General features: G+C 41.8%; 51 protein-coding genes (2 of these 51 cut by a window edge). 19 read left to right on the forward strand and 32 right to left on the reverse strand.

Annotated features, from left to right (window positions below):
- A protein-coding gene (rpoN, locus tag Q0R88_RS19640) for an RNA polymerase factor sigma-54 (protein ID WP_295719434.1) crosses the window boundary here: on the forward strand, positions 1-1,144 show its 3' portion. Its footprint begins 332 nt before the window's first position; the window shows 1,144 of its 1,476 coding nt (coding positions 333-1,476); the start codon falls outside the window, past its left edge; the stop codon is at positions 1,142-1,144.
- Positions 1,145-1,373: 229 nt separating this feature from the next.
- Here rpoN and Q0R88_RS19645 read toward each other — a convergent pair whose 3' ends face one another.
- The 3 genes from Q0R88_RS19645 to Q0R88_RS19655 form a co-directional block, all read right to left on the reverse strand.
- Complete coding sequence (locus Q0R88_RS19645) at positions 1,374-2,390, reverse strand: type IX secretion system membrane protein PorP/SprF (RefSeq protein WP_295719435.1); 1,017 nt, start codon at positions 2,388-2,390, stop codon at positions 1,374-1,376.
- 291 nt (positions 2,391-2,681) lie between these two features.
- Positions 2,682-6,203: a PKD domain-containing protein gene (locus Q0R88_RS19650; protein ID WP_295719436.1), complete on the reverse strand. Its 3,522-nt coding sequence runs from the start codon at positions 6,201-6,203 to the stop codon at positions 2,682-2,684.
- 277 nt (positions 6,204-6,480) lie between these two features.
- Positions 6,481-6,936 carry a response regulator gene (locus tag Q0R88_RS19655; protein WP_295719438.1) on the reverse strand — a complete coding sequence of 152 codons (456 nt, stop codon included), beginning with the start codon at positions 6,934-6,936 and terminating at the stop codon, positions 6,481-6,483.
- A gap of 123 nt (positions 6,937-7,059) precedes the next feature.
- Here Q0R88_RS19655 and Q0R88_RS19660 point away from each other — a divergent pair, with 123 nt between their 5' ends.
- Positions 7,060-9,192 (forward strand): 7TM diverse intracellular signaling domain-containing protein, encoded by a 2,133-nt coding sequence (locus Q0R88_RS19660; protein WP_295719439.1) that lies wholly within the window; start codon positions 7,060-7,062, stop codon positions 9,190-9,192.
- A 14-nt stretch (positions 9,193-9,206) separates the two neighbouring features.
- On the opposite strand, the gene Q0R88_RS19665 is transcribed toward Q0R88_RS19660, so the two are convergent.
- The 3 genes from Q0R88_RS19665 to Q0R88_RS19675 form a co-directional block, all read right to left on the reverse strand.
- The gene (locus tag Q0R88_RS19665) at positions 9,207-9,911 is read right to left on the reverse strand and encodes an NUDIX domain-containing protein (protein WP_295719441.1); all 705 of its coding nucleotides are present in this window, start codon (positions 9,909-9,911) and stop codon (positions 9,207-9,209) included.
- A 115-nt stretch (positions 9,912-10,026) separates the two neighbouring features.
- Positions 10,027-11,787, reverse strand: coding sequence for an ABC transporter ATP-binding protein (locus Q0R88_RS19670; protein ID WP_295719444.1), 1,761 nt, complete (start codon positions 11,785-11,787; stop codon positions 10,027-10,029).
- Positions 11,788-11,821: 34 nt separating this feature from the next.
- Positions 11,822-13,576, reverse strand: coding sequence for an ABC transporter ATP-binding protein (locus Q0R88_RS19675; protein WP_295719446.1), 1,755 nt, complete (start codon positions 13,574-13,576; stop codon positions 11,822-11,824).
- A 238-nt stretch (positions 13,577-13,814) separates the two neighbouring features.
- Here Q0R88_RS19675 and Q0R88_RS19680 point away from each other — a divergent pair, with 238 nt between their 5' ends.
- The 4 genes from Q0R88_RS19680 (at position 13,815) to Q0R88_RS19695 (ending at position 18,825) form a co-directional block, all read left to right on the forward strand.
- Positions 13,815-14,414, forward strand: a complete 600-nt coding sequence (locus Q0R88_RS19680; RefSeq protein ID WP_295719447.1) for a GNAT family protein — start codon at positions 13,815-13,817, stop codon at positions 14,412-14,414.
- A 527-nt stretch (positions 14,415-14,941) separates the two neighbouring features.
- Positions 14,942-15,574 (forward strand): ABC transporter ATP-binding protein, encoded by a 633-nt coding sequence (locus Q0R88_RS19685; RefSeq protein ID WP_366087686.1) that lies wholly within the window; start codon positions 14,942-14,944, stop codon positions 15,572-15,574.
- Between the two features lie 3 nt (positions 15,575-15,577).
- On the forward strand, positions 15,578-18,136 hold the full coding sequence (locus Q0R88_RS19690) for an FtsX-like permease family protein (protein WP_295719451.1): 2,559 nt from the start codon (positions 15,578-15,580) through the stop codon (positions 18,134-18,136).
- Between the two features lie 5 nt (positions 18,137-18,141).
- Complete coding sequence (locus Q0R88_RS19695) at positions 18,142-18,825, forward strand: arylesterase (RefSeq protein ID WP_295719452.1); 684 nt, start codon at positions 18,142-18,144, stop codon at positions 18,823-18,825.
- Between the two features lie 326 nt (positions 18,826-19,151).
- Here Q0R88_RS19695 and Q0R88_RS19700 read toward each other — a convergent pair whose 3' ends face one another.
- Both Q0R88_RS19700 and Q0R88_RS19705 read right to left on the reverse strand, forming a co-directional pair.
- Complete coding sequence (locus tag Q0R88_RS19700; RefSeq protein ID WP_295719455.1) at positions 19,152-20,240, reverse strand: SIR2 family protein; 1,089 nt, start codon at positions 20,238-20,240, stop codon at positions 19,152-19,154.
- 318 nt (positions 20,241-20,558) lie between these two features.
- On the reverse strand, positions 20,559-21,242 hold the full coding sequence (locus Q0R88_RS19705; protein ID WP_295719457.1) for a heme exporter protein CcmB: 684 nt from the start codon (positions 21,240-21,242) through the stop codon (positions 20,559-20,561).
- 143 nt (positions 21,243-21,385) lie between these two features.
- Between Q0R88_RS19705 and Q0R88_RS19710 the strand changes: the two genes are divergently transcribed.
- Entirely contained in the window at positions 21,386-21,871 is a 486-nt protein-coding gene (locus tag Q0R88_RS19710; RefSeq protein WP_295719460.1) for a methylated-DNA--[protein]-cysteine S-methyltransferase, read from the forward strand.
- On the opposite strand, the gene Q0R88_RS19715 is transcribed toward Q0R88_RS19710, so the two are convergent.
- From Q0R88_RS19715 to Q0R88_RS19750, 8 genes are all read right to left on the reverse strand, one after another.
- Complete coding sequence (locus Q0R88_RS19715) at positions 21,860-23,803, reverse strand: response regulator (RefSeq protein ID WP_295719463.1); 1,944 nt, start codon at positions 23,801-23,803, stop codon at positions 21,860-21,862. The two genes, Q0R88_RS19710 and Q0R88_RS19715, sit on opposite strands and share 12 nt — an antisense overlap.
- A 29-nt stretch (positions 23,804-23,832) precedes the next feature.
- Positions 23,833-24,420, reverse strand: a complete 588-nt coding sequence (locus Q0R88_RS19720) for a chemotaxis protein CheB (RefSeq protein ID WP_295719465.1) — start codon at positions 24,418-24,420, stop codon at positions 23,833-23,835.
- Positions 24,410-25,240, reverse strand: a complete 831-nt coding sequence (locus Q0R88_RS19725; RefSeq protein ID WP_295719467.1) for a protein-glutamate O-methyltransferase CheR — start codon at positions 25,238-25,240, stop codon at positions 24,410-24,412. Before Q0R88_RS19725 ends, Q0R88_RS19720 begins: the two co-directional genes overlap by 11 nt.
- Before the next feature lie 2 nt (positions 25,241-25,242).
- A complete protein-coding gene (locus tag Q0R88_RS19730) occupies positions 25,243-28,683 on the reverse strand; it encodes a response regulator (RefSeq protein ID WP_295719470.1) in 3,441 nt (1,146 codons plus the stop codon).
- A 92-nt stretch (positions 28,684-28,775) separates the two neighbouring features.
- Positions 28,776-29,201 carry a hypothetical protein gene (locus Q0R88_RS19735; RefSeq protein WP_295719471.1) on the reverse strand — a complete coding sequence of 142 codons (426 nt, stop codon included), beginning with the start codon at positions 29,199-29,201 and terminating at the stop codon, positions 28,776-28,778.
- A gap of 192 nt (positions 29,202-29,393) precedes the next feature.
- On the reverse strand, positions 29,394-29,723 hold the full coding sequence (gene gldC / locus Q0R88_RS19740; RefSeq protein WP_295719474.1) for a gliding motility protein GldC: 330 nt from the start codon (positions 29,721-29,723) through the stop codon (positions 29,394-29,396).
- A gap of 171 nt (positions 29,724-29,894) precedes the next feature.
- Entirely contained in the window at positions 29,895-30,161 is a 267-nt protein-coding gene (locus Q0R88_RS19745; protein ID WP_295719477.1) for a hypothetical protein, read from the reverse strand.
- Positions 30,162-30,191: 30 nt separating this feature from the next.
- Entirely contained in the window at positions 30,192-31,547 is a 1,356-nt protein-coding gene (locus Q0R88_RS19750; RefSeq protein WP_295719480.1) for a DEAD/DEAH box helicase, read from the reverse strand.
- Positions 31,548-31,741: 194 nt separating this feature from the next.
- Here Q0R88_RS19750 and Q0R88_RS19755 point away from each other — a divergent pair, with 194 nt between their 5' ends.
- Positions 31,742-32,383 carry a hypothetical protein gene (locus Q0R88_RS19755; RefSeq protein ID WP_295719483.1) on the forward strand — a complete coding sequence of 214 codons (642 nt, stop codon included), beginning with the start codon at positions 31,742-31,744 and terminating at the stop codon, positions 32,381-32,383.
- 138 nt (positions 32,384-32,521) lie between these two features.
- Here Q0R88_RS19755 and Q0R88_RS19760 read toward each other — a convergent pair whose 3' ends face one another.
- Positions 32,522-33,406 (reverse strand): NAD(P)H-binding protein, encoded by an 885-nt coding sequence (locus tag Q0R88_RS19760; RefSeq protein WP_295719485.1) that lies wholly within the window; start codon positions 33,404-33,406, stop codon positions 32,522-32,524.
- An 83-nt stretch (positions 33,407-33,489) separates the two neighbouring features.
- Between Q0R88_RS19760 and Q0R88_RS19765 the strand changes: the two genes are divergently transcribed.
- Both Q0R88_RS19765 and Q0R88_RS19770 read left to right on the forward strand, forming a co-directional pair.
- Positions 33,490-33,906 (forward strand): helix-turn-helix domain-containing protein, encoded by a 417-nt coding sequence (locus Q0R88_RS19765; RefSeq protein WP_295719487.1) that lies wholly within the window; start codon positions 33,490-33,492, stop codon positions 33,904-33,906.
- 57 nt (positions 33,907-33,963) lie between these two features.
- Positions 33,964-35,298: a dihydroorotase gene (locus Q0R88_RS19770; protein WP_295719489.1), complete on the forward strand. Its 1,335-nt coding sequence runs from the start codon at positions 33,964-33,966 to the stop codon at positions 35,296-35,298.
- A 286-nt stretch (positions 35,299-35,584) separates the two neighbouring features.
- On the opposite strand, the gene Q0R88_RS19775 is transcribed toward Q0R88_RS19770, so the two are convergent.
- The 4 genes from Q0R88_RS19775 to Q0R88_RS19790 all read right to left on the reverse strand — a co-directional run bounded on the left by Q0R88_RS19775 (position 35,585) and on the right by Q0R88_RS19790 (position 38,084).
- The gene (locus Q0R88_RS19775) at positions 35,585-36,052 is read right to left on the reverse strand and encodes a GyrI-like domain-containing protein (RefSeq protein WP_295719491.1); all 468 of its coding nucleotides are present in this window, start codon (positions 36,050-36,052) and stop codon (positions 35,585-35,587) included.
- Positions 36,053-36,134: 82 nt separating this feature from the next.
- Positions 36,135-36,557, reverse strand: a complete 423-nt coding sequence (locus tag Q0R88_RS19780; protein WP_295719493.1) for an SRPBCC family protein — start codon at positions 36,555-36,557, stop codon at positions 36,135-36,137.
- Between the two features lie 20 nt (positions 36,558-36,577).
- On the reverse strand, positions 36,578-37,018 hold the full coding sequence (locus Q0R88_RS19785) for an EVE domain-containing protein (RefSeq protein ID WP_295719495.1): 441 nt from the start codon (positions 37,016-37,018) through the stop codon (positions 36,578-36,580).
- A 97-nt stretch (positions 37,019-37,115) separates the two neighbouring features.
- Positions 37,116-38,084: a YafY family protein gene (locus Q0R88_RS19790; protein WP_295719496.1), complete on the reverse strand. Its 969-nt coding sequence runs from the start codon at positions 38,082-38,084 to the stop codon at positions 37,116-37,118.
- 56 nt (positions 38,085-38,140) lie between these two features.
- Between Q0R88_RS19790 and Q0R88_RS19795 the strand changes: the two genes are divergently transcribed.
- The 3 genes from Q0R88_RS19795 (at position 38,141) to Q0R88_RS19805 (ending at position 40,594) form a co-directional block, all read left to right on the forward strand.
- The gene (locus Q0R88_RS19795) at positions 38,141-38,557 is read left to right on the forward strand and encodes a DUF2007 domain-containing protein (RefSeq protein ID WP_295719498.1); all 417 of its coding nucleotides are present in this window, start codon (positions 38,141-38,143) and stop codon (positions 38,555-38,557) included.
- A gap of 68 nt (positions 38,558-38,625) precedes the next feature.
- Positions 38,626-39,636: a N(4)-(beta-N-acetylglucosaminyl)-L-asparaginase gene (locus Q0R88_RS19800; RefSeq protein WP_295719500.1), complete on the forward strand. Its 1,011-nt coding sequence runs from the start codon at positions 38,626-38,628 to the stop codon at positions 39,634-39,636.
- Positions 39,637-39,802: 166 nt separating this feature from the next.
- Positions 39,803-40,594 carry a copper homeostasis protein CutC gene (locus tag Q0R88_RS19805; RefSeq protein ID WP_295719502.1) on the forward strand — a complete coding sequence of 264 codons (792 nt, stop codon included), beginning with the start codon at positions 39,803-39,805 and terminating at the stop codon, positions 40,592-40,594.
- Positions 40,595-40,877: 283 nt separating this feature from the next.
- On the opposite strand, the gene Q0R88_RS19810 is transcribed toward Q0R88_RS19805, so the two are convergent.
- The 3 genes from Q0R88_RS19810 to Q0R88_RS19820 all read right to left on the reverse strand — a co-directional run bounded on the left by Q0R88_RS19810 (position 40,878) and on the right by Q0R88_RS19820 (position 44,641).
- Complete coding sequence (locus Q0R88_RS19810) at positions 40,878-43,715, reverse strand: hypothetical protein (protein ID WP_295719504.1); 2,838 nt, start codon at positions 43,713-43,715, stop codon at positions 40,878-40,880.
- Between the two features lie 77 nt (positions 43,716-43,792).
- A complete protein-coding gene (locus Q0R88_RS19815; protein WP_295719506.1) occupies positions 43,793-44,314 on the reverse strand; it encodes an O-acetyl-ADP-ribose deacetylase in 522 nt (173 codons plus the stop codon).
- 12 nt (positions 44,315-44,326) lie between these two features.
- Entirely contained in the window at positions 44,327-44,641 is a 315-nt protein-coding gene (locus Q0R88_RS19820; protein WP_295719508.1) for a hypothetical protein, read from the reverse strand.
- Between the two features lie 462 nt (positions 44,642-45,103).
- Here Q0R88_RS19820 and Q0R88_RS19825 point away from each other — a divergent pair, with 462 nt between their 5' ends.
- The 3 genes from Q0R88_RS19825 (at position 45,104) to Q0R88_RS19835 (ending at position 48,187) form a co-directional block, all read left to right on the forward strand.
- The gene (locus tag Q0R88_RS19825; RefSeq protein ID WP_295719510.1) at positions 45,104-45,916 is read left to right on the forward strand and encodes a sterol desaturase family protein; all 813 of its coding nucleotides are present in this window, start codon (positions 45,104-45,106) and stop codon (positions 45,914-45,916) included.
- Between the two features lie 26 nt (positions 45,917-45,942).
- Complete coding sequence (locus Q0R88_RS19830; RefSeq protein ID WP_295719511.1) at positions 45,943-46,563, forward strand: outer membrane beta-barrel protein; 621 nt, start codon at positions 45,943-45,945, stop codon at positions 46,561-46,563.
- A gap of 382 nt (positions 46,564-46,945) precedes the next feature.
- Positions 46,946-48,187 (forward strand): arsenic transporter, encoded by a 1,242-nt coding sequence (locus Q0R88_RS19835; protein WP_295719513.1) that lies wholly within the window; start codon positions 46,946-46,948, stop codon positions 48,185-48,187.
- A 12-nt stretch (positions 48,188-48,199) separates the two neighbouring features.
- On the opposite strand, the gene Q0R88_RS19840 is transcribed toward Q0R88_RS19835, so the two are convergent.
- The 3 genes from Q0R88_RS19840 to fdhD are packed head-to-tail and all read right to left on the reverse strand — an operon-like array spanning position 48,200 to position 51,729.
- Positions 48,200-50,527: an FdhF/YdeP family oxidoreductase gene (locus tag Q0R88_RS19840; RefSeq protein ID WP_295719514.1), complete on the reverse strand. Its 2,328-nt coding sequence runs from the start codon at positions 50,525-50,527 to the stop codon at positions 48,200-48,202.
- Positions 50,466-50,879, reverse strand: a complete 414-nt coding sequence (locus Q0R88_RS19845) for a hypothetical protein (protein WP_295719516.1) — start codon at positions 50,877-50,879, stop codon at positions 50,466-50,468. The genes Q0R88_RS19840 and Q0R88_RS19845 overlap by 62 nt, the downstream gene beginning before the upstream one ends.
- A complete protein-coding gene (gene fdhD, locus Q0R88_RS19850) occupies positions 50,863-51,729 on the reverse strand; it encodes a formate dehydrogenase accessory sulfurtransferase FdhD (protein WP_295719518.1) in 867 nt (288 codons plus the stop codon). Before fdhD ends, Q0R88_RS19845 begins: the two co-directional genes overlap by 17 nt.
- Positions 51,730-51,851: 122 nt before the next feature.
- On the opposite strand from fdhD, the gene Q0R88_RS19855 reads away from it, so the two are divergent.
- From Q0R88_RS19855 to Q0R88_RS19865, 3 genes are all read left to right on the forward strand, one after another.
- Positions 51,852-52,094 carry a MoaD/ThiS family protein gene (locus tag Q0R88_RS19855; RefSeq protein ID WP_090649787.1) on the forward strand — a complete coding sequence of 81 codons (243 nt, stop codon included), beginning with the start codon at positions 51,852-51,854 and terminating at the stop codon, positions 52,092-52,094.
- A 144-nt stretch (positions 52,095-52,238) separates the two neighbouring features.
- Entirely contained in the window at positions 52,239-52,667 is a 429-nt protein-coding gene (locus Q0R88_RS19860; protein ID WP_295719523.1) for a GNAT family N-acetyltransferase, read from the forward strand.
- Positions 52,668-52,672: 5 nt separating this feature from the next.
- The gene (locus Q0R88_RS19865) at positions 52,673-53,095 is read left to right on the forward strand and encodes a molybdenum cofactor biosynthesis protein MoaE (RefSeq protein ID WP_295719526.1); all 423 of its coding nucleotides are present in this window, start codon (positions 52,673-52,675) and stop codon (positions 53,093-53,095) included.
- 125 nt (positions 53,096-53,220) lie between these two features.
- On the opposite strand, the gene Q0R88_RS19870 is transcribed toward Q0R88_RS19865, so the two are convergent.
- From Q0R88_RS19870 to moaA, 5 genes are all read right to left on the reverse strand, one after another.
- Entirely contained in the window at positions 53,221-54,285 is a 1,065-nt protein-coding gene (locus Q0R88_RS19870) for a HesA/MoeB/ThiF family protein (RefSeq protein ID WP_295719527.1), read from the reverse strand.
- Entirely contained in the window at positions 54,285-55,469 is a 1,185-nt protein-coding gene (locus tag Q0R88_RS19875; RefSeq protein WP_295719528.1) for an NTP transferase domain-containing protein, read from the reverse strand. The genes Q0R88_RS19870 and Q0R88_RS19875 overlap by 1 nt, the downstream gene beginning before the upstream one ends.
- Positions 55,450-55,920, reverse strand: a complete 471-nt coding sequence (moaC, locus tag Q0R88_RS19880) for a cyclic pyranopterin monophosphate synthase MoaC (RefSeq protein WP_366087642.1) — start codon at positions 55,918-55,920, stop codon at positions 55,450-55,452. The genes Q0R88_RS19875 and moaC overlap by 20 nt, the downstream gene beginning before the upstream one ends.
- 120 nt (positions 55,921-56,040) lie before the next feature.
- Positions 56,041-57,237: a molybdopterin molybdotransferase MoeA gene (locus tag Q0R88_RS19885; protein ID WP_295719532.1), complete on the reverse strand. Its 1,197-nt coding sequence runs from the start codon at positions 57,235-57,237 to the stop codon at positions 56,041-56,043.
- A gap of 99 nt (positions 57,238-57,336) precedes the next feature.
- Positions 57,337-57,671, reverse strand: the end of a protein-coding gene (gene moaA, locus Q0R88_RS19890; protein ID WP_295719534.1) for a GTP 3',8-cyclase MoaA. 655 nt of this gene lie beyond the right edge of the window; 335 of the gene's 990 nt are visible here — the last part of the coding sequence; its start codon lies beyond the right edge, outside the window — the gene reads right to left on this strand; its stop codon occupies positions 57,337-57,339.

A 57,671-nucleotide genomic window follows, 5' to 3' on the forward strand; every position in this document is an offset into this window, starting at 1 on the left:
TAAAGAGATCCCTATCGCGGTTCAAAGCTCTTTTTTTGAAAGCCTGCAGCTACAGCTGGATTTACTCCCTTTAAGTGATAAAGATTTCAGGATAGGTAAACAGATCATCGGCAGTTTAGATGATGATGGCTATCTGCGCAGACCCATTATGTCGCTTACTGATGACCTGGCCTTCTCACAAAATGTAATGGCCGAGGACGAAGAAGTTGAAGACATGCTGAGGGTGATACAGGGTTTTGACCCAGCCGGTGTAGGTGCACGCAGCCTGCAGGAGTGCCTGCTGATCCAACTCCGTAAAAAGGACCCCAATGACCCTATCATAAAAAAAGCGATTATTGTTGTTGAACAATACCTTGATGAATTTACCCGCAAACATTATGACAAGCTGGAGAAATCATTAAACATGGACTCTGACGAGTTACGCGGTGTTATCAATGAAATTTTAAAGCTGAATCCCAAACCAGGAGATTCGAATGAAGTTAACACCAAGCAAATGCAGGTTATACCTGATTTTCATATCATCAACAATGATAGTGTGTTAATTCTTACACTAAACTCCAAAAACGCTCCTGAATTACGCGTAAGCAGATCATACCAGGAGATGTTTCAGCATTATGATAAGGCTGCTCAAAAGGATAAAAAATTAAAAGAGGCAGTACAGTTTGTAAAGCAAAAACTCGATTCGGCAAAGTGGTTTATTGATGCCATTAAACAACGACAGCAAACGTTGCTTAAAACCATGAATGCCATTATGCAGTACCAGTACGAGTTTTTCCTTACCGGCGACGATAAAAATTTAAAACCCATGATCCTGAAGGATATTGCCGACAGGATAAATATGGATATATCTACCGTATCGCGGGTGGCCAACTCAAAATATGTGCAAACCGAATTTGGCACCTTCCTGCTAAAGTCCTTCTTTTCTGAAGCGATTCAAACAGAAAGCGGCGAAGAGGTTTCAAACAAAGAAGTTAAAAAGATACTGGAAGAACACATCGGTAATGAAGACAAACATCATCCGCTGGCCGATGAAAAACTTACCGACATACTCAAGGATGCCGGCTATAACATAGCCCGCCGTACCGTAGCCAAATACCGCGAACAAATGAACATCCCGGTTGCCCGATTAAGAAGAGAGCTGTAGGCAGTTTGCAGTTGCCGATGGGCAGTTAGCAGTGGGCAGATAGTAAAATACTTAAATAAAAATAGCGATGAGTTTGAGACTCGTCGCTATTTTTATTTAAGATATTTCCAGAATTATTTGCGAACTTGATTGTCCTTTTGAAAAACTGCAAACTGCAAACTGCAAACTGCAAACTGCAAACTGCAAACTGCAAACTGCAAACTGCAAACTGCAAACTGCGAACTGCAAACTAAAAGGTATGCTGCGGGCAGGTAACCTTGTAGCGGTTATTAAGCAGGATACCGATTACAATTTCGTGCGAGCCGTTGCTTACTGTATTTAGTGCCGAGGTAGTAAAATCATAAGAATATCCAACGTTTACAAATGAGCTAAGGTTAAAACCTACCAGGGCTGCAAATGAATCATTACGACGATAGGAACTTCCTATCCAGAATTTATCCTGGAATGACATCTTCAAATTCAAGTCAAACGTTGTAGGCACCGGCTGTATCACTTTTACCAGCACCGATGGCATAAGCGTTACATCATCTGATAAAAAGAGCTTGGTGCCCGCCGTAAAGAAGTAATGCGGTACGGTTTTATTTTGTGTTGCACTGGTTGAAGTAGATACATAAAGGTTTTGCGGTAATACCTGCTGTACCGATACGCCAAAAAAGTAATCAGATGCATAGGCCCATACCCCTATCCCCAAATCGGGTTTCCATTGATTATTATTGATATTGTTTAATATAGGATCCGTTGGATCGGCAAAATGAACCTGGGAAAGATTTAACACATTGTGACTCACCCCTGCAGATACACCAACCGCCAGGTTAAGCCTGTTGGTAATACCAAGATGATAAGCATAGGTAGCATCAATATTGGTTTGTGTAATAGGGCCGGTTTTATCAGATACCAAAGTTAGCCCGATACCATGGTGTGGTTCGGCAGCCTGGTATTGCTGGGTGTATGATCTGCTTGATGGATTAAGCCCCCCGCCTGCCGGGAAAGCTGTGGCATCTCCTTGCAAAAACTTATCTCCAATAGGTGCATTTATAGTTAAATAACCGGTTACGGGGGCACCTTCAAGCCCTGTCCACTGGCTGCGATACCCCGCTTTTACATCTGTATAATTTTCAATACCTGTTAAAGCAGGGTTTAAAAGGTAGTTGTTGAAAATATATTGGGTGTACTGCGGTTTTTGCTGCGCATATGATGACTGCGCAGCCGCTATAAAAAATACAATTGCGTATAAAATTCTCTTCATTAATTTATCTAATGATGGTGGCTACATATCCCGAAATAACCCTACGTTCGTTTTTAGGATTTATTACATAAAACAGGTTGCAAACAGAAGTTTATCTCCTTTATTCCCGCCACCTATGGAATATAATAACCAACTGACGAATATAACCTTTCTCCGTATCTGTTTTATGCCTCAACTGTATTATTTGTAAAATTTCGATTTACCTTACCTGATAATAGCTATATGAGCAGGTAAATTCTTTGCCGGTTTATAATATATAACGTCCGGTGAGGAATGATGACGCTAAAACAATTACCTGATTATAGTAATGCTCCCGGAAACAGCCTTACGCCCGTTTTTAGGATTTATGATATAATAATAGGTGCCCGAAGAAAGATAGGTGCCCTTATACCTCCCATCCCATGGGATGGTGTACCCCATGGAAAAAAATATCTTTTCGCCGTACCTGTTAAATATTTCAACCGTATTGCTGGGGTAACTATTTAAGTATTTAATATCCCATATATCATTTTTACCATCACCATTTGGCGTAAACGCGTTGGGTATCACCAGGTATTTCAATACCTTAACGGTAACATCGGCCGAGCTTGAGCACCCCTCAGCCGAAGTTACTGTAAGCCTGTATGATGTGGTTTCTGTAGGGCTTGCTACCGGGTTTAAAATATCGTCATGATCCAAACCGGTTGAAGGGTACCATTTATAGCTTAAAGCATGCCCGCTCGCCGATGCCTTTAATGTAAGCTGCCCACCTTCCAGTACCGTTTGGGCGGCATCCGTAGTTACAGTTGGTGAGGCGTAAACTGTAATTTGCTGTTTTACTGTATCCGGGCAACTGTTGGCTGTACTATAAATATAACTGATATTTGCTATGCCGGTACCCGCAACCGAAGGGCTGAACAATCCGCCGGAGCTTATACCATTACCAATATATACACCATTACCTGCAGGGCCGGCAATAGTTAAAGGTTTAAGTTGAAAAGGGTTATCCTCCGGGCAAAAAGATGGCGACTGAGCAAAGGTTATTAAGTGTGTGGCTTTTACAACAACAGAAAAATCCTGCGTATTTGCACATGTACCACCAGAGTATGCAGCTACATGTACATTAAAAGTATGGTTGCCGTCAGTAAATTGTGGGTAAGTGTACCGTAGATGTTGCCCAAAAGCCGGGTGTTCATATACCTTTAATGATGCGGCATTGGCCATATCAAAAGTAACTTCGAGCCGGGTGATACTGCCGAAATTAACCGTTGACCGATTTTCAAAAAACACTTCTTTGTTGCTGCACAAAGCGGCAGGATCAAGCACTACAACATTGGCTTTAAGCATATCGCCGTTAACAACCAAAGTTTGGGTTTTGGTGTACACACAGCCATATTTAGTTGTAACTTTTAAAGTAACCTGGTAGTCACTCCTCGCCTCGGTATAATGATGCCTTGGATTTTTTTCGGTAGATGAATTATTTGCGGCACTGGCATGCATATCACCAAAATTCCATTCATATGTAAAACCGGCTTCACTATGGTCTGTAATGGAGCTATTATCTTTAAACTGAACAATATCATCAACACAGGCATCAGGCAAAATAAAATCAACTACAGCCAAATCACTTATGGTTATTGTTTTGGTTTGAGGCAAACCTGCACAGCCATTTGCATTAACTACGGTTAATTTCACGGTATAAATACCTGGAGCCTCATAAAGATGTGTAAATTGATTATTATCAGACTTTTGAACAATGGCGGCACCATCGCCAAAATCCCAAAGCCATTTTGTAATGACACCATCAGCACTTGTAGAGTGATCTGTGAAGGTAATGTCCTGCCCTGCGCAGGAGGGGGCCAAAAAATCAAAATTAGCAACAGGTAAATTTGTGATGCTAACAACCACCGGATCTGACACATCATCACAACCGTTTTCGTTGGTAATAGTAAGCCTCACATTATAATTACCGGCGTGCTCATAAACGTGCGATGGATTTTGTACAACATCAGAATGCCCATCGCCAAAATCCCAAAGCCAGGTTTTGGTTTCCCGGCCAAAGGTTTCTGATACATCTTTAAAAACGGTAGCATCACCTAAACATGAGCCCACGAAATTGAATTTTGTGACCGGTAGCGATGAAATGTTAAAATCAAGTTCAACATCCTCATTTGAACCGCACTCATCGGCAACCGGGTTAAATACTGTTGCCACTACGCTGTAATTCCCGGTTGTGTATATTTTATCATTGCGATATTCATACAAATAAAGTGTTTGATCTCCTTTAACCGTTGTTGATTTAACAATTGGATTATTATCAAGAAAAGTGGTGCCATTTTTAAAATCCCATTTAATACTGGTTGTTTTAAATGGCAGGGTTAACTGTAATTTATAAGTTGCATCTGTACACCCATTTAGTTGCGTTGTGCTTTTTTGAGGATCTTTAAGAGCTATAAACTCGGTAAGGTTTTTCAGATTGGCCCCGGCGGCATAACCGTATGATTCGGCTGTGCCAAAACCATAGGCTATGGCATTAAAACCATCAGAAGCACTAATATGATGTACGCCCTTATTAACCTCAATTTGTGCATATGAATAAGCAGGATTACCCGCCACAGGCACAAACTTAGTATAGGGATTGCCATCGAGTGCAAAAGTGGGCACCGCGCTCGTTTTGATAATTACATTAATAAAGTTATAAATGATCCTGAAATTACCCGTTGAATTTAAGGTGACATGATCAAGCGTTTGTTCAAGTGGGTTAAGGTATATCATTTCCGGATCGCCCGTATCCAGGTTTGCGTCCACACAATTAATAGTTTTAAATTGTGTTACTGCATACTGAACAACCTGTACCTGTTTATTGGCACTAATAACGTTGGGGGTATTTGAATTAAATTCGTAATAAAGCCCTCCGGAAAATTCAGACGGCGAAATATCACGCCCGTTTAAATTTACAATGGTATTGGGATCGCTCAATACAATCCTGAAAACATCATAATTGCGGCTTTTTAATGGCGCTGTTATATAATTCTTCCCCCAGGAAGCCGTTGGGTATACCTGCTGAAAAAGATTATCAGAGGTGTTATTTACGGTGTTGCAACCTATAAGTATTTTTGAACTTCCGGAAAACACAGCTACCTTTTTACAAGAGCCGGCCTGCGTGCTTATTGTGCGGATGCGTGTACCAGTAAGATCATTAACGGCAAGCGCCTGGTATACCTGGCCTTTGTTTAAAATGATGGTAAAAGGTTTTCCCGGGGCCTCTCCGTCGAGTAAATATGTGGTGGGTGTTATTTCAACGGTAGTTTTATCCTCGGTGCCAACAACTGCAAATGTGGAATAGGACGGCTTTTTTTCTGTTAGGAGAGCATTGGATAACTGCGTGTAGTTAATAGATACATAATCCTTACCAAGCACATTTACCGGCAGCAAAAGCGTTGCGCCCGAAACACTCTGCGCAAAAATATGGGCATATACGGCTATAGGTTTTTGTGATGTGATATGGATTCCCTTAGTTGAAAAACCTTGCTGATCAATAAAGGCACTTGCCGGTATGGTAACTGTAAGTATCCCCCTGGCAGTTACATCATAGTTTTCAGAAAAAGAGCCATCGGCAATAGAAACGTTTACTGTGGTATTAACATCTGCAGTAATATAAAGGTTCATCTTGCTCACATTACCATTAGGATCTGTTGTAGTTGGGGGAGTAATGTGATCCATATAAACCGTCCAAAACTCGGTTCCCTGGTTTGAAAAGCCGCCCTGAGCACCGGCACCTAAACTACAGCACAGCAAAATAAAGACCGAAATTATCGCCCGTAAAAATTTCACCCTGATATATAAATGTTTATTTGGTCTTGTTTATGTACACGTTAAATATAAAACTACTTTTTTAAAAAACGTAATGTTATAAATAGGAGGCATGAAGCACATATCCACGCGTCATTGCGAGGTACGAAGATAACCGACCGTAGGGAGCTCATTAATACCTATAAAAATCAAATCAAAAACATTAATAATCCCCGCCTTTACAGAACGACCTGTTTTTATTTTTTAGACAGTCTCTTACAACGGCTATGAGTAAAAGCCGGCAATCTCCACCCCTATCTCAATACCTGTTGTTTTTTTTTGTGAGCGCTTCAAGTTCAAGGTTGGCTATTTGCAGTTTGTAGGTAAGCTCCTTATTATCTTTTCGTAATTGATATATTTCAATGGCATTTTGAATATAAATTTTAAGCTCGTCATTTTGCCATGGCTTTACAAGGTATTTATACACCTGCCCCCTGTTAATAGCGTCCATTACGGCGTTAACATCCGAAAAACCTGTTAAAAGTATCCTGATGGTATCGGGATATAAAGGTAAAATCGACTCTAAAAATTCAATGCCTGTGGTAACCGGCATACGCTGATCAGTAATGATCACACCAATTTCATGGGCCGCCAATACCTGGATCCCTTCCGCAGCCGACTGAGCAGTATAAATATTGAAATTCCTCCTGAAAGCCGCCTTAAAACTAATCAGATTATTTATTTCATCGTCAACATACAACACTCCTACGGGCATAGCAATAAACTTAGATTAAATCGGTTTTTAACAATTGGTTATAAAAGTAAATGTATTGAAAGTTTTAATTTTTGCGCATTTTTATTATAATTATGCCTGAGTATAAAATTCCAACATGTAAATATGAATAAAATATTGACAATCGCGTATTTACTATTCCTGAACACGATTGCTCATGCCTACAATACTGATACGTTGACTATTCATGAAAACAGATCGGAGCTGTTAAACAGCCGCTATTTTTATGAATTGGAAGATCCACGCGCCGATTTATCTATCAACCAGGTTTTAAAAAGTACCGGCTTTCACCCTGGCAGCACTTCCCTGCCCCTGTTAAAATATTCAAAATCGGCAACATGGGTAAGGTTCAATTTAAAAAACAACGATAACAAACCTTTTATCGTCATCAGTATAGACCCAAGTGTTATTGATGAGTTTGATCTTTATTATCTTGACAGCAAACCCATTCAAATACATCATTTTAAGGTAGCAGACCAGCAGAATGAACTTGAATCCCGAAATATTACCTATATAAGGTGCCCAATTGCACCGGGAACATCAAACACCATTTATCTGCGTATTAAAAGTAATACTCCAGCTGTGATACCAGTAATAGTGTATAGCGAGGTAGCCTTTATAAAAAGCAGAAATATTGAAAACGTTGTTTATGGTGCATTTATGGGCATATTGCTGATCAGCGCATTTTATAACTTACTGTTGCTTTTTATAGTTGGCGATATGAGTTACCTGTATTACGTATTTTATATTGTTTTTCTCGGAGCCTCGCAAACCCTGCTGCGTGGGTATGGAAATTACTTCACCGACAACAAAATTTTCATTAACAGCTATGTAATACCATTGGTAAGGATGTGTTTTGGCTTATCAGTACTACTTTTTACCGATGAATTTTTAAAGCTAAAACAAACCTTAAATAAGGAATACAAAATTTATTTACTACTGTACGCATTATTCGCTGTAGTTTTTGTAGCCATTTTAGGCAACTTTGTGGCCTTTGCTTACAATTTAATTAATTGGAGCATAGGTATTACTGCAATATACCTGCTCTATATTGGCGCACTACTTTACCTAAAGGGGTTTAAACCTGCCAAACTATTTATGCTGGCCTGGAGCTTATTCTTAATAGGTTTATTACTTTCCTTTGCACGTAGTAAAGATCTTATTCCCTATAATATTTTCACCGCCAATATTATACCTTTTGCTTTGGTAATTGAGCTCATATTATTTTCGGCTGCATTGGCCGATAAAATCAATTTTTACCGAAATGAAAAAATGGGCCTTCAAAATTTTGTTGTTGCGGTTGCAAGGGAGAATGAGCGCTTGATTAAAGAGCAGAACATCCTGTTAGAAAACAAGGTTAAAGAACGCACCAATGAACTCATCAATGCCAATAAATACCTTTCCACCACTATTGATGATCTTAAAAGCACACAGCATCGGTTAGTTGATACCGAAAAAATGGCCTCGTTGGGCAGGCTTACTGCAGGGGTTGCCCATGAAATTAATAACCCCATAAACTTTGTAAGTTCAAATGTTAACCCACTCAGGCTCAATTTTGATGAGTTATTTTTATTACTGAATAAATACGAAGAGGTACTAAATAACCCCGATCGTACGGAATTTATTCAAACGACCCATACTTACAGGCAAAGTATTGATCCAGATTTTATAAAAGAGGAAATTGCCATTTTACTCAATGGTATTGAAGAAGGTGCCCGGCGTACTACCGAAATAGTAAAAAGCCTGTTTACCTTTAGCAGTACAGATGGGCAGGAACTAAAAATGCTCGATATCAATAAAGCCATACTTGCCAACATACTTATTTTAAAAAGTACAACGCCCTATTTTATTGAAATTAAAACAGTTTTTGATAATATTGAACCCATAAAATGCTACCCGGGTAGTATTAACCAGGTATTGATTAACCTGATAGCCAACAGCATATACGCTATTAAGGCAAAGGAACAACCCAACGATGATACAATAACAATTATTACACGTGATGTTACCGGTCATGTTGCTATTGAAATTACAGATACGGGCGTGGGCATGACCAATGATACCAAACAACGCATATTTGAGCCATTTTTTACTACCAAAAACGTAGGCGAAGGCACTGGCTTAGGCTTATCAATTGTATTTGGAATTATTGAAAAACACCATGGCAGCATTGATGTTATATCATCACCCGGTAAAGGCACAACCTTTAAGATACAGCTACCCAAAAGTTTAACCTGATATATGCCTTGCCATTAAAAAAACTTCTCGGGGTTTGGCACCAGGTTCAGGAATGATTCAAAATTTTCGGCGTAGTTTGATTGATCAAGCTTATAATAAAATGCCCCTTTTTTTGACGATAACTTATCTTTTTCGGGTTGTTTTATCAGTAAACCTGTGGATAATAGTTTACGGCTAAAATTTCTGTCATCAAACTTTGTTTGATAAACGCCTTCATACAAAGCCTGTAATTGCGGAATAGTAAATTTCTCTGGCAGCAACTGGAACAATAAAGGGTGAAGCGCGGCTTTGTAACGCAGTTGCCTTAAGGCCAACCTTACCATTTCGGCATGGTCAAATATCAATTCAGGCATTTCATCCAGTAAAAACCATTCCGGGTGATACTCTTCACTTAGTTGTTTTTCGTATTGATGAATATCAATCAGCGCGAAGTAAGCAATAGATAAGGTACGTTCAACGGGGTCACGATCTGGGCGACCGAACACCTGAAACTGCTCCATATACACATTTTTAAGCCCGGTACGTAACTCCAACACCCGATTAGCGGCATCATCTGCCGATTCTGACGGCTGGATAAACCCGCCCATCAGGCTCCATTTATTTTTTTCGGGTTCAAGGCCGCGCTGTACAAGTAACAGCTTAATGTTCCAGCCATCAAACCCAAATATAATACAATCGGTTGCCACTAAAATGCGTTTCTGACCGCTATACTTCTGCATAATTTAGTTAAGAGTTTATTTACAAGTGTAAAAATAATTATGCAATTTTTTAGTGTTAAATGGACAACTATTTTTTTCTAAGAAAAACTCTTAACTCAATCCCGCATCAACATCCCTAACTCACCCTTCTCCCCTTCAACAACATATCCATAGCATCATCCAGTGATCCGGCGCGGATCACCTCGCCCGAGTTAACAAAAAAGATCTCGTCGGCATTTTCAATGGTGTTAAGGCGATGGGCAATTATTACCCGCGTTGTGGTTGCAGGCAGTTTATTAAGGATATCACTCAGCAACTTCTCTGTAATGGTGTCAATATTGGCTGTGGCCTCGTCTAATATCAATATTTGTGGGTTACGTAAAACGGCCCGCATAAAAGCTATCAATTGTTTTTGCCCAAGGCTGATGCTATCCCCGCTTGATAATACCGGTGTTTCCAGTCCGTTTTCAAAAATGGCCAGTAAGCTGCCCAGGTTGGCATCTTTTATAACCTGCTCCAGTTGTTCATTACTGTAATGCTCATATACATCATTACTGTATAAAATATTATCTTTCACAGTACCGCTAAACAGGAAAGGTTCCTGTAAAATAAACCCAATCCTCAGGCTGCGCTCTTCTGCGGTGTAGGTTCTGATGTCTTTGCCATCAAGCAGGATCAATCCTTTTGATGGATCATATAAACGGGCTATTAATGATGCTGTAGTGGTTTTACCGCCGCCCGTAGGCCCAACCAGCGCATATGTTTTGCCTTGCTCCAGTTTAAAGTTAATATGATGCAATATTTCTTTGCTTTCATCATAACTAAAATTCACATCCCTAAATTCAAGTAAAGCTGCTTTTGGGTCTGTTATACCGGCCTCAATCAGCGGCAGATCACTTTCAAGGGCCAAAATCTGCGATATCCTGTCCCAACCGGCCATAGCCAGCTGAAAGTTTGACCACAATGCAGCCAATTGCCGCAAGGGATTATAAAAAAGTGTGGTGTATGATAAATAACTTACCAGTAACCCTATAGAAAACTGCCCGTGGCCAATAAGGTAAATACCAAAAGCAAGTACTATCAATTGTGCAATACTGGCAAACAAACCGTAAACCGGCACAAAAATATTATTTGCCAAACCCGCGCCAATGGCCGTTTTATAATTTTGTCCATTTGCAATATCAAAGCGTTTTCTGAAATAATCGCGACGGTTAAAGGCGATGATCACTTTAAAATTACTCAGGCTTTCCTGGATTTCGCCACTTAACCCACCGGTACTTTTAAGGTTAGCTGCATTTTTGCTTTTGATCCACTGCGATAATATCAGCGTTAAAAACAGGATAAGCAGGGCCGGTGATAAAGCCGCGGCACCAAGCTCCAGGTGTATCAGCAATAAAAATATACCGGCACCAATCATGGTAGATATATTGCCTATAAACTGCATCAGCGATTGCGAAAAAAACTGGTTGAGCTTATCGGTATCATTGTTTACCCTTGATATCAGATCGCCGGCCTTGTTCTGGTTAAAAAAGCCAACCGGTAGTTGTTGCAGCTTGTTAAATATAGAGTTACGCAGCGTAAACAGCATGCGCTGCCCTACCCCACCCATCAGCGTGGTTTGCTTGTAACTGGTAAACAGGGCGGTAGTATACATACACAGCAATAAAATAGCGTTATGGATAACGCCATTAAAATTTTTATGCAGCACATAATTATCAATAGTATGCCCAATAATAAGCGGCCCCAACAGGTTTAATGTTGAATTGATGAGTATGGCAACAACCGCGATGATGAGCGTTCGCTTTTCGTGTGATATGAGTTGTATCAGCTTTTTTAGCCCCGCAAAGGTTGACGTTTTTTGCGCGGTTTTACTAAGCTGGTTAAGATCGTAGTTCATTTTATATAATATTTTTAGGCCTTAGCTTTTGTGGTTAGTGAGCAATGCCCGATTCGTAATTACTGGTGCTTTGCTGCGAATTGAAGATCTGCACATAATCCGGACTGGTTTTCATCAGATCGTCATGTACACCGCTGGCTACAATTTCGCTTTGCATCAGCAGGATTATCTGATCATAATGCTCAACCGAGGCTATTTTCTGTGTTACAGATATCAGCGTTAAACCCGGGTAATTTTTTTGAATATTGGTAAGTATCTTCTTTTCGGTGTTGCCATCAACCCTCGCCGTAAAATCATCCAGCAATAAAACTTTAGGATTTACAGCCAGGGCCCGTGCCAGCATAATACGCTGCTTTTGGCCGCCTGATAAACTCGATCCACGTTCAGATACGATGGTATTTAATTGTTCTGGTAAACTACCAATAAAATCGCCCAGCTCGGCAGTATCAATAGCTTTCTGTAATGATTCGTCCGTTACGGTATCGCTAAAGGCAATATTCTCGCGGATGCTCATGTTAAATATGATACTATCCTGGAAAACAAAACCAACCTGGCTATGGAACGATTCACTATCATAGGTGGCAATGCTTTTTCCATCAAACAATACCTCGCCCTCAGTAGTATTTATAAGCCCGGTGAGCAAATAAAGCAATTGCGATTTACCGGCCGATGTTGGCCCAATGATAGCTATTTTTGATCCTGCCGTTACTTTGAGGGATATATTTTTTAATGCAAACTTTTGCCCGTAAAGTACAGATACATTTTTGAGCTCAACATCCCCCCGAAGGTTTGCTTTCAAACTACCACCTTCGGCAACGTCCGCTGCGTCCAAAACAACGCTGATGCGCGTGAACGACGCACTGGCCTGCGCTATCAGGTTGCTCATAAAGCCTAAAATAAATATGGGGAATATAAGCAGCGATAAATAACTGTTAAAAGCAGCAAAACTACCCAAACTCATGCTGCCGGTTATTACAAAGTGCCCACCCATTACTAAAATGGTTAATGCAGCCATATTTGCGGTAAAAGTAACTATGGGTATTAAACCCGCAAAAAAGCCCAATATTTTTAAACCATAATCGCGGGCTTCGGTATTCGCGCTCAAAAATTTATTGTACTCCAGTTGCTGAGAGTTAATAACCCTGATGAGCGCCGCCCCCAGGATACTTTCGTTAATTACCTTGTTCAGTTGATCAATAACACCGCGACTTTTCATGAACAGGGCCCGCACATGCTTTAAAACATACGCAAACGTACCGCCAATAATGGGGATAATAACAATAACCGCCAATGCCAGTTTCCAGTTAATGGTAAGCAGCATAACGCTACAGCCTATAATAATAAACAGCGATGATACGATAGAAACCAGGGCCTGTGATACAAACAGCTTTATAGATTCAACATCGGCAGTAAGGTTGGTTAATAGTTTGGATGGATTGGCCTGCTCAATAAAGGCATAGCTTTGGCGGGAGATCTTATCCGATAACCTTTGGCGCAGATCCCTTGCCACACGCTCTGAAGCATAAGTTTGTATAATGGTTTGCAGATAACCAAAAACAAAGATGAGCAAAGTAGCTATAGTGAATTTTTTAACAATATCATTCAGCACAAATTGTTTATGGGTATAAGCATCAATTCCGTTTGCGATGATCTTGGGTAACCAAAGGTTGATACCGTTACCCAATAACGCGAATAATAACAGCAACGAAACCAAGCCTACATACGGCTTAAGCAGACTAAAAACACCCGGAGGTTTACTGGTTGACTGTGGTTTAGTTGAGGCTTGCATATTTTATTTGATAGTTGGCTGCTGTGCTATTTCAAAAGCAGGCCGCATTTATATTAGTTTAGTAAAAGTAAAAATTAAAGGAACTTCATCGTATTAAATTATTCCTTATTTATGATGACGATTAAAAGGGCAATACATTTTAACATGCCTGAAAGATTTTACGGCATTAACAGGGCTTAATCAGTTAGATGACAAATTGTTTATTTACTTTCATGTCCATTAATAAAAATCATTACCTATGATCTCCTATTTTGACCCTGGCACCAACTATGTTTTAGAGGATGAAAAAGTTTTACTGCGCCCCCTGCAGGCAGATGATCTGCAAAACCTGCTACCTTATGCTATTAATGAGCCCGATACATGGCGGTACTCCAACGTAAGCGCCCGGGGCGAAGATGGCATGGCACAATATGTAACGGCCGCTCTTAAAGCCCGTAACGAAGGCCGTGAATATGCTTTTGTAGTTATTGACAAACAAACAGGCGAGTATGCTGGCAGTACCCGTTATTACGACATCCAGCCAAAACTGAATAGCTTACAGCTGGGCTACACCTGGTATGCCGAAAAATTCAGGGGAACGGGCTTAAACAAACGCTGTAAATTTTTACTGCTGCAATTCGCTTTTGAGGAATTGAATATGGCCCGGGTTGAATTTAGGGCCGATGCACGTAACGAGCGCAGCATAGCTGCCATGAAAAGCATAGGCTGCCAGGTTGAAGGTATTTTGCGCAGTAATATGCCGCTGGAAGATGGCGGCCGGCGCGATTCTATTGTGTTGAGCATTTTAAAAGAAGAATGGGAAAATGGCGTTAAGGAGAATTTGAAAGCGAGATTATAGGGGGCTATTTAAATATTCAGCCGTCATTGCTGTAAGTGGTAAAATTCGGGTGACACTGAAGGAAAAATGATGTTAAAAGGTTTGTCATCCTGAGGAACGAAGGATCTATTTGCAGACTGTACAGGGCGAAGAAGTATAGCGGAGAGTAGATCCTTCACTATCGTTCAGGATGACAAAAGCTTTTTTTAGTAATACGTCATGGGAAGGAACGAAGCAATTGACGAGGGACTATGTGTTTCATTAGCTCTTCATCCCACCACTCTTCCCTCCCTCGTTCATTGAAATGATATTTTTTTAGCACATACACAAAGTAGCCCTTTCTCCGGTGATCTTAAAAAGCCACGGTTATGTCATTAAATCAAAAACTTATTATTCTATACCTATAAATAACCCAATTCCCTGATATTTATACAAACCCATACGGTAACAAATTGGTTTGTAAATCATCATAGCATAAAAAAAATTATCCCTTGGAAACTATCCTTAATATTTTAAATCTCAGTAAAACATACCAAAGTGCCGGCCGTATGCTCACGGTGCTTAATGATATCAACTTTAATATTACAGAGGGCTCAACCAACGCCATTGTAGGGCCATCGGGCAGTGGCAAAACTACCCTGCTGGGTTTATGCGCCGGCCTTGATCGCTCAAGCAGTGGCTCTGTAGAGCTTAATGGTATTAATCTTGGTAACTTAACCGAAGATCAGCGGGCACAGGTGCGCAACCAGTATGTGGGGTTTATATTCCAGAATTTTCAATTGCTGCCAACACTTACCGCGCTTGAAAATGTAATGGTGCCCTTAGAGCTCAGGAACGAAAAAAACATAAAAGCAAGGGCATTGGACCTGCTGGATAAAGTTGGCCTGGCCGACCGCGGTCATCACTACCCTTCTCAATTATCAGGTGGCGAGCAACAACGTGTTTCGCTGGCAAGGGCATTTTCCAATGCTCCTAAAATTCTTTTTGCCGATGAACCTACCGGCAACCTGGATGCAGAAACCAGTGAAAAGGTAGTAAAATTAATCTTCGACCTCAATAAAGAAGCTGGCACCACGCTGGTTTTGGTAACGCATGATCTTGACCTTGCAGCCAAAACACAACGCATCATCAGGATAAAAGGTGGCAAACTCATATCCAACGAAAAAACAATTAACGGGTAAGTTATGGGGATAGATCCGGTTAATTATAAACGAAAAATAAACATAAGCTGGCTGTTCAATATGGCCTGGCGCGATAGCAGGAAAAATCGGTCAAGATTATTCCTCTTCATCTCGGCCATTGTGTTTGGTATTGCCGCACTTGTAGCCATCTATTCTTTCAGGTACAATGTGCAGAATGATGTAAACGGGCAGGCAGCTACCCTTATTGGTGCCGACCTTTCTGTATCGGGCAATAAACCAGCCGAGCCAAAGCTTAAACACACACTCGATTCTTTGGGCGATCAGCGGTCAACAGAACGCAGTTTTGCCTCCATGGCCTATTTCCCAAAAACCAAGGGCACAAGGTTGGTACAAATACGGGCTTTACAAGGCGATTACCCCTACTATGGTACCATCGAAACCACACCAGAGTCGGCAGGAACAGCCTTTAAAAAAGGGCAGACAGCTCTTGTTGATAAAACCCTGATGCTGCAATTTGGTGTAAACGTTGGCGATTCGGTACGGGTTGGTAAAGAACTCTTCCTAATTGCAGGTACATTAAACAAAGCACCCGGACAAAGCGGGGCCATGGCAGGGATTGCCCCTGTGGTTTATATCCCCATGCAATACCTGGAGCAAACCGGCCTCATGAAAATTGGCAGCCGCGTTAACTATACTTTTTACTACAAGTACAACCACAAGGTTGATATGGATAAGCTGACCAAAAAGCTTGATCCCGTATTGGACAAGGCAGGTATGAACTACGAAACTATTGAAATGCGCAAAGAAAACACAGGCCGTGCTTTTGGCGATTTGGGTAGATTTTTGTCGTTGGTTGGTTTTATTGCCTTGCTGCTGGGTTGCGTTGGCGTTGCCAGTGCCATACATATTTATGTGCGCGAAAAAATTGCCTCCATCGCTATTATGCGTTGCCTGGGTGTTAAAGCATCCGAAGCGTTTTTGATTTACCTGATACAGATTGTAGGAATCGGGCTCATTGGCTCTGTAGTTGGCGCGGCATTGGGTACAGCCATTCAGCATTTACTGCCCATTGTGTTTAAAGACTTTTTGCCGTTCACTATTTCTGTAGAAATTTCATGGCTGGCCATTTGGCAAGGTATTTTATTAGGGGTGATCATCTCTATCCTGTTTGCCCTATTACCGCTGATATCCGTACGTAATATTTCGCCGTTAAACACCTTACGCATCTCGTTTGATGAGGCTGGCAGCAAGCGCGACCCAATGCGCTGGTTGGTTTATTTGTTGATCATTGGCTTTGTATTAGGATTCACATACCTTCAATTAGATAGTTGGCTGGGCAGTTTATTCTTTACCCTCGGCATCCTCATCGCCTTTATGATACTGGCGGCTGTTGCCTGGTTACTGATGCGGGTAATGAAACTGATTATCAACAATGGCTGGAGCTATTTATGGCGACAAGGCTTTGCCAACCTATACCGACCAAATAACCAAACACTTATCCTGATGGTTTCCATTGGGCTGAGCACCGCCTTTATTTGCACGTTATTTTTTATCCAGAGCATCCTCATTGCCCAGGTAAATTTATCAAACAGCGGCAATCAATCCAATATGATATTGTTTGATATTCAAAAAAGTCAAAAGGATGCCGTTGCCGATGTAACGCGTAAACAAGGCCTGCCTGTACTGCAACAAGTACCTATTGTTACTGTAAGATTAGAGCAGATCAACGGTAAAACCGCTGCCGACCTGGTAAAAGATACTACCATCAAAATACCACACGGCGTATTTGCATACGAGTACCGGGTAACCTTTCGCGATACGCTATCAGCATCTGAAAAACTTTTGGATGGCACCTGGATAGGTAAAGCCGAAGCGGGTAAAGATATACCGGTATCGGTAGAAGCAAATTTGCAAAAACGCGCACACCTCAAAGTTGGCGATAAACTGGTATTTAATGTACAAGGAGTACCTATGCCGGCCTATGTGGCCAGCATTCGTAAAGTAAACTGGGGTAAGGTACAAACCAATTTCCAGGTGGTTTTCCCTACCGGCGTGTTGGAGGATGCGCCACAGTTCCAGGTGTTGCTTACGCATGTGCCCTCGAATAAGGTATCGGCCAAATTTCAACAGGCGGTAGTAAAACAGTTCCCCAATATTTCTATTATCGATCTGGGCCTGGTATTAAGTATTTTGGATGAATTATTGAGTAAGATAAGTTACGTTATCCGTTTTATGAGCGCGTTCAGCATCATTACGGGTATTGTAGTGCTGATAGCTTCGGTACGGATCAGCAAATACCAGCGGATCCAGGAAAGCGTTTTACTGCGAACCTTGGGTGCCAGCCGAAAACAGATCTTTGCCATTACCGCTTTGGAATATTTGTTCTTAGGCAGTTTATCGGCCCTAACGGGAATCCTGATAGCTGTTGCAGGAACGTGGTTCCTGGCTAAATATAGTTTCGAGATCCCCTATGCGGTTAGCTTTATACCCGCTTTTGTATTATTTTTAATTATAACTATACTAACCGTCATTATCGGCTTGTTAAATAGTCGCGGGGTATTAAACAAACCGCCGTTAGAAATATTAAGGACCAACGCTTAATTATTATGCACAAATTTAAACTAACATACCTGCTGCTTTTTGTGGCTATCGCATTATCAGCCTGCGGCGAAAAAAACAAACCTGCAGCTGAAGCCGCAAGCAAAACCGCCCCCACTGCAAAAGCTGATGCATCGGCAGTAAAAACCATTTTATTTTTCGGCGATAGTCTTACCGCTGGGTACGGGCTGGACGATCCGTCGGAAGCTTTCCCCGGTAATATCGCAAAAAAGATCGATTCGTTGAAAATGGCTTATAAAGTGATCAACGCCGGAGTAAGTGGCGAAACATCTGCTGGCGGCAACAGCCGGATAGATTGGACATTAAAGCAAAAGGTAGATGTATTTATACTGGAATTGGGAGCCAATGATGGTTTACGCGGTATCCCACCCAACGAAACAGCAAAAAACCTGCAATCAATTATTGATAAGGTAAAGGCCAAATACCCTGATGCTAAACTGGTAATGCTGGGTATGCAGGTGCCGCCAAACATGGGGCCAGATTATGTAACTAAATTTAAAGCCGTATTTCCCACCATTGCCACAAAAAACAAAATGGCGTTGGTACCCTTCCTGTTGCAAGGCGTAGGTGGTCACCCGGATTTAAACCAACCCGATGGCATCCACCCTACAGAAAAAGGAGCAAAAATAGTTGCCGACAATGTATGGTCGGTTTTAAAGGGAAAGTTGTAGAATAGTATTAAAATAGATGTCTCTCTGCCAAATTTCGTGAAACACTGCAAGGAAATGTCATAAAAAAGGGCTGTCCTGCTGAGCCTATCGAAGCATGTAGGCAAAGGCCTCTGCGCGCGACCCATCGACAAGCTCAGGGTGACAGGCCTTTTAGAATGTACATAGGTTGATAACAAACACGTCATAGATAGTTGATAGGAACCACTACTCTGTAGATCGGGGATTGCTTCCTTCCTCAGCAATGACGAATCTTTATAGCTCATGGGTAGGCACGAAGCAACAAGGTCTGTTTATTTCCAAACCGCCATTCAGGTTAATTATATAAATCAAACCAGTGTTTTTAAAGATTTAGATAGGTAATGTTCCAATCCCGATGATGAATAATTTATAGTATTGCCAAACAAATTAATATAATTTGACTTTGGCTTATCATCTTTTAAAACTACATCAACTTCCAACTTATTTTTCTTTTGCCTGCCGTTAATGCCACGCATAATGATAGATTTAATGGCAAGATCTTCTGCGGGTAAAGAATAACCTATAAAAATGAGCTTATCCGCATTACGGATAGCTTCCATGGCCCCTTTCCATATCTGTAACAAGTTTGAATCCCTGATATCCCTTACAAAAGATGGGGTAACCATTACACTTTTTAAAGTAAGTGAGTTATTGCAAATGCATGTATTATCTGTCTTTTTTTGGGTTATATACGCCTGGTGCAAAATGCTTCCATAAGGATTTATATAGTATTGCCCGCAATAATCGCACCTTACCCAGTTAAGCGAACCATGAAGCTTAAAGTACTTAAAAAGTGGCCTGCTTTGTTGAAACTCTATTTCATCTGTAAGTACGCTTCTATAATTAATTCCATAATCTATCCTGTTTTCTTCGGCAGCATCAACAAATTGCTCGTCAATAATTAAATCGTAATTAGTGGTAATAATACTTACTGTACCATTTTTCTTTTCCTGCTTTATGGGGTCAAAGAATAATGGAATTAATTCTTCTTCTCGTTCAGAATATTCGGTTAAATGATATGCTATCAGTAATTCATCAACTGCCCTTTTTAACAATGCTTGAAAGTCCCTGAGATTTTTTTCATTAAGTTTTGGATGCGGCGGCGCGTTGTATAAACAGCAATGATCAATAAATGATAAAACCTCGGTTATATTAGGAATATCCTGACTTTGATTTAATTCATTTTTTTTTACGCTCTTCAACCCCGGATATATCAAATACAGATAGTGTAAAAGTTTTTCTTCCTGATCCCATTCTTCATCTGTTTTGGTTGCACCTAATTCAAACAAATCATGTTTTAAAAGCTTTGATAAAATCTCAGGCATAATTTCGCCGGTTAGTGGATATCCAAAACTTTTACTGAAACCGGCACCCAAAAAATAAACTATATCTTTCATTACACAACTTTTATATCCTTTTTTAATATTTCACGGGCTTTATCATCAGCAATTAGTAACTGCCATATTCCTAAACCTGGCTGATTGGCGGGAATTTTTGAATAAGGTTTAGGTTACAACTGTGGTTGTTGACTGATTTTTCAATTTGATTTTAACAATTAAACAGAAATGTCAAACCATCGATGACAAACTAAAAATCAGCTACTTATATTGATATAAATGTACCTCAAAGCACAGAAAGTACAATAGGTGTTTTCACCGTAATTTCTACCGTACTTTTACGTGGCAACAAAAAAGAAAGGTATTAATATGAAGAATTTAATCGCGCCACAAATACGGAAAAAGCAACAATGCCGTAGTTATAACAATGGCATTTATGGCAAACAAAACACCCATATTGCCATAGCTAAAGCTTCTGTCAACGCCATCCATAGCACTTTTGCTTAGGCGGATAAGGATAAGTATTACTGGTATAATAACCGGGAAACTTAGTATGGCCATCAGCGTACCATTATTACCCGCTTTTGAAGCAATGGCCGATATCATGGTGAACACGGTTGAAAAGCTTACACTGCCTATAAAAACGGCAATGAAGTAAAATAAAGGATCGCCAAGAGGCTTAACAAAAAATACTTTGTATACTATCAACGCCAGGAAACTGATCAATGACATCAGCAATATATTATAGATAGTTTTTGACAGGATAATAGCCTGCGGGCTGGCAATGGAGTAGTAATACAGCAGGCGGTTTTTGCTTTCCTGCATAAAGCTTTTGGCAATGGCGTTAACCGATGCAAATAACATAATGATCCAGAAAAGCACATTCCATACCAGGGGATAGCTGCTGCTGCCGCTAAAGCCGGGGGTTAGGTTAAAAGATATATAACAAACAAATACGGTTGATACAACATATAACAAAACCCCGTTAAAAGCATATTTTGACCGCCACTCCAGCAGAATTTCCTTTTTTAACAGATGGATGGTTTCGTTAACAAGCTTCATGCGGCAAAGGTAATAATTTGTAAGAACTATGGCGTTTTAAGCGGGAGGTTGAACACCGCCTCCGCCCGTATTAATATGAGAATTGCCCGGGCCCTGTTTTTTGCACTTATTTAATTTTAAATTCGCATATCAATTAACAAACCATGCCCATAGCTTATTGCCGTACACCGGTTGGAATAACCCGTATTACCCAGGATGATGATTGTATTTCGGGCATCTCTATTTTAGATGATGAACCCGAGGTAAGCCCTGCCCCAACCCAGTTATTACAAACGGTTATCGACCAGTTAGCGGAGTATTTTGCAGGTGAAAGAAAAACATTCGATTTTCCCATAAAGCAACCCGGCACCGCATTTCAACAACAGGTATGGGATAATCTGTTGCAAATTGGATATGGTGTTACCATGAGTTATGCACAGCTATCCAACCAAATGAATAATCCATTGGCTATAAGAGCTATTGCCGCGGCCAATGGTAAAAACAATTTATGGGTTGTTGTTCCATGCCACCGGGTAATAGGATCAGATGGCAGCCTAACCGGTTACGCGGGTGGCCTTTGGCGCAAACAATGGCTGTTGGAGCATGAGGCCCGCGTTATGGGTGTTGGACAAACAAGGTTAAATTTCTAACATATCCTTACGTTTTAACAGCAGCCTGCTCATTTTTTCATGCAACTGATATGGCTGGAAAGGTTTTGAAAGCACATCATTCATTCCCGCCGTTAAAGCCTCCTGCTGCTCGTGCCCAAATGATGCTGCCGAAAGTGATATAATAGGTATGCTTCTTTTAGGTTCCACAAAATCAACCCTGATATTCCTGGCTGCTTCGTAGCCATTCATTTCGGGCATGTGGGTATCCATCAAAATAATATCGTAATGTTTGGTAGCCAGCTTATCAAGTGCTTTGCGGCCATTGTCAACCATATCTACCTCTATCTGCCAATCTTTCAATATTTTCGACAGCATAAACTGGTTCACCATATTATCTTCGGCAACCAACACTTTTATGTTATGGAACGAGGGAAGCGCCTTACTTGATATTGGCCCAACTTCTTCAACCGGTTTATTAACAATAGTGTGCCAGTTTATAAAGCTAAAGGTACTGCCTTTGCCTACCTCGCTGCTCACACTTAGTTCGCCGCCCTTAAGTTCAACCAGTTTGGTTACAATGGCCAGGCCAAGGCCAGTACCACCATATTTACTTTCCGTATCTGCGTCGGCCTGCTCAAATGACTCAAATACGTTGGCCAACCTGTCTGCTGGGATGCCTATCCCTGTATCTTCAACACTATATTGTAATTTCACCTTATCATTATGCCTTTGCAATACGGATACTTTTAGCTTTACATAACCCCGCTCGGTAAATTTTATGGCATTGCTCAGGAGGTTCATCAGGATTTGATTAAGTCTTAATGCGTCAATCAACAAATGTTGCGGCACGTCATGATCTATCTCAAGCAAAAAATCAATATTACTTTCATCAGCTCTGAATTTTAACAGATCAAATACCGACTTAATGATATCATGTACATTATTTTCTGTACGTACAATATTAAACTTACCGGCCTCTATCTTTGAAATATCCAATACATCGTTTATAACACCTAAAAGCGATTTTGACGAAGTCTCCAACAGGTCAAGCATTCCCCTTTGCTGTTCATCCAAATTGGTTTTAAGCAACATACTGGTTATACCAATAATACCGTTAACAGGGGTACGCAATTCATGACTCATATTAGCAAAAAAGGTTTCTTTAACTTTTTTACTATATTCTGCCTCTTCTTTTGATTTTATCAGTTGCTCCTGGTAACTTTTCTGCGGTGATATATCGCTGATATTGATAAAAATTATTTTGTTATGGTAGGATGCACGGCACTCCACCCAGATCACCTTTTTATCAAACCTTTCAAACCTGAATTCAAAAACAGCAAAACTGAGGTTGTCATTAATAATCTCGCCAAGCTTTTTACGAAACGCCGGCTGATCTTCTGCAACGGCCAGGTTAACAACATTATTACCCAATAGTTCGGCAGGTTTAAACCTCATGATAGATTCAACCGCCGGGTTAATATTTTCTATCCGCAGGGTTTGGGCATCAACAGAACAAATAATATCGGCCGAGTTTTTTACAACGATGGAAAAGTTTTGTAATTCATCGTTCTTCTTTTTTATTTCGGCTTGTATACGGGCAAGTTGCACAAATGAATCAACCTTTGCCGAAGTAATATAAGGATCAAGTGGTTTATACAAATAATCAATAGCGCCCGTGCCCAGGCCTTTAACCGCGTATTTGGTTTCCTTTGATATCGCGGTAACAAAAATTACCATAATATCTTTGGTGCGCGGGTTTGATTTAAGCATTTCTACCAGCTCAAAACCATCCATTTCGGGCATCTGCACATCAACTAATGCTATGGCAATATGATTTTCCCAGGCTATCTTAAGGGCTTCATTTGGGGATGTTGTAGAAAAAATACGAATGTCATCGCGTTTTAATAATGCATCAAGTGCTATTATATTCTCTTCTCTATCATCAACAATAAGAATATTTACAGGGGGCATGTAATATTGATTATATGTATGGTGAATCTTTATGTATTCAATAAATTAAAAATCTCTTCTGTTCGCAATATATATTCGGCAGCTCCAATGTTGATAGCTGCCTGCGGCATTTCGTCCATTTCTGCATCTTCCGGGTGCTGTGCTATCGTTGTTGCACCGCTATTCCGCAGCTTTAATAAACCTTCGGCGCCATCCTGGTTTGCACCGGATAACAAAATAGCTATACAACGATCTTTGTAAACTTCGGCAAAGCTCTCAAAGGTAACATCAATTGATGGTTTAGAAAACCAAACAGCTTCAGAAACATCCAAACTGAATGTACCTTCTTTTTCGATAAGGGTATGGTAATTTGCCGGCGCTATGTAGATAGTATTCTTGTTAAGGATATCCTTATCTGCAATTTCACGCATCAAGATACGGCTATTTTCGGCAAACAGTCTTTCTATCTCACTTAAATAATTTTTTTTTCTGTGAATTACTATAATTACCGCCTTATTAAGTTCAGACGAAAGTAATTTAATTATTTGGAACACCAGTTTAAATGAGCCTGCCGATCCGCCTAACAATAATATTTCGGCAGATTTCCAGCGTTCAATTAATTTTTTATCAGGACCCAACTTTTTGATAGATGTTTTCTTTTTGATTAATTACCTTAAACTTCTTTTTGAAAGCATCAGAGCGTATGGTTTCTTTACTGCCCAGGCACAAATACCCCAGCGGGCATAAACTTTGGTAAAAAAGCTCCAGGATGCGCTCTTGTAGTTCAGTTTCAAAGTAGATGAATACGTTACGGCAGCTAATGAGCTGAAACTCGTTAAACACCCCGTCTGATACCAGGTTATGAACGGAAAAAAGTGTATTTTGTTTCAACTCGTTATGGATTGAAGCCGCGTCGTATAGAATAGTAAAATGATCTGATATTGATCCTCTTAACCCTGTAAGCTGGTAATTTTCGGCATAGCTTTTTATGTTGCGCAGGCTATAAATACCTTTACGGGCTTCCTTTAATACTTCGGTGTTAATATCCGTACCGTATATGAATGATTTTTGGCTTAAACCGGCCTCGCGCATCAATATAGCCAGCGAGTATACTTCCTCGCCTGTTGAGCAGCCGGCAACCCATATTTTTGAATGCTGATAGGTTGAAAGATAAGGCACAACCTGGCTATTTACAGCTTTGTAAAAAGTAGGATCCCTAAACATTTCGGTAACGTTAACCGTTATCTCCTCTAAAAAATCCTGGAAAAAGGACTGATCATTCACCAACATGTGTTTGAGGTCATAATAGCTTATTTTTTTAAGTTGCATGATTCTGGTGATCCTCCGTTTTAAAGAGGCCTTGGTATATCCCGAAAAATCAAAGCCATGAATCCTTTTTACCAGGTCAATCAGCTCGGATATTTGGGTGGATGATATAATAACAGAAGTATCAGTCATAATTAACTTTCCAGCCACAGTTGCATTAACGAAATTAACCTGTCCATATCAACCGGCTTTGTGATGTAGTCATTTGCCCCGGCGGCTATGCACTTTTCACGGTCATCTTTCATTGCTTTTGCAGTTAAAGCTATTACAGGCAATTTAGCCCATTTGTTTTGCTTGCGAATGTACCTTGTGGCCTCATATCCATCCATTTTGGGCATCATGATATCCATCAGTACAATATCAATATCGTGTACCTCTTCCAGCTTGGCAATGGCTTCTTCACCATCGTTGGCTATTTCCACAACCAGGTCATAGCTTTGCAGGGCGCTGCTTAAAGCAAAAATATTGCGCATATCGTCATCAACTATAAGCACCTTTTTACCTTTAATGGCATCCTTCCCCTTAGTTGGTAATTTGGGTTTTGATATAGGTGTTGATACCTGGCCCACAGATTCGCTTATTTTGTTCAGGAACAGATTAACCTCATCAATAAGCCTATCGGCAGATTTGTTGGTTTTAACTACCATGGCATTGGCATACTGCATCAGCCTGTTCACAGATGCCTTATCAAGCTCCATAGCTGTATTAACTATTACAGGCAATGGTGCAAAGCGGTCAACATTTTTTATCTTATCAAGCAGGTCCAGTCCGGAAATATCGGGCAGGTTAAGGTCAAGGATCACACATTGGTACTCATTTTCATGCAGCATCCTGAATGCCGATTCGCCGTCAAAAGCCTGATCAACCGTAATACCCTGGCTTATCATCATATCTTTAAGCGCCTGGCTCTGCACCTTATGATCTTCCACAAGTAATATCTGACTAAACTTAACACCGCTGTGCAACATGATGTCGGCAAACAGCTTATCCAGTGTTTCGGTATTGATAGGTTTCTTCAGGAAACTGATGGCCCCCTCCTTATGCACCCGGTTAGCGGCAGCCTCACCGGCCGACATCAGGTGAACAGGAATATGCATAGTTGCCTCATCAGCTTTTAATTCTTTCAATATCTGCCATCCATCTTTACCGGGCAGCATAATATCCAATATCACGGCATCAGGCTTAGCCTCTTTCACGGTTTCAAAGGCACGGGTACCTTCATATACCATAATTGATTTATAACCATGATCGCGAGCATAATCCTGCAAAATATTGGCAAAGTTTTTATCATCCTCTACAATTACAACCAGCGGATCGCGGTTATCCTCTCTTGCCACAGCTTTAGCCGGTTTCAAAAAGTTGTTTTCTGCTTTAAAAGTTTGCGCGGTTGGCAATATAATATCATCAACTATCGGCACCACTTTAGCTTCAAAAGGTATTGTGAGCACAAATTCGCTGCCCAGGCCAGGTTCGCTGCTCAGGCTAATGCTGCCACCAAGCAGTAAAGCCAGTTCTCTGCTGATAGAAAGGCCTAAACCTGTACCACCATATTTACGGCTTGTTGAACCATCGGCCTGTTGAAAGGCCTCAAATATGATCCGTTGTTTTTCGGCAGGAATACCGATACCAGAATCTTTTATGGCAAAACTGATGGTTTTATCTTTTGCCCCCGGTTTAGCGGTAATGGATATTGATCCATTTTCTGATGTAAATTTAAACGCGTTTGAGAGCAGGTTTTTAATAACCTGTTCAACCCTTACCTTATCAGTAAATACGGTTACAGGTACATCATGGGCAACACTGGTTTTAAAGTTGATCTTTTTGTGGCCGGCAATTTCTGAAAACAGCATTTCCATATCGCCCAAAATTTCAGATATTTTGATATCCTCATTTTGCATATCAAGCTTGCCAGATTCAATTTTCGACAGATCGAGGATGTCATTGATCAACGTAAGCAGATCGTTACCGGCGTTAAATATCACACTGGCGTATTTGATCTGGTCTTCTGATAGGTTGTGTGGTTTGTTATCCCTAAGGATACGCGCCAATACCAGGATACTATTTAGCGGGGTGCGCAGCTCATGGCTCATATTGGCCAAAAACTCAGATTTATATTTGCCTGTCGTTTCCAGTTCCTCCACTTTGAGGTTAATGGCGGCGCGGGCTTCTTCAATGGCCTGGTTTTTTTCTTCAAGCAGGCTGGCCTTTTCTTCCAATTCGGCGTTTATGGTACGCAGCTCTTCCTGTTGCACGCGTAACTCTTCTTCTGATGCCTGCAACATTTCTGTTTTGTTCATCAGCTCTTCGTTGGTAACGCGCATTTCTTCCTGTTGTGCTTCCAGCTCTTCTGCCTGTTGCTGGGTTTCCTCAAACAGATCATGCATAATGGTGCGTGCCTGTGCTGTATTAACCGCTATACCTATATCGTTGGCAACAGCAAGAATGTATCCCCGGTCGCTATCAGATAAACCGGCGCCAAAAGCAACCTCCATTACCCCCTTTAACTTTTTATCAAAAAAGAAAGGAACAATAAAAGTTTCTGTTAAAAGCTCTTTAACTACCGACGATGAAATTTCAAGCCTATCGTTCAGTTTCCCTTTTACAACAGCGGCTTTTTCATCCAGTGCAACCTGGCCAACCCATCCTTCTGATAATTTAATTGTTTTCTTTAACAGTTCGGGATTATGAAACGCGTATGATGCATACAACTCCAGGAGCTGTTCCCGTTCATCATATAAATAAAATGTACCTACAGCCGCTTTACTATGGCTACAAACTTCGGTAAGTATGTTTTTAGATAATTCTTTTTCGCTTTGCTGCCCCTGCATCTTTTCGTTAAGAATACCGGTACCCGTTAGCAGCCAATTTTTAGCTTCATTTTCGGCAAGCACTTTGGCCAGCTCAATATTCGCTACTTTAATTTCATCTTCTATTTTTTTCTGCTTATTAAAAGTTGCCTGTATATAGAAGAATAAAAGCAGGATAATGACCAGGAATATTAATGAACCGAAAACGATAATGATAATAGCCCTGTCAGAAGCAGATTCTGAATTTTTTTTGCGGACATTTAGCAATCTGCTTTCGTTATCAATAACACGACCAACAAGCCCCCGTATCATATCCATGTGTTGCTTGCCATTAAGAAACATGCTATTGGCAACCATGTATTCAAGCCCTTTACTTTCGCGGGTTTCAATATTTTCTTTTAAAATGGCGCGCTCGGCAGTTACCGAAGAAACTAATGAATCAATCCGTTTTTGTTGAGCATGATTATCTTTGGTAAGCGTTCTTAAATCCTGCAGATCTTGGTCAATGCGGGGCATTGCTTCATTGTAGGGTTCAAGAAATACCTTTTTTGCTGTTGCACCATAACCGCGCATACCAGTTTCGGCATCTATTAAATGTTGCAGCAAATTTGTTGATGATTTAATAACATTTTGGGTATGATTAACCCATACGTTATCTTCCTCTAACTGGCGGATGCTGGAATAGGAAAGTACGCCAACTACTAAAACCAATATTATGGATACGATAAAGCCAGCAAGTACCTGCTGGCGAAAAGAAAATCTCAACATCTAAAACTAATTAATGGTACAAATATGTTTAAAAAAAAATTATCCCTGTATAATGTTCAGCTAATAAACATTTTAGGAATAAATTGTTTTAATCAAATTACTTCTGGTGGCTTCACATAGCCTTTAGGTTTACTGCTTAATGCACCAGCCAATGCCAGTACAGGGCCGGCGAATAATACCCACCATCCCCATTTAAATTTAATTTGCTTAGTTAACAGCGTATCAAACTTGTGAAATGGTATAAAACTAAATGTGGTTTTTACTTTAAAAATTGCAGCTGCCAGCAATACCACCACCAAAACCAGCGACAACCATGCTGATGCACGCGTAATTTTATGCTGATTTAAAAATGATGAAATAATACCAATTATCGCTACTAATAAAAGTACTATGCCGAATGGCTGATTAAGCTGATAAACATTCCAGTTAAATAAATGGAACGGACGCAATAAAGGGCAATAGGTACCTGCAAAAAGCAGCAAAAAGCCCACAAATGATAAAATTGAGTTAAGGCGCATGGGTAAGAGTTTAGTATCAAGTAGTTAGTATCAAGTAGCAAGACTGCTGTAGTAGTAAACAAACTTAGTATTATCGTTAACGGACACTTTGCGACTTACAGGTCTATCAAGTATCAAAATTAAAAATCTTGATACTTGATACTTACGACTTGATACTATCTATCGATACTAACTACTTGATACTAAAAAAGGTTATTGTTTAATTTCCATTTTATCGGCAAAGTGTGCACAGTAATCGCGCAGATCCTCCACAATGTTTTTTTCGCCGGTAGCGCGTAAAAAGCTATCGCCCATGGTTTGCAGGGTTTCGTAAAAGAAACGTTTCATTTCATCAACCGGCATATCCTTAGTCCAAAGATCAATACGCAGTGTATTTTTATAGCTCTGATCCCATAGGGCCAGCATGAATGATTTTACAGGTAATGCTTCCTTTGACGCAGAATCTGTTGATTCCCACATGATATTTTCAGGTACGTTATTATCGTCAAGAGTAACGGTAAGCTTTATTTCGGCAGTTTTCATTTTAATGATTATTAAGGTCGCAAAAGTATGCTATTTTAATGCGACGGGATTATAATGAATTTGTAATTTTTATTTGAAAGCCTCTGCCCGGCGGGAGCAGAAGCCGTGTTGAAAAATATGAAATTTGATTTGGGAGTTCCGGAGGAGCTCAACTTATTGGATAAATGTTTTTTACTTAACCAACAGAAATACAATAACCACCAAAGCTATGAAGCATAGCTCAATGATCCATAATTTTTTAAGTTCGGCAAAAAAGTTACGAAAAATAAGATCGAGGAAAAACACTACCGCCGCAAACAATAAAAATATCCAGCCGATGGTGCCGCTCCAGGTTTCAAGCGGGTGGCCTGCAATGGCGGCGCCTTTGAGCCATATATAAACCGCTACCACTAAAAAAAATGTGGTGGCAAAATTTAACGGGGTAATACGCAATTTCATCTATGAATATATTTGTGGTTTTAAGGTTTATTAACGCTTTTTACGTGATGATGACGACCTGGTTTTGCCACCGGCAGCCTTATATGCTTTACCATATTTCACCTTGTTTTTAGCCTCATCAAATTTCTTATGCTGATTAAGTGTTTTCTTTTCGTGGAAGGCGCCTTTAAAATCAGGATCATCCTTACGCTTTTGCATATCTATCTCTTTAGCCTGGGCCTGTCGCTCATCGTAACCGGTTTCTTCAATAAACACATCATCGGGAATGGCCGATACCGGGATGGTTTGCTTAATCAGCTTTTCTATCTTATTAAGATAGTACTGCTCTGCAGGGGCACAAAAAGTAATGGCCTCGCCAGATTGCAGCGCCCGGCCTGTACGCCCTATCCGGTGCACATAATCTTCTATAACTACCGGCACATCAAAATTAATTACATGGCTCACATCACTTACATCAATCCCACGTGAAGCAACATCCGTAGCCACCAATATTTTTACCTCATCGTTCTTAAACGAATTGATAGAGTTTATTCGGGTATTTTGCCCTTTATTGGCATGTAACACCTTAACCCCGCCTTCGCCAAATTTGCGCAGCAAAAATTTATAAACATCATCTGCCACCACACGGGTTTTACAAAATATCATCAGCTTGGTAATATCACCTTCGGCCTCCAATAATTTTTTAAGCAGGTTTATTTTGGTTTTAACGTTTGGCACATGAAATATATGCTGATTAACCGTTTGAGCAGGTGTAGCCTGTGGCGTAACCTCAATAATGGTTGGATACTCCAGGAAGTTATTAGATAACTCATGGATCTTATCGCTCATGGTTGCTGAAAACAGCAGGTTCTGCCTTTTAACGGGCACCACCTCCAGTATGCGGTTTATCTGGGGCATAAAGCCCATATCCATCATTTTATCGGCCTCATCCAATACCAGCACCTGCAAGGTTTTGGTTACAATATGACCGGCCAGGTAAATATCCATAAACCGACCAGGAGTAGCCACAATAATATCAACGCCTTTATTAATCTGCTCTATCTGTGTTTTAGGACCAAGGCCGCCATAAAGCACCACAACCCGTAAATCAGTATTGGCAGCAAAAGTCTTTACATTCTCTTCAATCTGCATAGCCAGCTCGCGCGTTGGCGAAATAATAAGCGCACGGGCATGATCGCCCTGGGCATATTTAAGCTTCATGATAATAGGCAACACATAGGCAGCCGTTTTACCGGTACCGGTTTGCGCTATGCCCATTACATCCTGCCCATTCATTATAGGCGGAATAGCTTTTTGCTGAATAGGCGTAGCTTCGGTATAACCGGCGTCAGCTATCGCGGTCAAAATTTGCCGGTTAAAATTAAAATCTTCAAAAGTTACAGCCATGCTGCAAAGATAGGCTTTTTGTTTAAGTAGGCTATTTTAAGTTATCAGCCCTAACCTTAAGTATCACTTTTGCGTTTAAACCACGAATTGAAAAGAACCCGGGAAAAGGAAATTATAGCAAAAAAATATGCAAATATCTTTATTGCTGACCTTTATCGGCTAATTCTCCTCAATTGTAACTTATAAATTCATTGATGAAAAAACACTTATTTACACTTCTATTTTTAATTACAGCCGCAGGTGCTGCAAACGCTCAAATTGGTAAAGGTCACTATTATATTGGTGGCAATTTTAACTACAATTACGATGGTTACGGGTATACCAATACCTTTACCTACGCAACCGGATCAACAGTTTATACCAACCATGGTATCTCTAACCTGCAAATAAATCCCGACTTTGGATTCTTCCTTTCAAACAAGTGGTCGGTAGGCATCCAGCCCGGTTACTCACGCGTTGGTGGTACCGAAACCTCTGCTTATACCGCATTGATTAATAGTGGCACTACCAGCTATACCTACAATCATAAATACCATAATGATGCCCTTTCATTAGGCGTACACTTTCGTTACTATTGCATGCTGACGGATAAAATAGGCGTATTCCCGCAGTTTGGAGTTACTTCGGCACATGACGTTAATAACTTTAAATCGGGTTCGCTTAATGTTGGCGGCAACCCTAATATAGTATTTTTTGCTACACCAAAACTGGCCGTAAACCTTGGTTTCGGTAACCTGCAATACACTCATGATTATCAAACAAAAACCAACTCCTTTAACCTTGGCTTAAACACCAATATCAATTTTGGAGTGAATTATTATTGGGGAAAGAAGTAGGACTTTTGGAGCAAGGAGCAAGGATTTTTGGACGAAGGATTTTTGGATAAAAGAGCAAGGACTTTCTAATCAAAGACCTTTTTTTAAGAAAGCCGCCCGGTAATTTTACGGGGCGGCTTCTTAATTTTATGTGGGATCTTATCCGTTGTATTTATCTGCAAATTCTTTTGCAAATGTTTCCAGGCTTATTTTACCGGGACTGGCTGGTTTGTGCAGATCGTAATCTTCCCATAATTTCCCGCTGCGCAAACCTACCCCCATTTCTACAAAGTTTTTGGCCATTTCTTCGGGTAAGCCGGCTTGCAGCATTCCATTCAGGGCTTGCTCATCACTAAACTCAATCCAGGGCAGCCCCGGTCTGCCTATGGCATTACCTAAAACGGTGGCAACCTCGCCGGCGCTGCGTTCATCGCTTACAATATAACGTACACTTTTGCCCGTAAACTCTGTTTGAATTTCTTCGGCAAGCGCAGCAGCTATGTCTTTTGGATGGACCATGATCAGCCTCATATCTACAGGATAATTTGAACCGATGATCCCCTGGTGTTTAATCAGTTCGATATCGTTATAAAAGTTCACATAAAAGAAAGGCGCACGAATGAATTTCACAGCAACGTTTTCCAGTTTATTCAATATCCCTTCCACATCGTGAATGCCCTTTATAGGCCCTGTGCCGGCGTCCAGATGCGCGCCAATGCTGCTTAAGCCAACAACCCGTTTTACACCTGCCTTCCGGATAGCTTCAGCATAACTGTTACCGGCATCGTTCATATACTGTCTTAAATTTTCTGCACCAAAATTTGGCGGCACCATAGCATATACCACATCGGCCCCGGTGAATGTTTTTGCCAAAAAATCCGCATCGGTTATCGAGCCTATGGCTGCTGTAGCACCTAATGCTTCAATGGCGGCCACCTTATCAGCATTACTGCTAATGACGGTTACCTGGTGACCTGCCCCAATTAATTGTATTGCCAATGGTTTACTGATATTTCCTAATGAACCTGTTACGATGATTTTCATAATTGTATGTTTTGATTTGTTGAGTACAAAGTTATATTTGTACTTACTTTTATACAAGTACTTACCCTAAAGTATGTATCATCATGACCCAAATTAAAGAAGCATCAACTATACAGGAAAATAAACAAGCTGCCTTTAAAGAGTGCCCCGTAACTTATGTTATGGAGCGCATTGGCGGATATTGGAAACCCATTATATTGTTTCACCTGTTAGCAGGCAGTAAGCGGTATAGTGAAATAAAAAAAGCCGTCCCTGGCATTACCGAGAAAGTGCTTATCCAGCACCTGAAGCAACTGGAAGCAGATAACCTGGTGATCAGAGAAGCAAGGCCGGTGGTACCGCCTTATGTTACCTATCGGCTTACCGTTTCGGGTATGGGTTTAAGGCCGGTAATGTACGCCATGGCCAACTGGGCTGTTGAGGATAGCGAAGCAAACGGAACCCCTATGTATAAAAGCCTGGGTAACTTTCCCGAGACACCAAAACTTGCAGCAGTTTAACGATTAGCAGCTTATTATTTAAATTATAAATTTGCTGATCAATAAATCAAAAACCCTATGTCTACAATTCTCATAAAGAGTGCTACGATAGTTAATGAAAACAAGCAATATGTTGCCGATGTTTTGGTGAAAGACGGCTTGATTGACCGGATTGACGCGCAGATAGATACCCAGGCCGATAAAGTGATTAACGCCGAGGGCTTATACCTGCTGCCGGGTTGTATTGACGACCAGGTGCATTTTAGGGAACCTGGCTTAACTTATAAAGCAGATATCCATTCAGAATCGCGTGCTGCAGTTGCTGGTGGTATTACTTCTTTTATGGAAATGCCCAATACCGTACCCAACACTTTAACCCGGCAACTGCTTGAAGATAAATATGAGATAGCATCACGAAACTCGCTGGCCAACTACTCGTTCTTCATGGGTGCATCCAATGACAACCTGGAAGAAGTACTGCGTACAGATACGGCTAATGTTTGTGGCATTAAAGTGTTCATGGGATCATCAACCGGGAACATGCTGGTTGATAACCCGCAAACGCTGGAAAATCTTTTTGCCAGTTCGCCCATGCTGATAGCGGTACATTGCGAGGATGAGGCTACCATAAAAAGCAACCTGAACCACTACAAACAATTATTGGGCGAAAATATCCCGGTGAAAATGCACCCAAAGATCAGGAGTGCCGAGGCTTGTTACCTGTCATCATCAATGGCTGTTGAACTGGCAAAAAAGCATAACACCCGCCTGCATATTTTACATATATCAACCGCGCTTGAAACACATCTTTTTGATAACACTACACCCCTAAAAGATAAGCGCATTACTGCCGAGGCTTGCGTGCATCACCTATGGTTTACCGATGCGGATTATGAAACCAAAGGCAACCTGATTAAGTGGAACCCGGCCGTAAAAACCGAGGCCGACAGGGATGCTATTTTGCAGGCTGTTTTGGATGGCAAAATTGACGTTATCGCAACAGATCATGCACCGCATACCATGGAGGAAAAAGCGCTACCATATCTGCAGGCTCCGTCTGGTGGGCCCTTGGTGCAACATGCCCTGCCTGCCATGCTGGAACTTTACCACCACGGCAAAATAAGCCTCGAACAAATTGCCGAAAAAATGGCCCATAACGTGGCTACCTGTTTCCAGTTAGATAAGCGCGGCTTTATCCGCGAAGGCTACTGGGCCGACCTGGTGCTGGTTGACTTGAATAAACCATGGAACGTAAACAGCAGCAACATTTTATACAAATGCGGCTGGAGCCCATTTGAAGGTACTACCTTCCGTTCAAAAATAGCTTACACCCTGGTATCAGGTAATGTAGCTTATGCTAACGGTAGTTTAGTTGAAGGTAACGTTGGTAAACGTCTGAATTTTAACAGGTAGACGGGATTTTAATTTTAAGATTTTAGGGGTTACAGAATTTTCTGTAGCACAAAAAAGACGCTTGTTTTCCCAAAAACCTTTGTCATCCTTGAGGTATGAAATCCGGGGAATCTGGGGGAGAATTGACACCTTAAAAGGTTTGTCATCCTGAACGCAGTGAAGGTTCTATTCGCAGACTTACAGGGCGAAGAAGCATGGCGAATAACAGATCCTTCACTGCGTTCAGGATGACAAAAGTCTTTTTTGCAACAAAAGTAAAATTTGGAACATTCTCCCAATTTTAACCCTACCTCACTCCCACATAAATTTCCACTTCCACATCTTGGGGGTTTTGGGCTTTTGCGCCCCAAACATCAAAATCAGCAATGTAAGTACGCTGAAGATTGCTGTTCCAGATCAGTTGCCATGCATCGGCCACACAGTTGGGCAGTGGGCCTTTGGCTATGTACTTTACATAATCAGCATGGGGCACAATAAGACTAATCAACCCTTCGGGAATGTTATCCAGCGAACTTACTTTACAGCCTAATACAGCTGTATAGAAGCCTGTATGGTCAGTTTCATAATCGGTGTAAACACAATAGATCTCATCGGTTAGCCGGTCTACAATTTGCAGCAATACATTACCCTCCATAAACCTTCCCCAAAGTTCACCAATATCCTTTGCCGATTGCCCGTTTTGATTGGTCGTTCGTACCGAGATCCCCTCTAAAAAGAACCCTTTTATATGCACATCCTCTGTTATATTTGTCATTACTATTTGTTATACTGATATATAATTAACTTTTAATCAATTTTTTATAGATATTATATAAATAATCTCTACAACATTAAAATTATTCTATCAATTTTCTTAGCTCCTCAAAAACACCCTTCCAGTTTTGTTCAGAGTGCTCTTTGGCTTCCTGGTTTTTTACGTTATCCTGGGTAATAGTCAACTTAGTTTCGCCATCGTTTTCGGCAAGACTGTAAGTAATATTGGCGTAGTTTTCGGGCTTATCTTCGGTTCCGCCCATGCTGCTCCAATAGCTATATTTTACAAACTTACCCGGATCGATGTCAAGGATTGTTCCCTTATCCTGGTATTTATTCCCGTCCCATTCACCACTAAACGTAATGGGCTCCCCTACCTTCCAGCTCGACTCTAAATTGGTACCAAAAAAATATTCTTTAACCATTGCCGGGTCGGTGAGGCCTTGCCATACTTTGGCTGCAGGAGCTTTAAAATTAATCTCGGTATTTACTTTTAACTTTTCCATAATGCAGTGTTTTTAATTGTTTATTTATTGTTTACTGGTATTGATTCATCTGTTAACATGTGCGTTTTTATCAGCCCAAAATCGTGCACGTTTATCTCAAGAAAGCCAAACCTGAAAGGGTATCCCCATGACTTTTTATTGGGGATAAAATCGAGCTCATTTACCAAAGGCAGGATAGGCGTTTGGATACATTTGTAATAGTTCACATTGCGGCGGTATGGGATAAAATCTTCGCTCATTTTATGCTGGTACACCTCATCATCGGCAAGCTGCCCAATGGCGGTAAATGCCTGCAACGGTTCCGTTCCGTTCATGCTTTGTTTGGGCGAATAGATGATCACCCAATCACCTGCAGCCATGCGCCTCAATGGTGCCGGTTTGCCGTGATTGGCCTGCATAAAACCACCGGCTATGCCCCGGGATATATGATCTTTTGATACTACGGTTATCCAGTATTTCATGATGTTGCTGGTTTATTACAAACAAAAACATGACCAGTATGGCCAACTAATTTTTAATTGCACAACAAAGAAATAACCGGCAAGTGACAGCAGTATGTCAGTAGAGATTTGTTTCCTGCAGATTTTTTTGACTGATGGCCATGATAATGGCGCAAACCCTGTCTTTTAGCGAATCCGGTTTGATGATCTCGGCCTTATCGCCAAACATCATAAACCAACGGGCAAAACCTTCTATAGACATGGTTAAAAACGTCATCTCAATTTTATTGCCGATGGTTTTCTCTGATACAAAGCCGCTGTAATACTTTTGATGATCCAGGTAATTAGAGATTTCTTTATCTACCCTGATCACTACCAGTTCCAGGTGTTTTTCTTTGGCGGTTTGGGCGATATAGGCCTTTAGCGTTGGGTGTTTGCTGTTGTTATAAGTGGTATCGGTAACTACCAGCTTGCGGATTCTGTCAATCCTGAAATCGCGATAATCGTTACGTAAACGGCAATAGGCTATCAGGTGCCAGAAGCTATCGAGGAAAACCACGCCAACGGGTTCTACATCGCGTTTGGTAAATTCCTGGCTATGCCAGGCAAAATAATCAATACATAAAACCTTTTTATAAATAATGGCATCCAATATAGTTTGAATATGATCATTATTATTCCCGGCCCGTTTCTGGCTGTGGCTTTTCAACACCTCGATACTGCCATCCAGGTTCTCCAGCGCGTCCTTTTCGGATGTTTTTAGCACCGCCCTCACCTTGTACATGGCCGATTGATATTGCGCATTGGTGGTGGCATCGGTAAGTTTTTCAACAAATTTCTCGGCGGTTAAAAAGGCTGTAGCCTCTTCGCGGGTAAACATTACGGGCGGTAAACGGTAACCATCCATAATAGAATACCCTACCCCTGCCTCGCCAATGAGCGGAATGCCGGCTTCTTCAAGCGTTCTGATATCCCTGTAAACCGTACGCAGGCTGATGTTAAAGCGTTCAGCAATATCGCCGGCTTTTACCACCCTGCGCGATTGTAACTGAATTAAAATAGCCGAAATACGGTCGATGCGGTTCATAGCATCAAATTAAGCAAAAAACAAGCTACATTTGTATAATTATTTCACTTACCACTATGGCTACCGAACAAGACGATAAGATTATAACATTTGAGAATTATTATGATGTTATGCTGGCGCATATTGTACGCACCAAACTGGAAGATAATGGAATAGCCTGCTTTATTGCTGATGAAAATACCATTACGGCAAACCCTATTTATAACCAGGCTATAGGTGGCATTAAATTAAAAATATTTGAACGCGACCTGGAGCGTTGCCGCGCCATACTGGCCGCCGATGGCGATTTGCACGACCAGGACCATATTGAAATAGACGAAGAAACCAATAACCTGGTAATTTGTCCCTTTTGCGCCTCAACAAATGTTGGCCCTACCGATCCGGGTAAGTTTGCATCATTTATTTCGGTAGTATTGCCCTTTGTTAACAATAAAGCATGGCATTGTTTTAACTGCCAGCAGGATTTTGAGTAAGCCTTTGCGCATTGTATCAAAACACATACAATCCTTTGCTTTTTAGCTGATTTAACTATCTTAGCGGTATGTATAACCGCCGCAAATTCATCAAAATATCAGCTGCAGGCGCCTCACTGGCAGCACTTTCAAACTCAGCCATAGCAAAAGCTATTTCAATAACACCCGAGCCTGTTTTACCCGTAGTTATATCTACCTGGGATTTTGGGATATATGCCAATAAAGAAGCCTGGAAAACTTTAGAAAAAGGCGGTCGCGCGCTTGATGCCATTGAAGCCGGCGCTCGTATACCCGAACAAACCGACATCAGCAGCCATACTGTTGGCCGTACAGGTTTGCCTGATCGCGACGGGCATGTAACCCTTGATTCATGCATTATGGATGAGTTTGGCAACTGCGGTTCTGTAGCAGCCATGGAAGATATTGCGCATCCCATATCGGTAGCCCGGTTGGTGATGGAAAAAACCCCGCACGTAATGCTGGTTGGCGAAGGTGCTACCCAATTTGCGGTAGAGCAGGGCATGAAAAAAGAAAAATTGCTAACGCCGGAGTCTGAAAAGATCTGGAAAGAATGGCTTAAAACGGCCAAATATGCCCCCGTAATGAATATTGAGAACGGCCACAAAGCCGGCGATAAATATAACCATGATACCATAGGTATGCTGGCCATTGATGCCAAAGGTAATATATCTGGCGGTTGCACTACCAGCGGCATGGCCTTTAAGCTGCATGGCCGGGTTGGCGACAGCCCAATCATAGGTGCAGGTTTATATGTTGATAACGAGGTGGGTGGCGCTACATCAACCGGTGTTGGCGAGGAAGTGATTCGTAATGTAGGCAGTTTCCTGGTAGTTGAGCTGATGCGCCAGGGCATGTCGCCGGAGGATGCCTGTAAGGAAGCTGTGCATCGTATTATTAAAAAGAAGCCCGAAACTGCCAAGCAAATACAGGTAGGCTTTTTAGCCATTAATAAAAAAGGCGAATACGGTGCTTACGCCATACAAAGCGGCTTTTCATTCGCGGTATGCAATGCCGAAAAACAGGATTTGCTGATTAAGGGAAAAAGCTATTATAAATAGGTTTAACAGCCGGCAGTATGCAGTTGGCAGATATCCATGATGGGGATCAACACCAGCCCCCACGGGAGTAATATTAAATCACAAATTAAAAACATCAACAGCTAAAAACAGTTAGCTATACATCAAACTTTTGTTCCGCTAAACTGATACTATTACATTGAAGCCCATGCCCGATATCACTAAACAAAAACATCAAAGCGGTAATCCTGTAAATCGCGTTTCGCTTGAGGTTTGCGCCAATTCCGTTACATCAGCAGTAGCTGCCCAGGAAGGTGGAGCTGTACGGGTTGAACTTTGCGAAAATTTAAAAGAAGGTGGCACTACGCCATCTGCCGGGCAAATATTATTAGCCCGAAAACTGCTTCAAATAAAATTATTTGTGTTGATAAGGCCCCGTGCCGGCGACTTTTTATACACCGATCTGGAATACGACGTGATGTGTGCTGATATCAGGTTTTGCGCCGAAGCAGGCTGCGATGGTGTGGTAATAGGTATGCTTAATGCTGATGGCACTATTGATAAGGAACGCAGCCTGGAAATGGTGCACCTTGCCAAACAACTGGGCCTTGGTGTTACCTTTCACCGGGCATTTGATATGTGTATAGACCTTTACCATGCCCTTGAAGACATTATTGACATGGGTTGCGACCGGATACTTACCTCGGGCGGTAAAAGTTCGGCAATGGAAGGCGCAACAGTTATAAATCAATTGGTGCAAAAAGCCGCGGGGCGTATAGCCATTATGCCCGGCGCCGGCGTAAGCGAAGCCAACGTTGCCGATCTGGTTCATTTTACCGGCGTTACCGAAGTACACTCCTCAGCCCGTTTGCCTGTTCGCAGTAAAATGCAATACAAAAACGATCATATCGTGATGAGCGATGATCCCGGTGATGAATTTACCATTGACCTTACTGATGTGGGCAGGGTTAAAAAATTGATTGAGCTGGCTAATAAATAAGAGTTAAGTAAGAATTAGATAAATATCTTTTAGATACGTCACACGAGTTGTAAAATCCAGAGATTGTGAAGGAGAATTGACGATTTAAAAAGAGGTCTTTTAGCCAACACGTCATTGCGAGGTACGAAGCAATCTCTACGCAGGACGGTCGATATGCACGTCGAACTTTTTCATTCACTCTGTAAAGCTTGGAGATTGCTTCGTACCTCGCAATGACGGGTTTAGAGAAGAGGGATCAAAAATCTTGATTCTTGACTCTTAATTCTTGACTCTCTCCTCTCTTCTAAAAAAACGTAACCGGTAAAACCAGTTCTATCCTGTTACGCCCGGTTCCTCCAAAAACGTCCTCATCCAATAGGCGGCTGTACCTTATCCCGAAGGAGATACTATTCTGATTAAAGAATTTGGTATCAAAAAACAACGTGCCTCCTGCTGAGCGAAAGTTTTGCTTAAAGCCGCTGCCATCTATGTAAAAATCATCAGATGATGCATGGGTGTAATCAAAAAACAGGGCCCCACGCAGGCGCAGCAAGTATACAATACTGCCAAAACCCGCATCGGGATAGGCTATAGGGAAATGATAGGCAAGGCCTAACTTATTCATATCATCTAAACTTTGCGCGGTATAGCCTTTACTAAAAGGAAAATCATTGGAGTAACTAATCACATTATCCTTACCTTTTTGCTGGTGCGCAATGTTAATCACAAAACTGTGGTTGGTTATTAGTCCGGGGAAATAGAACGTACCTGATGCCAATAACTGCGTAGCGCTGGTGCCGCCTATAGCCGTTTTATAATTTACACTGATATTTTGTGCAAAACTGGGGTATATATTTTTTTTCGCCCGCTGTGTTTGGTTCCCAAATGAAATAGAATTATTTAAATAAGTATAACTCCTATTGGCAAATTGCGCTGCGTATGGCTGCTGAAAGCTCGTACGGTTAAAATACAGATCGCTGCCAAAGGTAAGGTTGGTAAAGTGCTTACCTGCCGAAAATGTAAGCGGAACATCTAAACCGCCATGCAGCTGGGTTTCGTTCCAATAAACATAATTGCCTTTGGTAAATCCACGCCGGTCTAACGTATAATCGACCCCGGCAGATAGATAGGGGAACAACGCGCCGTATATGGCATCAAAACCAAACTGTTTATAACCCTCATTGCTGTTGTAATTAAAAGAAATTTCAGACTGGAGGGTATTTAAAACGTTCTCGCCCGTAATAGCAAAAGAATAATTAGGATCGCTGATATTAGGTATCAGGCTGTGAAAATTAAAAAGCCCGTGCGCTTTGGAATAACCAGTAGCCGGCAACGGTTTATTAACTACGGCAGCCAGCATATTGGCCGATGAATCTTTACTTAAAGCCTTAATGCCAAGCTCGGGCAGGGCCGAGTTTGCGTATACATCCCCTGCATCAATCCATTTCAAGTCTTTTTTATTTGCTTCCGTTATTTTATAACCTGCCGCGGTAAACCCTACCCATGCCATTTTATGATCAGATACTGCGGGCTGATAACTCCCTATTGGTAAACCGTTGGCAGTTGGCAGCAACTCATAAAACTTATTGGCGTTTATGAGCAAAGCAAATAACCTATCTTGTGTATCAGCAACGTTTGTAAAATAAACGGTGTCGCCTTTAACAGCTATAAAACCTATGGGTTTAAAAGTGAAGGGCAATAAATATTTAGCATCACCTGTCTCTTTATTAATAAGGGCCAGACTCATTTTACCTTCAACATCCCTCACTGCCGAGATCAACTCACCATCGTTATAAAACTTTGGATAGGTATAAAATAGCTTTTGCGGATTGGGCACAGCTTTAAGCAAGTCCCCGCCGGTACTTAAAATATGTAATTGACTCGCACCCGATGGACCAACCTGTACTGTTACAATACTTTTACCATTGGCACTAAAAGCAGGGGCAAAGTATTTTGCTTTTTGGGTAATGCGGTGCTCCTCGCCGGTATTAACATCCAGCAGCATCAGCTCACTATAATCGCGGTAGCCCCAGCGCATATCAGCACGGTAGGATGCGTAAATTATTTTACCATTCTGGTAGTCAAAATAATTATCGAGGGAGTAGGAGCGCGTAGCTATTTTGCGCTCGGCATTGCCTGTTTTCACCACAAACGCAGGGATATGGTCATAACTACTTTTCATATAAATGAGCGTACTGTCGTTCACAAAAGCAGGGTATTCACGGTCGGCATCAAAGTGTTTGGGCGTTTTTATATTTTGAGAATCATCCTGGAACCGGGCTTTAAAATTATCAAATGCCAGGTTGGTAAATGCCTTAAAACTTGTACCCGTATACTTTTTTACCGCCCTTTGAAATGGATAAAAGCCCGTGTAAAAACCAGCGGCATCATGAGTGATGCTCTTCCAGATGTTATCACCATACTCTTCGCGCCCGTAAGAAACAAGCATATAACCCAGTGGATAATGATCTGGCACATAATCACGATATGAACCATTACGCAGCTTCATATAGCTGTAATTTTTATCTGCAGCCCATAAGGCCCTGTAACCATTAAAAAAGTAGGGTAAGCGCCCCCTGCCCTGCCGGCTTACGTGGGTTTCGTTAAATACGGCATCACCCTCAAAAAACCAGTTGGGTACAGATAGGTCATTCCCCAAAGCCTGCCCGCCCTCGCCAAAAAGGATATGCAGAAAGCGCGACAACCCCACATTAAAATTATTGTATTGCTGCACATGCCTGTACTCGTGAATAGCCAGTTGATTTACCCAGGGCAAGCTGCCAATATCAAAACTATTTTGTTCGGGCGTTAAAAAAAACTCACTCCTGAAAGGCGCCAGCCCTACATAGGCATTGGCTATAGTAGTTTGATTTTGCAAAACGATGCTGATCTGCCTTTGCTTGTTGCCAATGGTTGGCTTTACTTGGCCGTTCATCTGTTGTACAATATTGGCAACCTTTATCCCGGCAGAATCCATCCCCGCGGGGAAAATAACTTTAGCTGCCGAGGTATTTACCTGTTTCCATTTAATTGATGGCGGGTTGCCGCCAAACACCTGGGCGCCGGCAACACTTGCCGTTAACAGCAACAAAGGCAGAAGTAATTTTTGAGAAATTTTACAGACCGAGGGGTATTTGTTCATCAAGGGATGAAAGTAGGTACAATTTGTAATTTAAACAACAGAGGCATTGCATGGCGCAAAGCTACTATCAGAAACCATTACTTCAGCAAGTTTGTATATATGCCGTAATTCTCATCATCAAAACAAACAAAAGTTACCTGTTTAATACTTTCATTATCGGCCAAAAAATCCCGGACGGTTTTTATGGCGATGGCGGCGGCCATTTTTTTAGGGAAGTGGTAAATACCCGTACTTATGTTGGGAAAAGCAATAGTTTCCAGGTCATTTTCGGCGGCTAATTTCAAGCTGTTTAAATATGCCGAAGCGAGTAAAGCATCTTCGCCCTTGTCACCACTACTATAAACCGGCCCAACCGTATGGATCACATACCTGGCGGGCAGGTTACCACCGGTAGTAATTACAGCCTCGCCGATTTTGCAGCCGCCCTGCCGGTTACGTATCTGGATGCATTCTTCCAATATGGCTTTCCCCCCGGCCCGGTGTATAGCGCCATCAACACCGCCACCACCTAACAACGAGGTGTTGGCGGCGTTCACAATGGCGTCCGCTTTAATTTTGGTGATATCGCCCTGTACCAGTTTTATTCTTCCTTCGGTCATCGTAAAATAAATTTATTCCGCGGCTTCTTCGCCTTTTGAGCCCAGCTCAACAATATTGCCTTTCTGAAACAGGATGGCTTTTAAAGTGGTACGCCAAACCGGTTTTTTGCGCAGTAAAAATTCCAGGTCCATACCAAAATGTTTAAATTCCTCCTGCTGGGCATTTTGCATAATGGCTTTAGCATCTTTGTCGGTTTCAACAGATATGCGTTGCTCGTACCAGTTAATGGCTTCTGCTTCTTCGGTAAGGGAAACAATCATCCTGGCAAAAGTGCGCGTTTCGGCAGATAGTTCGTTTACGGGTTCGTGGTATTGATCAAATGACATAATGTTTTTTTATTGATAAAAACATTATGCGTCAATTTTGTTTGGGCAGATAGATATTTAGAAGGATTACAGATTACATAACTGATTTATAAGAGCTTGCTTCTAAGGACCTCTGTAAACTTTCGTCCCCTCAGGGTCTCTCGCAGAGGACCCTGAGGAACCATGCAGGTCCAATTGCATAGTATTATACTTTGCAAACGGCCTCAGGGTCCGCTGCGAGAGACCCTGAGAAGACAAAAGGATTACAGATTACATAACTGATTTATAAGAGCTTATTCTTGAAGGTTTCTGTAAACTTAAAGACCTAAATAAATTAAAGAATTATTAACAAACAGGCAATTCTTCAACATTCGCTCAGAATTTGTATATATGTTTGTTACATAGTGGTATATTGTTTTAATTGTTTCACAAACATTAATAACCCCAACTTTAATTTATAACGCAATAGCCCAGGAATATCAAATGCCGATTCAATCATATATCTCCAAGCACCAGGATATAGTACAGCTGATTTATTTTGCCATGATCCTTATTTCTTTATGGGGTAGCGAAGTGGTATTTACCAATAATTTATTTGGCGAAAAGCTTAAACATACCCGCGTAAACCTGCTATTTATTGTTACGGCATTGCCCATCCAGTTATTCATGATCAGTTTAGTATTGCTGATAACTGTTTGGACCCATCAGCATCATTGGGGATTAATTAATTATTTACCGTTTCATAAAAACGCCTGGGTATATTATATCAGCCTGTTTATCCTGATGGATCTTTGTGAATATACCTATCACGTAATTATGCATAAGTTTGATTTTCTCTGGAAATTCCATCTTGTACATCATAGTGATTTAAAGGTGGATGTATCAACCACGGTAAGGGAACACCCGGGTGAAACGTTTGTAAGAACCAGCTTTTTAATGCTTTGGGTGTTTTTACTTGGCCCGGTAGCTACCGTTCTTGTTCTGCGGCAAACGGTACAAACATTTTCAAACATTGTGGCGCATACCACATTCAGGCTGCCGAGGCATATTAACAATATTGTTGGGTTAATTTTTATTACGCCCAACATACACCAGGTTCACCATCATTATAAATTACCCTATACCGATTGTAATTACGGCGATGTTTTAAGTATTTGGGATCGCATTTTCGGCACCTATGCCGAACTGGAACCCCAGGAAACAGTATTTGGGATAGATACCCATATGGAGCCATCTACCAATAGCAGGTTTATAAACGTACTTAAAATCCCTTTTCAAAAACTGAAGCGTATGTAACGCGCGGTTAAGTATATCCCAATAAGATGAAGTTATCGCAACCGCTAATTTATTTTGTTTTTTTGTTGTTGATAATCAATTGTAGCAAGAGTTACGGGCAAAATAGTATCATGTCAAAATTCTATTTTCCAGGCCAGTTAGGTTTAAGTTTCCCTCATGTTGATGATCAAAAATTAAATTTAAAAAAAGGTTTTATGCTTACAACAGCGCTGGAGTTTAGGCCGGTTGATGGCAATGCCCTATTTATCAGATTTAATTATGATGCGATAACCAACCATTACCAGGAAGTTTATTTAAACTCCCCCACTAATGTTAACACGGGTAAACTGTCTTCCTCTATTTTTTCTCTCGGTTTAGGATATCGCCACAAGGCGGGCATTTTTAAATTATTTGGCCTTTTGCAACCCGGCTTAGGTATCAATAATTACGACAAGGTAAATTTTAACACAGAAACAATTACTGTAGAGCAGGTAAGCCGCAGGCATTTATCATTTAAAATTACTGCAGGCGCGGAGTATTACCTGGCCGAGCATTTTGCATTAACAATTGAGCCATCTTACTTTTACCTGTCTCCACGCGGTAATTACAGGTTGCTAAACCCGCAAAGCTTAAATCTTAGCCTGGGCTTTACAACAACGTTATTTTAAAAAACCGTAAGCACTTGCCTCTTATTTAAAACGTAAATACCATTTCGTCCCCTCAGGGTCTCTCGATAGAGGACCCTGAGGAACCATGCAGGTCCAATTGCATAGTCTAATACTTTGCAAACGGCCTTAGGGTCCTCTGCGAGAGACCCTAAGGAGACAAAGAAACGTAAATACCATTTCGTCCCCTCAGGGTCTCTCGATAGAGGACCCTGAGGAACCATGCAGGTCCAATTGCATAGTCTTATACTTTGCAAACGGCCTTAGGATCCTCTGCGAGAGACCCTAAGGAGACAAAAATAAAACGTATATGCTGCTTAATGTTGATTTTTTATGCAGAAACTTTTCCTGTAGCTGGCTAAATTATAACATCTTTGAAAACAATATGAGTCATATTTACATCTGGATAATTTCCTTTTTGGCTATAGCAGGCGTTATTATAAGGCCATTTAAAATACCCGAAGCTGTTTGGGCCCTTGCGGGCGCGGTGCTATTGCTTGTTTTGGGGCTGATTCCCTTTTCGGATGGATTAACCGGCATTGGCAGAGGCACTGATGTGTACCTGTTTTTAACCGGCATGATGCTGCTTGCCGAAACCGCACGAGAAGAAAAACTGTTTGATTGGCTGGCAGCACATGCCACCAGGATGGCCAAAGGATCTGCAAACCGGCTTTTTTTATTGATTTATATCGTAGGTGTTGTAGTTACCACCTTTTTATCAAACGATGCCACGGCTGTTGTACTTACCCCCGCCGTAGCCGCGGCCGCCAAGGCGGCCAGGGTTAATAAACCTCTTCCCTACCTGCTTATCTGTGCTTTTATTGCTAATGCGGCCTCTTTTGTAATACCTATATCCAACCCGGCCAACCTGGTGATATATGGCCGCCACATGCCGCCCTTGCTGCATTGGTTGCATCAATATGCTTTACCTTCATTTTTTGCCATTGTTGCTACCTATTTTATGCTCCGTTTTACGCAAAGGGCTGCCCTGAAGGAAAAAATAGCAACCGATATAGCTATACCTACGCTATCTACTGGCGGTAAAACGGCTATTATAGGCATTGCGGCAACAGCCGTCATTTTACTGGTTTCTTCGGCATTTGATATTCAGCTGGGTTTGCCTACTGCCATTACTGGGATATTGACTTCGGCAATAGTTATTATTAGTGCCCGCAAAAATCCGTTGATAGTGATCAAGGGGGTATCATGGGCGGTACTTCCGCTTGTAGCTGGTTTGTTTATAATTGTTGAAGCGCTCAATAAAACAGGTATCACACAAACACTAACAGACCTGCTACATCAAAGCGCGGCAAATTCAGTAACCGGTACGGCCTGGGGCAGCGGTATAATTACCGCTGTTGCCTGCAACCTCATGAATAACCTGCCGGCGGGCCTTATAGCAGGAACTGCTGTACAGGGCAATTTACCTGAGCTTGTAAAAAGCGCAATCCTTATCGGTGTTGACCTGGGGCCAAACCTTTCCATTACCGGATCGCTGGCCACCATCTTGTGGTTAGTTGCCCTGCGCCGCGAAGGGCTAAACATAACCTTCTGGACATTTTTAAAACTTGGCGCATTGATCATGACTGTTGCATTGTTCTTTGCAATAGGCGCGCTTTGGATATAGCAAAAATCAATTTTAAAAAGAGTAAACTACTTTGTGTTTTTTGATAGTGATAAATACCAGTTTTGATGTGGGCGTATTACTTTTTTCGGCCACACTGTCAATCGGGATCAGTACGTTGGCTTCGGGATAATAAGTAGCGGTGTTGCCTTCGGGAATGTTGTAGGGCACTATCACAAATAGCCGTGCCACTCGTTCAACCCCGCCAAAGTTATTATATAGATCTACACGTGAGCCTGCTTTGAAACCGGCTTTGGCTATATCCCGTTCATTCATAAAAATCACCCGCCGCTCATTGTGGACGCCACGGTAACGGTCATTCAATCCATAAATGGTAGTATTAAACTGGTCGTGACTGCGAATGGTAGTCATGCGGTATTCATCGGCAGCCATCACGTGTTCGGGCAAGCCGGCAATATTAAAGCCCACTTTATCACCAAATTCCTTACTGTTAAACTTACCTGTTCGCGGTCCGTTTGGCAGATAAAAACCCGCGGGAACGCGCACTTTTTGGTTATAGTTTTCAAAACCGGGGATAACTTTGGCAATGGCATCACGCACGGCGTCATAACTATTGGCATAGGTATCCCAGTTAACCACCGACCGGCTGCCCAAAGTAGCTTTGGCCAGGCGACATACAATGTGGTTCTCGTTCAGCAGATCTTTAGAAATGGGTTCCAATATGCCTTTCGACATCTGGACTACCCCCATCGAGTTTTCACAGCTCACAAACTGCGCCTCGCCCCCAACCATGTCCTTATCGCTGCGTGAAAGCGTTGGCAATATCAAAGCTTCATCGCCGTGCACCAAATGGCTGCGATTTAGCTTGGTTGATACATGGACAGACATTTCGAGTTTGCGCATGGCATCAGCTGTGTAAGTGGTATCCGGCGTAGCCGAAAGAAAGTTACCACCCATGGCAAAGAAAACTTTAAGCTTACCCTCATGCATGGCTTGTATTGATTCAACCACATCGTACCCATGCTGACGTGGCGGCTCAAAGCCAAAAACCTCTTTAAGCTTATCCAGCTGCTGGGGAGTGGGCTTATCAAATATCATCATGGTACGGTTGCCCTGTACATTGCTGTGCCCACGCACCGGGCAAAGGCCGCCGCCTGGTTTACCAATAGCGCCCTTTAACAGCGCCAGGTTAACAATCTCTTTTACAGTATCTACCCCGTTTTTATGCTGCGTAACGCCCATGGCCCAGCAAATAATGATGCGGGTTTTATCCTTCAACATATCGGCAGCCTGCTCCATCTGCGCTAAGGGTATACCACTTTCATCTGCCAGGTTATCCAGATCAAACTGGTTTAAATGGTTAAGGAAGGCCGTATAGCCTTCGGTATTGTTCCTTATAAATTCATGATCAAACACCTTGCCGGGGTTTTCCAGCTCGGCTTTGTATAGCAGCTTTTCAATTCCCTTAAGCAGGGCCATATCGCCATTGATCTTTACCTGCAGATAAAGATCGGCCAGTTGAGTTGTTATTCCGATAAAGCCTTTTACAGTTTGTGGATTTTTAAAACCCATTAGCCCGGCTTCGTGAAGTGGGTTTACAGCTATGATCTTTGAGCCGTTGTGTTTAGCCTTTTCCAGGGCAGTAAGCATCCGGGGATGATTGGTACCCGGGTTTTGCCCTATGATGATAATGACATCGGTATCATAAAAATCGTTAAGGGTAACTGTTCCCTTACCAATACCGATAGCTTCTGACAAACCAAAGCTGGTTGATTCATGGCACATGTTTGAGCAATCGGGCATGTTGTTGGTTCCATACTCGCGAATAAACAATTGGTAGATGAACGATGCCTCATTACTGGTGCGCCCCGATGTATAAAACGCTGCTTGATCCGGCGATGCAAGACTGTTCAGCTTATCGGCAATTTTTTTAAATGCATCATCCCAGCCAATAGGTTCATAATGTGTAGCACCTTTTGGAAGATACATCGGTTGTGCTATCCGGCCTTTTTTACCTATCTCATAGTCATTCAGTTTAGCCAGATCGGCAACCGAATTTTGGGCAAAAAATTCAGCAGTGAGCTTTTTAGTGGTGGCTTCTTCCGCGAGGGCTTTCGCCCCGTTTTCGCAATACTCGGCAACGGGCGACCTATCGTCATCGGGATCGGGCCAGGCACAGCCAGAACAATCAAAGCCATCCTTTTTGTTCATTTTGAAAAGGCCTTCCATGCCACGCACAAAGCCCGATTCTTTTAATATATCAACCATGGCAACAGTTACAGCAGGAATGCCGGCTGCCCATGTTTTTGGTTCAGTGACTTTAAGGTCGAGCAGTCTCTCCGGGTTCTCCGCCGCTGGCTGTTTCTTGTCTTTCTTGCTCATACTTTTTGTCGGCTAAAGGGTTGGGGTAATTATCACTCTGATCTTCGGCCACACTATCCAGGCAGGTAAAATCTTTCTCAATTAATAAATGCAGATTGCCATGTTTGCCTTCAAACCCTATTTTATCGGTATCAGCAAACTCTTTGATCACCTGCTTAGGCACAAACAGGATAATGGTATTCTCCCTGAATATAGATGATATATGATCATCATCAACCAGTTTAATGGCATAGTATAGTTGTTGGCTCCCAAAGTCAACTTCCTCCTGCAAATGGCCTTCCTCAGCCAGTTGTGAAACATCGCTTTTAGTAAGCCGATATCTTAATGAGTTGCCTTTAATACGTATTTTCATAGTTTGATATCAATACGCGGTGCGCCGCGGTGTAAATATTAAAATGCTCATTACGCAGAAACCCTACCAGGGTAATGTTAAATTCTTCGGCCAGCTGAACAGCCAGGCTTGACGGCGCGCCTATTGCAGCAATAATATTAATACCCGCCATGGCGGCTTTTTGCACCAGCTCAAAACTTGCCCTGCCGCTTAAAAGCAATACGGTTTGCTGTAACGGAAGCCAACCATAACCGAGGGCGGCGCCTATTAATTTATCAAGCGCGTTGTGCCTGCCTACATCCTCGCGCAGCAATAATAGTTCGCCCTGTGGGGTAAATAAAGCCGAGGCATGCAAGCCACCCGTATCTGCAAAAACGCGCTGATGTCTTTGTAATATCACTGGCAACTGGCATAAAATATCAGGAATTACGGTGTCATGATCTGCATGCGGCTCAAAACTACTTACTGTCCTGATAGCATCTATAGATCCTTTACCACATACGCCGCAGCTTGATGTGGTGTAAAAATTACGTTCTGTATTTTGCAGCTGAGGTACAACACCTGGATTTAGGCTTACCTGGATCACGTTTTCCTTGTTTTCGGCACAGGCAATAAAGGTGTGGATAGTTGATGCAATATCATCTGCATTTTTGATAATGCCTTCTGTAAATAAAAAACCTGTTGCCAACTCGGCGTCGTGCCCCGGCGTACGCATGGTGACCGAAATATTTTGAACCTGTCTTTGCCCCTCCTGTCCATACTCCAGCCTGATCTCCAGAGGTTCCTCAATAGCAAGTGCATCTGTTGTTTGAATACTGGTTACACCAGCAACTTTAACAATAGGTATTTGGTATGTGGTTTTACAGGCCATACTCAAATATACAATTTAGCCGGCAAGTTGTTTGGACTCAAAGCCTCCAAAAGGAGCTGTTTGCATCTAATAAATTTACTTTCACATATGCATTTATGCCTTTTTTGGCCTAATTTTGAGATATGAAGATCAATGTACTTGCTTTTGGAGTAACAAAGGAAATATTCGGAAGTTCGTTGGTTAGTCTGGAATTAACCAATGATGCCACTATTTACAATTTAAAATATGTACTTGAGCAGCAATATCCGCGCCTTAAACAGCTTGCATCATACATGGTTGCCGTAAATAACGAATATGCCCTACCCGGAGATACTATTCATGAACGCGACGAGATTGCCATTATACCACCGGTAAGCGGAGGCTAATCATTGGACAAAGGATTTTTGGATCAAGGACAAAGGATTTCTGGATCAAGGATTAAGGACTTATTTTCCTTTTCGTTTAAACATACAATAATATAAAAACCATGATCCTTGTTCCTGGCTCTCTTAATCATTTATCCTAAAAAAATGGGCATCAGAAAAGCCACGCTGGATGATCAGCCTTCCATATCAAACCTGCTGACACAACTGGGCTATCCGGGAACAGAAGCTTTTTTACCTGAAAACCTGGTGCAGATGTTAAGTCAGCCATGGTCTGATGTACTGGTGTATGTTTTAAAGGATAAGGTTGTAGGGGTTATAGCCTTTGATTTTTTAACACAACTGGCAGTTAAAGGCAGTTTTGCGAGGATAAGCTGTTTTGCTGTAGATGAAGATGCGCGCGATAAAGGAGTTGGCAAATTATTGGAAGAACATTTTACCAATTTGGCAAGAGAGAAAAAGTGCGACCGGATAGAAGTGCACTGCCACTTGCGCAGGGTTGGCGCACATCGTTTTTATGAACGCCAGGGTTACCATGAATCGCCAAAATATTTTTTCAAATCATTAATTGATTAGGTGCTATGAACAACATACAAATATTACTTTCGACAGAAACTCTGGATACACAAACATGCATTGATTGGATCATGTCGCCAGAATCTGGTGGGATAGATGTATTTATTGGCACTGTGCGCAATGCCACCAAAGGTAAAGCCGTTTTAAAACTTGATTTTGAAGCTTATGAGCCCATGGCTTTTAGCGAAATGGAAAAGATCGCCAAACAAGCCTTTGAAAAATGGCCCGTGCAGAAAGTTTTAATCCATCACCGTACGGGTACATTACAGGTTGGCGAAATACCTGTGATCATTGCCGTATCCGCCGCACACCGGGATGCCGCTTTTGAAGCCTGCCGCTATATTATTGATACCCTTAAGCAAACTGTTCCTATCTGGAAAAAAGAAGCTTTTGAAGATGGCGAGGTTTGGGTAGCAGCACATCCTTAGGGGAATTTAAAACTCTAAATCCTAAACTTCAAATCCTAAACTCTAAACCTAAAAAGGTTAATCCATTTTTAATTATGCTGGATTAGTGCAATTCGAAAAAATTCGTGTAATTCATGTTAATTCAATTACTCAATAATCCCATTATAGCTTGTCAACCCACCCTCCAGCGATAACACATCTGCCTCGGGTATTCTTTTCAGAATCAGCTTCACCGCTTCAGCGCTTCTGTTACCGGTTGAGCAGTATAATACTTTTGTATTGGTGCTGGTGAAGTAGGGCATATCCTCTTCCAGCTCGTCTAAAGGAATATGGGTACCCCCGATATCATAGGCATCACGTTCCTGAATTGTACGTACATCAATTAGTTCAAGAGTATCATCTTCCTGCATGCGCTTTTTGAGTTCTTGCGCAGATATGGTTGGAAAAGTAACCGTAGTAGCTAAGCACCTGATATGGGTTTTGGTAACCGAACCTATTTTAATAATACGACTTTGCATGCTTTGCGCATCAAAGATCAATATTTTGCCGGCAAGCAGCTCACCTGTATTGGTGATGTATTTGATCACTTCGTTAGCCTGCATGCTGCCAATAATACCTGCCAGTGTAGGAATTACCCCACCCTCGGTACAATTAGGAATCTGGGTAGCATCTACCTGCGGGAAAAGGTCACGGTAATTGGGCGATCTTTGTCCATCCTTATTCGTTACATTCCATACTGCTACCTGGCCTTCAAACTGGTAAATAGCGCCATAAACTAATGGCTTGCCGCTTAAAACACAGGCATCATTTAGTAAATACCGGGTCTCGAAGTTATCGGTACCATCAACCACAATATCATATTGGCTTACAATTCCCAAAACGTTATCTGAAGTGATCTTTTCTCTGTGCGGCACCAGTTTTACACCCGGGTTTTGCTTTTGCAAGCGTTCGCAGGCAAGCATAACTTTTTCCTTCCCCACGTCGTCTGGAGTATACAAAATCTGGCGATGCAGGTTACTCACCGATACTACATCAAAATCGGCTATGCCTATTGTACCCACTCCTGTTGATGTAAGGTATTGTGCTGCCGGGCAGCCAAGGCCCCCCGCGCCTACTATCAGTACTTTTGCCTGCTGTAAAAGTTCTTGTATAGCATCGCCGAATCCTGGTAATGCTATTTGGCAACTATATCTCAGATCGTTGGTGTCCATTAGTTTGTGGCTGTTTTTTGGTGTATAACCCGTTTTATTCTTTCCAGTTCCTCCGGCGTATTCACATTAGTTAATGCCTCAGGCTCGGGCGCGTTCAATAGTGTGATATCTGTATTGATAAGTACCTTGCGCGGACAAGAATATCCCTGCGCTAAAAACGACAATAACACAGGATAACTTTTCGGCTCCCAAATAGCAATAAGCGGTTCGGGAAAATCAGTTACCGGGCTGTGGTAGGCTGTTGCAACAGACGAACTGTTTCGCCACGCTACCAGGTTACGCAAAGTGCCCTCATCCATCAAAGGCAAGTCGCAGGCAATTACCAGCCAGGCGCTATCAGGCCTTTCCCTAAATGCCGATAATATTGCCCCAAAAGGACCAAGCCCGGTAAAGGTATCTTGTAAAGATAGATATTGATCATCTATCTCTGTTTGCTGGCCGGGCCTGCAGGAGATAAAAACTTCGTTACAATAAGGCTTTAACATATCGGCCATGTGGTAGCGCTGTGGCTTACCATGCCAATTTACATTGCCCTTATCAAAACCCATGCGGAGGCTTTGCCCTCCGGCCAAAACCAATCCGTTTAGTACGGGCTGGGCCTGTTGCAAATTGGTTTCAAAAAAAGCGATTATCTTTTCCCTGTCCGATAATTTGTAAATGGGGATCTGTTGCCAGTTTGAAATGGCCTCCTTTATAAAATCAAACAGATCGTCGCTATTATCGGCTAATAAAAACAATTTTACGTTGGTTAATTGTTCAACCCGTTTTTGCAGGGATGCCTTTTTATTAATATCGATAATAACAACCTGCGCATTGGCCTGCTGGTGGTTACCGTTTACCAATACCAGGTCGGCATTGGCAAATTGCTGCTTAAGCTGGTAGGGCATCAGCGGGTTTTGAAAGTTGAACTGCTGATAATTTACCTGGTTGGTATAATCTAATATAGCCCTGCTCGCAAGCCTGCCCGGCATCTGTACAACATCATCGTTGTGAGTTGTATCGGCATAAGCGCAATTATAGGTTGCCGATAAAACTGTTATGATATCATCGGCCAATAACTTTATTACTGTACATGGGGCGCCAACAATTGCCCATTCATTTCTGCCAAAATTCCCTGTGGATGGCCTTGCCAATTGGGCGTGTTTTTTATGTTTGCCTTCGGGGCTATGCTCGTTTAAAATCACGTTTACCTCCTGTTTTTGCTATCAGTTTGGTTTCTTTTATCACAATATCGTGGCTCATGGCCTTGCACATATCGTATACGGTGAGTGCCGCTACTGATGCGCCAACCAGGGCTTCCATTTCAATACCCGTTTTAGCGGTAATGCTTGCTGTGCACTCTATCACTATTTCCTGCTGTTCGTTTACCTGTATAGTAACCTGGCAGTTATCCATGCCCAAAGGATGGCAAAGCGGTATCAGCTCGCCGGTTTTTTTTGCGGCCATGATACCTGCAATGATCGCCGTTTGAAAAACAGGACCTTTTTTGCTGATCAGATCGCCATCGATTAAATGTTGCAGCACTTCATCCGGCAAAACAACAATACTACGCGCTGTAGCCGTGCGATGAGTAACCTGCTTTGCAGATACATCAACCATTGATGGGTTGCCTTGTTTATCTATATGGGTTAACATATTCAATTTTATCTGAACTCGAATTAAACGAATTTTTAGAATTTAAGAATTGCTTTGCCAATGGTAATTTATGTTTGCGGAAATATTTCAGGAAATTCTATAAATTCCTGAAATTCCGGTTCAGACAAATCTCCATATCCTAAACACCTCTCCCCTTTTAAAATCTTCCCTTTCCATAGGTAATTCTAAAAATGCTTCGGTATCTGCTAAGTTAGCAAAATCACCTGAACCATTTCCTTCTACCGGCGAAGCTATTAACTGCCCTTGAATATTACTGTTCAATTTTACCTGCAAATAGTACTGCAAAGCCGGCTGAAACCGAAAATCCTTATCTATTACCGCATAAACAGGCGGTTGTTGCGGCAAGCCTAAAGTTGCCCTCAACCATGTTAAAAAATAACGGTGCAGGCACATAAATGTGGCCACCGGGTTGCCTGGAAATGCAAAGACCAGTACTTTGCCCTGGTATGTACCAAACCAAAACGGCTTACCAGGGCGTTGCGCTACTTTATGAAAAGTTTTTTCTACCTGCAGATCCTCCAGTGCCTGTGGAATGTAATCAAACTTCCCCATAGAAATACCTCCACTTAGCAGCAGCACATCATAATTTTGCAGGCATTGCTGTATCTGTGCCTTCGTAATTTCGGGATCATCCGGAATATGCAAAATATCTGGCTGGAGCCCCTGTTGTTGCAAAACTGCTTTTACAGTATAGCTATTGGATTTGCGGATCTGGTATGGCGATGGTGTTTCATGTACATCAACCAGTTCATCACCCGATGAAATAATAACCACTTTAGGCATTTTTTTCACCAGTAGATGGGTTTTACCAACTGATGCAGCCAGGCTGATGATTGCCGGAGAAACCAATTGGCCCGATACTGCCAATACTTCACCCTGCTTTTTATCAGCGCCCCGGATATGAATGTTTTGGCCTTGCCTAATCTCCGGGCCATGAATACTGGCCAACCCTGCCCTGATCTCTACATCCTCGTACCGGATAATTGTATTGACCGATGCAGGCAATACCGCCCCGGTCATAATCTCGACGCACTCGTTTAACTCAGTAATTTCTATTGGTTCATCGCCCGCAGCTTGGGTTGCCTTGATATGGAAAGTACTGATATCCTTTTCAATGGCCTGGTAATTTATGGCAATACCATCCATGGTTACCCGGTTAAAAGGAGGCAGATCACGATCTGCTGTTATATGTTCGGCCAGTACTTTACCTAATGCCAGTTCAAAGGGTATGGTTTCTTCACCATAGCTCTTTATTTGGGCAAGTATTAGTTTTTCGGCTTGTTCAACAGTTGTCATAGTTTTAGTTAAAAGCTAAAGGCAGAAAGCCTAAAGCGTTTTCCTTAATCTTCGAAGTGTATAAATATAAAAACCGTCATTGCATCAGCTTTCAGCTTACTATCCGCCAATAGAGGCCATTGATTCATGGAGCCCCGGGTGTATTACGCGCAGTTTTTCGGCCTCCCAGCCATCTTTAGCGCGGTTTCCAAATGCGTTTAGCAAAACAGTTTGCAAGTCATCATCGCTGGTACCAGCCCGCATCAAATCCTTAATATTCAAACCCCCATCATCATATAAACAGGTTTTCAATTCGCCTTGTGGGGTAATCCGGATTCGGTTGCAGGTGCCGCAAAACGTACGCGAATAAGCTGCAATAATTCCAATTGTACCTTTATGACCCGGTATTTGATAATTATATGATGTGGAATAAGCCGGATCTGTCAGTTTTTGGA

Source organism: Mucilaginibacter sp., from assembly GCF_025362475.1.
GTDB lineage: Bacteria > Bacteroidota > Bacteroidia > Sphingobacteriales > Sphingobacteriaceae > Mucilaginibacter.

What these genes read in the sequence shown, in the direction of transcription:
- Q0R88_RS19645 (WP_295719435.1), bottom strand. Translation starts at nt 2,390, where the DNA reads ATGAAGAGAATTTTATACGCAATTGTATTTTTTATAGCGGCTGCGCAG.
- Q0R88_RS19655 (WP_295719438.1), bottom strand. Translation starts at nt 6,936, where the DNA reads ATGCCCGTAGGAGTGTTGTATGTTGACGATGAAATAAATAATCTGATT.
- Q0R88_RS19660 (WP_295719439.1), top strand. Translation starts at nt 7,060, where the DNA reads ATGAATAAAATATTGACAATCGCGTATTTACTATTCCTGAACACGATT.
- Q0R88_RS19665 (WP_295719441.1), bottom strand. Translation starts at nt 9,911, where the DNA reads ATGCAGAAGTATAGCGGTCAGAAACGCATTTTAGTGGCAACCGATTGT.
- Q0R88_RS19670 (WP_295719444.1), bottom strand. Translation starts at nt 11,787, where the DNA reads ATGAACTACGATCTTAACCAGCTTAGTAAAACCGCGCAAAAAACGTCA.
- Q0R88_RS19675 (WP_295719446.1), bottom strand. Translation starts at nt 13,576, where the DNA reads ATGCAAGCCTCAACTAAACCACAGTCAACCAGTAAACCTCCGGGTGTT.
- Q0R88_RS19680 (WP_295719447.1), top strand. Translation starts at nt 13,815, where the DNA reads ATGATCTCCTATTTTGACCCTGGCACCAACTATGTTTTAGAGGATGAA.
- Q0R88_RS19685 (WP_366087686.1), top strand. Translation starts at nt 14,942, where the DNA reads ATGCTCACGGTGCTTAATGATATCAACTTTAATATTACAGAGGGCTCA.
- Q0R88_RS19690 (WP_295719451.1), top strand. Translation starts at nt 15,578, where the DNA reads ATGGGGATAGATCCGGTTAATTATAAACGAAAAATAAACATAAGCTGG.
- Q0R88_RS19695 (WP_295719452.1), top strand. Translation starts at nt 18,142, where the DNA reads ATGCACAAATTTAAACTAACATACCTGCTGCTTTTTGTGGCTATCGCA.
- Q0R88_RS19700 (WP_295719455.1), bottom strand. Translation starts at nt 20,240, where the DNA reads ATGAAAGATATAGTTTATTTTTTGGGTGCCGGTTTCAGTAAAAGTTTT.
- Q0R88_RS19705 (WP_295719457.1), bottom strand. Translation starts at nt 21,242, where the DNA reads ATGAAGCTTGTTAACGAAACCATCCATCTGTTAAAAAAGGAAATTCTG.
- Q0R88_RS19710 (WP_295719460.1), top strand. Translation starts at nt 21,386, where the DNA reads ATGCCCATAGCTTATTGCCGTACACCGGTTGGAATAACCCGTATTACC.
- Q0R88_RS19715 (WP_295719463.1), bottom strand. Translation starts at nt 23,803, where the DNA reads ATGCCCCCTGTAAATATTCTTATTGTTGATGATAGAGAAGAGAATATA.
- Q0R88_RS19725 (WP_295719467.1), bottom strand. Translation starts at nt 25,240, where the DNA reads ATGACTGATACTTCTGTTATTATATCATCCACCCAAATATCCGAGCTG.
- Q0R88_RS19730 (WP_295719470.1), bottom strand. Translation starts at nt 28,683, where the DNA reads ATGTTGAGATTTTCTTTTCGCCAGCAGGTACTTGCTGGCTTTATCGTA.
- Q0R88_RS19735 (WP_295719471.1), bottom strand. Translation starts at nt 29,201, where the DNA reads ATGCGCCTTAACTCAATTTTATCATTTGTGGGCTTTTTGCTGCTTTTT.
- gldC (WP_295719474.1), bottom strand. Translation starts at nt 29,723, where the DNA reads ATGAAAACTGCCGAAATAAAGCTTACCGTTACTCTTGACGATAATAAC.
- Q0R88_RS19745 (WP_295719477.1), bottom strand. Translation starts at nt 30,161, where the DNA reads ATGAAATTGCGTATTACCCCGTTAAATTTTGCCACCACATTTTTTTTA.
- Q0R88_RS19750 (WP_295719480.1), bottom strand. Translation starts at nt 31,547, where the DNA reads ATGGCTGTAACTTTTGAAGATTTTAATTTTAACCGGCAAATTTTGACC.
- Q0R88_RS19755 (WP_295719483.1), top strand. Translation starts at nt 31,742, where the DNA reads ATGAAAAAACACTTATTTACACTTCTATTTTTAATTACAGCCGCAGGT.
- Q0R88_RS19760 (WP_295719485.1), bottom strand. Translation starts at nt 33,406, where the DNA reads ATGAAAATCATCGTAACAGGTTCATTAGGAAATATCAGTAAACCATTG.
- Q0R88_RS19765 (WP_295719487.1), top strand. Translation starts at nt 33,490, where the DNA reads ATGACCCAAATTAAAGAAGCATCAACTATACAGGAAAATAAACAAGCT.
- Q0R88_RS19770 (WP_295719489.1), top strand. Translation starts at nt 33,964, where the DNA reads ATGTCTACAATTCTCATAAAGAGTGCTACGATAGTTAATGAAAACAAG.
- Q0R88_RS19775 (WP_295719491.1), bottom strand. Translation starts at nt 36,052, where the DNA reads ATGACAAATATAACAGAGGATGTGCATATAAAAGGGTTCTTTTTAGAG.
- Q0R88_RS19780 (WP_295719493.1), bottom strand. Translation starts at nt 36,557, where the DNA reads ATGGAAAAGTTAAAAGTAAATACCGAGATTAATTTTAAAGCTCCTGCA.
- Q0R88_RS19785 (WP_295719495.1), bottom strand. Translation starts at nt 37,018, where the DNA reads ATGAAATACTGGATAACCGTAGTATCAAAAGATCATATATCCCGGGGC.
- Q0R88_RS19790 (WP_295719496.1), bottom strand. Translation starts at nt 38,084, where the DNA reads ATGAACCGCATCGACCGTATTTCGGCTATTTTAATTCAGTTACAATCG.
- Q0R88_RS19795 (WP_295719498.1), top strand. Translation starts at nt 38,141, where the DNA reads ATGGCTACCGAACAAGACGATAAGATTATAACATTTGAGAATTATTAT.
- Q0R88_RS19800 (WP_295719500.1), top strand. Translation starts at nt 38,626, where the DNA reads ATGTATAACCGCCGCAAATTCATCAAAATATCAGCTGCAGGCGCCTCA.
- Q0R88_RS19805 (WP_295719502.1), top strand. Translation starts at nt 39,803, where the DNA reads ATGCCCGATATCACTAAACAAAAACATCAAAGCGGTAATCCTGTAAAT.
- Q0R88_RS19810 (WP_295719504.1), bottom strand. Translation starts at nt 43,715, where the DNA reads ATGAACAAATACCCCTCGGTCTGTAAAATTTCTCAAAAATTACTTCTG.
- Q0R88_RS19815 (WP_295719506.1), bottom strand. Translation starts at nt 44,314, where the DNA reads ATGACCGAAGGAAGAATAAAACTGGTACAGGGCGATATCACCAAAATT.
- Q0R88_RS19820 (WP_295719508.1), bottom strand. Translation starts at nt 44,641, where the DNA reads ATGTCATTTGATCAATACCACGAACCCGTAAACGAACTATCTGCCGAA.
- Q0R88_RS19825 (WP_295719510.1), top strand. Translation starts at nt 45,104, where the DNA reads ATGCCGATTCAATCATATATCTCCAAGCACCAGGATATAGTACAGCTG.
- Q0R88_RS19830 (WP_295719511.1), top strand. Translation starts at nt 45,943, where the DNA reads ATGAAGTTATCGCAACCGCTAATTTATTTTGTTTTTTTGTTGTTGATA.
- Q0R88_RS19835 (WP_295719513.1), top strand. Translation starts at nt 46,946, where the DNA reads ATGAGTCATATTTACATCTGGATAATTTCCTTTTTGGCTATAGCAGGC.
- Q0R88_RS19840 (WP_295719514.1), bottom strand. Translation starts at nt 50,527, where the DNA reads ATGAGCAAGAAAGACAAGAAACAGCCAGCGGCGGAGAACCCGGAGAGA.
- Q0R88_RS19845 (WP_295719516.1), bottom strand. Translation starts at nt 50,879, where the DNA reads ATGAAAATACGTATTAAAGGCAACTCATTAAGATATCGGCTTACTAAA.
- fdhD (WP_295719518.1), bottom strand. Translation starts at nt 51,729, where the DNA reads ATGGCCTGTAAAACCACATACCAAATACCTATTGTTAAAGTTGCTGGT.
- Q0R88_RS19855 (WP_090649787.1), top strand. Translation starts at nt 51,852, where the DNA reads ATGAAGATCAATGTACTTGCTTTTGGAGTAACAAAGGAAATATTCGGA.
- Q0R88_RS19860 (WP_295719523.1), top strand. Translation starts at nt 52,239, where the DNA reads ATGGGCATCAGAAAAGCCACGCTGGATGATCAGCCTTCCATATCAAAC.
- Q0R88_RS19865 (WP_295719526.1), top strand. Translation starts at nt 52,673, where the DNA reads ATGAACAACATACAAATATTACTTTCGACAGAAACTCTGGATACACAA.
- Q0R88_RS19870 (WP_295719527.1), bottom strand. Translation starts at nt 54,285, where the DNA reads ATGGACACCAACGATCTGAGATATAGTTGCCAAATAGCATTACCAGGA.
- moaC (WP_366087642.1), bottom strand. Translation starts at nt 55,920, where the DNA reads ATGTTAACCCATATAGATAAACAAGGCAACCCATCAATGGTTGATGTA.
- Q0R88_RS19885 (WP_295719532.1), bottom strand. Translation starts at nt 57,237, where the DNA reads ATGACAACTGTTGAACAAGCCGAAAAACTAATACTTGCCCAAATAAAG.